This is a genomic window from Halorhodospira sp. 9621 (genome assembly GCF_022228055.1).
In the GTDB taxonomy this organism is placed as follows: Bacteria; Pseudomonadota; Gammaproteobacteria; order Nitrococcales; family Halorhodospiraceae; genus Halorhodospira; species Halorhodospira halophila_A.
Genome location: NZ_JAJNRD010000002.1, coordinates 111,596 through 168,521, shown reverse-complemented (window position 1 = coordinate 168,521; position 56,926 = coordinate 111,596). Strand labels below are relative to the sequence as shown.

Sequence of the window (56,926 nt, the reverse complement as noted above, 5' to 3'; positions counted from 1 at the left end):
TCAGTGAGCTCGAGCAGGTCAAGGACGGCGAGGACAAGGAGGCCATCGAGCAGAAGACCCAGGAGCTGGCGACCAAGGCCGGCGAGCTGGCGCAGAAGGCGTACCAGCAGTCCGGTGGCGGCGAAGAGGCCTCCGCGGGTGCGGGCTCCGGCGAGGCCGCGTCGGGCGAGCAAAAGGAGGACGTGGTCGACGCCGACTTCGAAGAGGTCAAGGACGAGGACGGCAACTCCCGCAAGTGAGCCGCAGCCGGCGGCCCGCTGCCGAGCGGGCCGCCGCCAGAGCGGAGGCGCAGGGTGGGACACCCTCCTGCGCCTTTGTCGTTACCGGGTGCTGAAACGCGGAGCAGCCTATGGCGAAGCGTGACTACTACGAGGTGTTGGGGGTCAACAAGAACGCCTCTGACGCCGAGATCAAGAAGGCCTACCGGCGCATGGCCCAGAAGTACCATCCGGACCGCAATCCGGGGGACGAGGAGTCGGCCGAGCGCTTCAAGGAGGTCAAGGAGGCCTACGAGGTCCTCTCGGACGCGCAGAAGCGCGCCGCCTACGACCAGTTCGGCCACGCCGGGGTGGATCCGTCCGCCGGCGGTGGCGGGCCGCGCGGCTACGGTGGTGGCGCCGGACCGGGCGGTCCCGATTTCTCGGATATCTTCTCCGACGTCTTCGGGGATATCTTCGGCTCCGGGGGTGGCCGCGGCGGCGGCCGCAGCCGGGCCTTCCGCGGTGCCGACCTGCGCTACACACTCGAGCTGAGCCTCGAGGACGCGGTGCGCGGTACCGAGGAGCAGATCCAGGTGCCCACCCACGTCGAATGCGACTCGTGCAAGGGCTCGGGCTCCCGGGCCGGCTCCAAGCCGCAGACGTGCCCGACCTGTAAGGGCCACGGCGACGTGCGCGTGCAGCAGGGATTCTTTTCCATCCAGCAGACTTGTCCGCGCTGCGGCGGCGAGGGCGTTGTGGTGACCGACCCGTGTCCCAAGTGCCGGGGCCGGGGTCGGGTCGAGGACCGCAAGACCCTCAGCGTGCGCATCCCCGCCGGCGTCGATACCGGCGACCGCATCCGCCTCTCCGGCGAGGGCGAACCGGGCGAGCGCGGTGGTCCGCCGGGTGACCTGTACGTCCAGGTCGCCGTGCGCGAGCATGAGTTCTTCGAGCGTGACGGGGCCGACCTGCACTGCCAGGTACCGGTGGACATCGTCACCGCGGCCCTCGGCGGCGAGGTTGAGGTGCCCACCCTCGACGGCCGCGTGAACCTGCGCATCCCGCCGGGGACCCAGCCCAACCAGGTGTTCCGCCTGCGCGGCAAGGGGGTCAAGCCGGTGCGCGGCAACCGCCAGGGCGACCTGCTCTGCCGGATCCACGTCGAGACGCCGGTCAACCTGACCAAGCGCCAGCGTGAGCTGCTCGAGGAGTTTCAGGCGACCCTGCAGGACACCGGAGGCAAGCACCATCCGCACACCTCGTCGTGGCTCGACAAGGTCAAGCGCTTTATCGAGGAGTGGCGGATATGAGCCTGGGCATCGGCATCATCGGGGCCGGCGGCCGCATGGGCCGTATGCTGATCGATGTGGTGCACCGGCAGCCGGGGGTGCATCTGGCCGCCGCCACCGACCGGGCCGGTGGCGAGGCCGTCGGTCGGGATGCCGGTGAACTCGCCGGGCAAGGGGCGGTGGGCGTGACCGTCGGGGACGACATTGCGACCGCCGTGTCTGCCTCCGAGGCTGTGATCGATTTCAGCCTCCCCGAGGCGACGGAGGCGGTGACTGCTGCCTGTGCGCAGGCCGGCCGCCCGCTGGTACTGGGGACCACGGGCCTCGGCGAGGCCCAGCGCGAGGCGGTGCGGCAGCTCTCGGAGCAAGTGGCGGTCATGCACGCGGCCAACTATTCGACCGGAGTGACGCTGCTGACCGCGCTGGTCGAGCAGGCCGCCCGCGCCATCGGTGAGCACAGCGACATCGAGATCATCGAGGCCCACCACCGCCACAAGGTGGATGCCCCTTCGGGTACTGCGCTTCGGCTCGGCGAGGCGGCGGCCGATGCCTTGGGACGTGACTTGGGGCAATGCGCCGTCTACGGCCGCGAGGGCTACACCGGGGAGCGCGACCGGCGGGCCATCGGCTTCGAGACGATCCGTGCCGGCGACATCGTCGGTGAGCATACCGTGCTCTTCGGCGGGGACGGTGAACGGGTCGAGCTCACCCACAAGGCCTCGAGCCGCACCACCTTTGCCGCCGGCGCCCTGCGGGCCGCCACGTGGCTGGTGGAACAACCGCCGGGGCTCTACGACATGCGCGATCTGATCGGCGTGTGAAGGCCTGAGCACGGGGCGGCCGCTCGGCCGCTCCGTGCTCAGGCAGCCGAGCGCTTGGCGGGTAGCTCGGCCTGGTATCGGCGCAGGAAGTAGTCGATGGTCTCGGTGCGGATCTGGATCGATCCGCCGGGGCGGTTCTCGTCTAGGTCCTTGAAGCAGAAGTAGGGTGTTCCGGATTGCTCGATGATCGCCTCGATCACCGAGTAGATCGGGGCGTCGTGGCCGCACTTGAAGTTCGACAGCTCCACGGCCACCAAGTTGGGGTGGCGGGCGATGAACTTCGCCGCCCAGAGCTTGCGGGAGCTGTGCTCTGAGAAGTCGTGCTTCCAGACGTCGTCGATGGCCAGCGCCGAGCGCATGGCGCCGGCGCGCACCTCGGCGCCGAAGAGCTGCTCGAGCGTGGCCGGATCGCGGGGCAGGGCGTCCTGCCACAGGATCGGGTAGCCCTTGCGCTGCAGATCATCGAGGATGCCGTGGTTGATGCCCGGATCGTTGTGGTAGGGCCGGCCGAGGACCCCGATACCCACCCGTCCTTCCTGCTCCAGCCGCTGCAGCGTCTGCCGCTGTTCGGCCTCCATCCGCTCGTGGAAGGCGTGCAGGGCTGCCAGGCCCTGTTCCGCGGCGCGCCTTGACTCCCTGGCGCTGATGCCGAGTTCCTCTCCCCAGTCGGCGCGCATCTGTTCGGCACACAGCGCCGCGTCGTCCAGGTTGACCAGGGTCTTGCGGAAGCGGATCCCGTGCTCGGCGAACACGTCCCCCTCGCGGCGGAAGGCGGCGTGGGTGGCTTCGGCGGTGCCCGGCACCGTCGGGCACGCCTGGGCGGCGAGTGCGCCGTCCAGAGCGCCGGGCAGACTCTTGATCATCGGGAAGAAGATGTGGGTGAGCGGGCGCCGGCGGTGTTTGCGGGTAAGCAGGTTATGGACGTGCGGGATGCCGAGCTTGCTCGGGAAGCACGGGTCGATGCTGCCGCGGTTGGCGCCGCGACGGTAGAGTTCCGGATCGGTGTAGTCGGAGAAGACCAGCGCCCGTTCGGGGACGCCGAGCGCTGTGAAATAGCCGAGGAAGAAGGGCGCGCAGCTGTAGAGGTTCAGGACCCGGGGGATACCGATGCGCACCTGACGGCGATAGGCCATCGCCGCCCGGCGGCGGGCCGCAGGGCGGCCCAGCGGGCCGGGCAGGCGGGTCTGTGGCAGCGGGTCGGCGACCCCTTCGACCTGCGGGGTGCGGAAGACCTCGCGGGCGGCGCGGTCCAGGTGATTCGGATTGCGCTCGGCGTCGCGATCGAGCGCCGCCTTGATGCGCTGCATGGTGTCTTTGTCCTCGACCTCGCCCTGCTCGCAGGAGGCGATGATTACGCGCCGGAAACCGGGGGCCAGGGGGACCGAGGTCCGGGGTGGCGTATCGGCCCCGGTTGCCGGCTCGGTGACGTCGCCGGTGGCCACGTCGATGAAGGTCCGCAGGCAGAGGTTGCGGCAGAAACGACACCGTGTGCGCTCGTCGCGGATGGTGTGGTGCTGGAGGCGGCGCGCGCGTTCGAAGCCGATGAACGTCGAGCGGCGGTGCTCGCTGCGGTGCAGTCGGCGGGCCTCGAGCCCCGCGCCGATCGCCCCGGATTCACCGCAGTGGCGGTGCACGCGGATGTCACACTCCGCCCCCACCTGCCGGAAGCGCTCGCGCAGGTAGTCCACCTGTGCCTTCACGGCGGCGAGGTTGTGCTGCGTTCCCCCTTGTAAGACGAAACGCCGTCCCAGATCCGCCGGGTTGGGCTGCTGCGCCACATAGAGCCAGATGTTCTTCGGCAGGACCGCCGCCAGGCCGGCGAGGATCTCGTGGCGCTGCCAGCCCTTGCGCTGGAAGTCGACGATGTCCGACTGCAGGAAGACCGCACAGCCGTGGTTGAACACGGGCATCGCCTCCGCGCTGAGCGCGGTCTCGGCGTAGTCCTCGAGCTCGATGCCAAAGGCGCGCGCGGTTGCCTGCAGGAAGTAGCCATTGCCCGCCGAGCATTGGGTGTTGAGACGGAAGTCGCGGACCCGGCCGTCGCGCAGGAACATCAGCTTGATGTCCTGGCCGCCGACATCGACGATGCAGTCGGTCCCGGGGTGCTCTTTTTCGCAGGCGTGGGCGTGGGCCACCGTCTCGACGACCGCGGTATCCGCATGCAGCACGTCGCGCAGGATATCCTTGGCGTATCCGGTGGTGCCCACACCGGGGACTTCCAGTTCCGCCCCTTGGCGCAGGACGGCGGTCTCCAGTTCGGCGAGCAGGGCAACGGCGTCCTCGATGGGGTTGCCTCCGGAGAGTCGATAGGCCTTGGCGAGGACCTCGCCGTCCGGATCCAGCAGGACGCCCTTGGTGGAGGTGGACCCGGCGTCGATCCCCACATAGCCGGTCACCCTTTCGCCGGGGGAGAAGCGGGCCGGCTGCCAGGGTTGCGGCTGGAACTCGCGCAGAAACGTTTCCAGCTCGGCGGAATCCTGGACCAGGGGCGGTGCGCCGCCCGGGCGCCGCCCGCCGGTGCGCTGCTCCGTCAGCCAATCGTCCAGCACGCCCGGCCCCGGGTAGCGCCCGGCGTCCGGGTCATCGGCCAGCTCGCTGCGCCCGAACGCGACCGCGCCGAGCGCGGCGAAGTACTGGGCCTGCTCGGGGACGTGGACGGCTGCCTCCAGCGGCGCGTTCCAGTCGACGCCTCGCTCCTCCCAGAGGGCCTGGATGTGGCTTCGCCAGCACTCCTGAAGGCCGCGGATGTAGGTGTTCGGCCCGCCGAGCAGCAGCACCCGGGGGTGGAGGGTGTGGCCCCGGGTCAGGACGGAGAGGTTCTGCTGCACGATGGCCTCAAACAGTGAGGCCATCAGTTCCTCGGCGGCGACCCCCTGCTTCTGTAGGGAGTTGATATCGGTCTCGGCGAAGACCCCGCACTTCCCGGCCACCGGGTGGACGGTGTGGCCGACATAGCCCATGTCGCCGAGCCGCTCCGGCGCGATGGCCAGCTTGGCGGCGATCTTGTCGATCACGGCGCCGGTGCCCCCGGCGCACTTGTCGTTCATGGCCGGGATCTTGCGCTTGCTGCCGTCTTCCAGCGACTTGAAGACGATGATCTTGGCGTCCTGGCCACCGAGCTCGACCACGCTGCCGACGTCGGGGAAACGCGACTCGACGGCCAGCGACACGGCGTGGACCTCCTGCACGAACCGCGCCCCCAGGGCCCGGGCGACGCTGCCGCCCCCCGAGCCGGTGGTGAACAGCCGCAGGTCTTCGCGACGCGCCGCTGGGATGGCTGCCTCGATCCGGGCGAGGAAGTCACGCACGGTCTCCAGCTGGCGCGTTTCGTGGCGGCGATAGTCGTGCCAGAGCAGTGTATCGTCGGCACCGTCGATGACTACGGCCTTGACCGTGGTGGAACCGACGTCCAGGCCGACCAGGATCGGGGCGTGATCAGCGGGGCTGGGCATGACGGGGCTCCCCGGGCTGGTGCTCGGTGGCGGCGTGGCGGGGCGAGTCCGGGTGGCTGGCCATGCGATCGGCCAGGTGATGGACGAACCGTGCCGCCCGGCAGATCGCCCCGCCGGTATGGGGGATCGGGTAGAGCGGGCTGCGCAGCTGCGGGCGTTCGGCGATGTAGGCGCGCAGCGTGTCCAGGTCGGTGCCGCGGGCGGTCAGGGCGTCTTGGAACTCGTTGCGGGCGGACTCGCGCGCCTCGCCCAGCGCCATCTGTGCCCGCGAGTAGGCGTTGATCTCGCCCTCGCCGGAGGTCTCAATGGGCAGGAAGCGGATATCCGGATAGTCGGCCTGCACGGCTGCCTGGGCCCCGTCGGACTGGGTCGAGGGCATGCAGCCGAAGGGCTTGAGCGAGAGGGTCATGTGCGCCAGACGGTTGCGGTGGTAGTAGAGCGTCTTGGCCACCTCAAGGTGTCCCTCGCCACCGGTGATGCGCGGGTGGTAGTAGGGGCGGCCGAGACGCTCCAGGGTGCGCTGGTCGGCCAGCGGGGCTGCACAGTTACCGAGGGCGGCGCGCATGCGGTCGTACTCGCGATGGAGGAGCCGGCCGATCTGCTCGATCAGCCAGTGGCGCAACCGTGTGGTGGTGGCCCGCAGTAGGGCGCGGCCCGTCCGGACGTGAGCCGCCGCCTCGGCCGCCCGGGCCTCATCGAGCTGGCCGTGGAGCCCGTGGCGCATGTAGTCGACCCATCCGGCGACCGGTTCCACCTGGATCTCGGCGCCTTCCCCCTCGAGAAACTCGAACATGCGGAAGTTGCCGTCCCCCTCGGTGGTCTGCGCCCAGAACTCGCCGGTGACCTTCACCAAGGGACGCGGGCGCAGGTAGTCCACCTCGAAACCCGCTTCGATGATCCTGCGACAGCGGGACAGGGCGGCGGTGCAGGTCGAATCCCGCAGGCGGGTGAGCAGGCGGGCGGCATCCTCGGCACTGGACAGGGGGGTCACGGCGGCCAGCAGCCGGGCCGTGGCCGTCACCCGGGGATGCGGCCGTCCCTGGCCGAGCGCCCGCTCGCACTCGCTCAGGCAGGCCTCGAAGGTCCGTTCGGCCGCGGAGCTATCGGTAGCGTAGGGGCGCGCCCGGTAGAAGACGGCATTGAGCACGTCGGCCATGAACAGGGCGTCGAGCACGGCGATGTAGAGACCAAGGTCCACGGAGAGTCCGTCTCCGTAGCCCTCGTCCGGGTGGCCATCGCCGCCGCCCTTCTTGTCGAAGGCGATCACCCGGAACCCCGGATAGCCGGCCTTGGCCAGGGCCTGCCGGTACTGCGCCTCGTACATCCCGAAACGGCAGGGCCCGCACGAGCCCGGCGTGACGAAGACGTACCGGTCCGTAACTTCGTCCCGCGCGAGGTTGCGCTCGGCTCGGCGCCGTTCGAGGTGGTTGATCAGGGCGCCGGCGACGAAGTAGACCGGATTGCACTGGCCGTTGTTGCAAAGCTCCCGGCCGGTCTGCAGATCGCCGCGCTCCGGCGTGGGGATCGCCTCGGCATGGTAACCCAGACCCCGCACGGCGGCGGTGAGCAGCCGATCATGAGCGACGCTGAGACTGCCGAAGAGCAGGGTGACCCGGTCCCGTTCCTCGCGGGTGAACGGCCGCTCGGCGGGGCGCCGGTAGTGACGCCTCGCGCCGTCCTGCGGGTGCGTCGGCGGGCTCGGTTCCATGGGCCACTCGCGTACCGCTGATCCGGTCAGCCTTCCAATCTAATCCTGTTGCCCGAAGGCATCAAATCGCCCCCGGGCCCCTCGCCGCCCGGGGCTCAGCCTGCCGCGCAGTCCAGCAGGCGCTGCAGGATGTCGAAGTAGATCGCCTCCAGCGCTTCGAGGTCGGCGACCGCGACGTGCTCATTCGCCTTGTGAATGGTGGCGTTCAGCGGGCCGAGTTCCACCACCTGCGCGCCGGTCGGGCCCATGAAGCGGCCATCGGAGGTGCCCCCGGAGGTCGATCGCCGTGGACAGCGCCCGGTGTGCGCAGTGACCGCCTGCTCGACGGCCTCGATGAGCGCCCCGCCTCGGGTGGCGAAGGGGCCGCCCGAGTGCCGCCAGGATATCGTGTAGTGGACGCCGTTGTGGTGGAGGATCGCCTCGATCCGTTGCTGCAGATCCTCGGCGGAGACCGTCGGGGCGTAGCGCAGGTTGAAGACGACCTCCATGGCGCCGGGGATGACGTTGTCCGCCCCGGTGCCCGCCTGGATGTTGGAGATCTGGAAGCTGGTCGGCGGGAAGTCGTCGTCACCCTGATCCCACTCGGTGGCCACGAGCTCCTGCAGCGCCGGTGCGAAACCGTGGATGGGGTTGTCCGCCTGGTGCGGGTAGGCGACGTGACCCTGCTCGCCGTGGACGGTGAGGTGGCCGGTCAGCGACCCCCGGCGGCCGACCTTGAATTCGTCCCCCAACTGCGCCTGGCTGCTGGGCTCGCCGACGAGGCAGTAGTCGATGGCGCTGCCCCGCTCGGCCAGGGTCTCCACCACGTGGCGCGTGCCATCCACCGCAGGACCCTCCTCGTCGCTGGTCAGCAGGACCGCGATGGCGCCGGCGTGCTTGGGATGGTGGGCGACGAAGCGCTCCACGGCAGCGGTGAAGGCGGCGACGCTGCCCTTCATGTCCGCCGCACCGCGGCCGTAGAGACAGCCATCCTCGACGATGGGCTGGAAAGGTGGGTGCTGCCACGCTGACTCCGGGCCACTGGGGACGACATCGGTATGGCCGAGGAAGCAGAACAGCGGCCGCCCGGTACCGCGCTGCGCCCACAGGTTGGTCACCCCGCCGGTGCTCAACCACTCGGCGCCGAAGCCGGCCGCGGCCAGGCGTTCGGCGATGAGGGTCTGGCAGCCGGCATCCTCGGGGGTCACCGACGGTCGCTGGATCAGCTCCCGGGCCAGCTCGAGGGTTGCGCTCATGGGCGCAGCAGCTCGTTGATGCCGACCTTGGCGCGGGTCTTCTCGTCCGCGTATTTGATGATCACGGCACAGTAAAGACTGTGGCTGCCATCGGCGGCGGGGAGGTTTCCCGGGACGACCACGGCACCCTCTGGAACGTGCCCGAAGTGGACCTCACCGGTGTTGCGGTCGTAGATCTTGGTGCTCTGGCCGATGTAGACGCCCATGGAGATCACCGCGCCGCGGCCGACGATCACCCCCTCGACGATCTCCGAGCGGGCGCCGATGAAGCACTCGTCCTCGATGATGGTCGGGTTGGCCTGCAGCGGCTCGAGTACGCCGCCGATGCCCACCCCCCCCGAAAGGTGGACGTTTTTGCCGATCTGGGCGCAGGAGCCCACCGTGGCCCAGGTGTCGACCATGGTGCCCTCGTCCACATAGGCGCCGATGTTCACGTAGGAAGGCATCAGCACCACCCCGGGGGCGATGTAGCTGCCGCGCCGCGCTGCCGCCGGCGGCACCACGCGCACGCCGGACTCGCGCAGGGCGTCCTCGCCCCAGTCGGCGAACTTCATCGGCACCTTGTCGAAGAAGTTGGTCACGCCGCCGCGCATCAGGCGGTTGTCGTTGAGCCGGAAGGAGAGCAGGACGGCTTTCTTCAGCCACTCGTTGACCTGCCAGCCCCCGTTGCCCGGTTCGGCCACCCGTGCCTGGCCGCTATCCAGACGGCGCAGGGCCTCATCGACCGCCTCGCGGATCTCGGCGGGGGTGTCATTCGGGTTGAGGCGGGTGCGTTGTTCGAACGCCTCTTCGATCACCTTCTGGATGTCTGCAGCCATGCTGGGCTCCCTATTGGAAATTTCTCTGGACAAACCGCCGGATCCGCTCCGCCGCCTCGATGCAGGTGGCCAGGTCGGGAACCAGCGCCATGCGGATGCGTCCCGCCCCCGGAGCAACCCCGTCAGGGCCGGTGCGGGAGAGGAAGCTGCCCGGTAGAACCGTGACGTGCTCTTCCTCCCAAAGCCGCCGGGTGAACTCCTGGTCGTCCACCGGTGTGCGCGGCCAGAGATAGAAGGTCGCCGGCGGCGGGGAAACGTCCTCGAGGGCGTCGGCGAGAATGGTACACACCTCCCGGTAGCGCTCGCGATAGCGCGCCCGGTTGTCGATGACGTGGCTCTCGTCGCCCCAGGCTGCGGTGCTCGCGGCCTGCACGTGCAGGGGCAGGGCGCAGCCCTGATAGGTGCGGTAGCGCAGGAAGGCGTGGATCAGGCCCGGGTCGCCGGCAACGAACCCGGAGCGCAGGCCGGGGGCGTTGGAGCGCTTGGACAGGCTGTGGAAGACCAGGCAACGGTGGAAGTCGGTGCGCCCCTCGGCCTGGCAGACCTGCAGCAGTCCGGGCGGGGGATCGTCCTCGTCGGCGTAGATCTCGCTGTAGCACTCATCGGCGGCCACGATGAAGCCGTACCGGTCACTGAGTTCCAGCACACGGCGGTGGTAGTCGGTGCCGGCCACGGCGCCGGTCGGGTTGGCCGGGCTGTTGAGGTAGAGCAGCTGGACCCGCTGCCAGGTCCGCGGCTCGATGGCGTCGAGATCCGGCAGCCCGCTGCCCGGGTCGATGGGCAGGTAGAGCGGGCGCGCGCCGCTGAGCAGCGCTGCACCCTCGTAGATCTGATAGAACGGGTTGGGCATGGCCACGTACGGCCGGCCGCGGCCGATGACAGTCTGGGCGATGGCAAACAGTGCCTCGCGGGTCCCGGCGACGGGTAGCACGTGGTACGCCGGGTCCACGGCCGTCCCGGGCAGGTCGAAACGCCGGCACAGCCAAGCGGCGATCGCCTCGCGCAGCGACTCGAGGCCCCGGGTGGCCGGGTAGCGAGCTACCTGATCCAGGTTATCGCGGAGCACCCGGGTGAGCAGCTCGGGGGGCGGATCCTGGGGCTCGCCGATACCCAGCCGGATGGGCGCTGCAGCCGGTGCGCGGTGCCCGGCCAGAAGCCGCTCCATGCGCTCGAAGGGGTAGGGCTGCAGCTCGGAGAGACCGCGATTCATAGATCCTCCGCGTCGAGGAGTCCTTGCAGGGCCTGACGCACACAGCGGTACTGCGCCGGCCGGCGCAAAGGCTTGCCCTGGTCATCGGTGATGAAGAACACGTCCTCGGCCCTCTCTCCCATAGTGGCGATCTTGGCGTTCTTGACCCGCACGCCGCACTGCGAGAACGCCCTGCCTACCCGTGCCAGCAGTCCGGGCCGGTCGGCGGTGATCAGCTCCACGACGGTGCGGGTGTTGTCCGGGTCGTCCGTAAAGCGGATCTGCGTCTCGGTGCGAAAGTGCTGGAGCTGTCGCGGGATGTGCCGCGCCACCGGGGCCGGGGGCGGGCCCTGCTCAGCGGCGGCGGCGGCCAGCACGCGGCGCACCTCCTCGATACGTTGTTCCTCCCGCGGTGGCTCGCCGTGTTGTTCCAGCACCCGGTAGCTGTCCAGGGTATAGCCGGCGTCGGTGGTGATCACGCGGGCATCCTGGATGCTCAGACCGAGCCGGTCCAGGGCCCATACACAGCGGGCGAAGAGATCGGTGCTGTCGGGTGCGTAGAGGAAGATCCGCGTGCCGCCTCCAGCGTCCTGCGCGGCGGCCAGCACCAGCGGGAGCTGGGCCGGCAGCGCCTCGGCAATGGCCTCGGTGTGCCAGGCGATCTCCTCGGCGCTGTGGCGCAGGAAGTAGTCCTCCGGCAGCTCCCCCCAGACTTTGCGGATGCGCCCCGGTCCGTAACCGCGCTGGCGGAGGATTCGCCGGGCATCGCGCTGGGTGTCGCGGATCAGCTCGTGCTTGTCCAGCGGCTTACCCAGTCCGCGGCGGATGGCGGCCCGGGTCAGCCCGTAGAGCTCGTTGAGCAGCGCGGCCCGCCAGGCGTTCCAGAGTTCCGGGTTGGTGGCGCGGATGTCGGCGACGGTCAGCAGGTAGAGGTAGTCCAGGTGGAGCTGGTCGCCCATGGCGCGGGCGAACTCGGTGATCACCGCCGGGTCGGAGAGATCCTTGCGCTGCGCGGTGACCGACATGTCCAGGTGGTGGCGCACCAGCCAGGCGACCAGGCGGGCGTCGTAGGCCCCGAGCCCGTGCTGGATGCAGAAGTCGTAGGCATCGGTGGCGCCCAGTTCGGAGTGATCGCCGCCGCGGCCTTTGGCGATGTCGTGGAACAACCCCGCCAGGAAGAGCAGCTCGGGTTTTGGCAGCTGCTGCATGATGTCGTGGGCCAGGGGCAGCTCGGCACGGTGCTCGGCCAGGGCCATGCGGCGCAGGTTGCGCACCACGAAGAGGGTGTGCGAGTCGACGGTGTAGACGTGGAACAGGTCGTACTGCATGCGCCCGGCGATTCGCCCGAACGCCGGGATGTAGCGCCCGAGCACGCCGTAACGGTGCATCCGGCGCAGGGCGTGGGTGATGCCCTGGGGCTGGCGGAGGATCTCCATGAACAGGCTGCGGCAACGCAGATCGCGCCGGAAACTCTCGTCGATGAGCGTCCGGTGCTGGCGGATGAGCCGGATGGTCGAGGCACGCACGCCCTTGAGTTCCGGGTGCTGCTGCAGCACCAGGAAGACCTCCAGCAGGGCGAATGGATAGCGCCGGAATACCGAGGGGTCGGTGACCTCAAGGAAGTCGCGGCGGATCTGGAACCGCTTGTTGATCGGGGTCGGCTCGGTACCCGAACCGGCGTAGAGGATCGCCTCCTGGAAGTGCTGCAGGAGCATCTCGTTCAGCCGCGAGATGTCCATGGCGGTGCGGAAGTAGCGCTGCATGAACTGCTCGACGGCCAGGGTGCGGTCGTCATCGACGTAGCCGAACAGCTCGGCCAGACCGACCTGGTGGTCGAAGAGCAGACGGTCCTCGCGTCGACCGGCGATCAGGTGCAGACCGAAGCGCACGTCCCAGAGGAAGCGTTGGCCGGCGTGGAGGGCCTGGTACTCGGCTTCGGTCAGGAACCCCTCCGCGACCAGCTCGTGCACGTGCTCGGCCCCGAAGTGGCGCTTGGCGACCCAGCCCACCATCTGGATGTCGCGCAGACCGCCGGGGCTGGATTTGATGTTTGGTTCCAGGTTGTAGGCGGTGTCGTGGAATTTGGCGTGGCGGGCCTGCTGCTCGGCCAGCTTGGCCTCGAAGAAGGCCGGGCTTGGCCAGATGCGCTCGGCCGACATGGCCTGGCGCAGCGACTGACAAAGCTGCGGGTCGCCGCAAAGCAGGCGCGACTCCATGAGATTAGTCGCGATGGTGATGTCGTCGCCGGCGGCCTCGATGCACTCCTCGACGCTGCGAACGCTGTGACCGATGTCCAGACCTAGATCCCATAACCCGGTGATGAGGGATTCGAGCGAAGGGGTGAGCGCCTCTCTGCGCCCGGGGGCGACCAGGACCAACACATCGATGTCGGACCCCGGGTGCAGCTCGCCGCGGCCGTAGCCGCCCACCGCCAGGAGCGCGCAGCCGCCTGGATCGTCGCCGCCCAGGCTGCCTCGCCACAATTGTCGGACCACCTCATCCACCAGGGCGGCCCGTTCCGGAACCAGTTCCTCGGCGCCGGTCCCGGCGCGGAATCGCTCGGCGAACTCTGCATCAGCCTGCCGCAGGGCTTGGCGCAGGGTGGGCAGCAGCGGCTCACCCGCCTCCAGCGCCCGGGCTAGATCACCGGACTCCAGGACGGCGGGGCGGGCCGTGGCGGGCATGGTGGGGCTCCTGTCGATGGGGCGGCGACTCAGCGGCCGTCCGGTGCCGGGGTGAGGATCTCGTAGCCGGTCTCGGTGACAAGCAGGGTGTGCTCCCACTGGGCCGAGAGGCTGCGGTCCTTGGTCACCACCGTCCACTGGTCCCGCAGCAGCTTGGTGGCCGGTTTTCCGGCGTTGATCATCGGTTCGATGGTGAAGGTCATACCGGGCTCGAGGCGCATGCCGGTGCCGGGCTGGCCGTAGTGAAGCACCTGTGGCTCCTCGTGGAAGCTCTGCCCGATGCCGTGGCCGCAGTACTCTCGCACGACCGAGAAGTTGTGCTCCTCCGCGTGGCACTGCACGGCGTGGCCGATATCCCCCAGAGTGGCGCCGGGCCGGACCTGCTCGATGCCGCGCCAGAGGCAGTCGCGGGTGGTTTCCACGAGGCGTCGGGCCAGGATGCTCGGCTCGCCGACGTAGAACATGCGGCTGGTGTCGCCGTGCCAGCCCTCGGGGTCGATGACCGTCACGTCGATGTTGAGGATATCGCCCTTCTTGAGCTTTTTCGGCCCGGGGATGCCGTGGCAGACGACGTGATTGACCGAGGTGCAGGTGGCCTTGGGGAAGCCGCGGTAGTTCAGCGGCGCCGGCGTCGCCCCGAGCTCCTCCGTGATGTAGCGATGACAGAGCTCGTCGAGGTACTCGGTTGTCACCCCGGGCTCGACCCGGGGGGCGATCATGTCCAGCACGCTCGCGGCCATCCGGCCGGCGCGGCGCATGCCCTCGATCTCTTCAGCGGTTTTGATGGGTACAGACATGCGCCTCATCATAACATGTGGAGTTCGCCTGCGGTGTGTCGCCGCCCGGCCGTGGAGGGTGTTGCCCTGCATCGGCAGGCCGTGCAGTTCATTCTTGTAACCGACTGTCGATAGTGGTATAAACCGCGCTGCTGCGGCGTAAAGGTGCGCCCAGCAAACTGGGAAAACCACTGAATCCACACATACGCCGTCACATTCGACCGGGTGCCCGGTGGCCGTGCGCGACCGGGTCGTCGTCTGCGGGCGTATGGAGGCTCAACCCGATCCAAGGAGATCCGACATGGCCGACGTTTCCATGCGTCAGATGCTGGAAGCGGGAGTGCACTTCGGGCACCAGACCCGCTTCTGGGATCCGAAAATGCGCCCCTTCATCTTCGGTGAGCGCAACAAGATCCATATCATCAACCTCGAGAAGACGCTGCCCCTCTACAAGGACGCCCTGAACTTCGCCGGGCGCCTGGCCAGCAACGGTGGCAAGATCCTCTTCGTCGGGACCAAGCGGCCGGCGCGGGAGCTGGTCCGCGAGCATGCGGCCCGCTGCGGGATGCCCTACGTCGATCACCGCTGGCTCGGCGGCATGATGACCAATTTCCGCACCGTCAAGCACTCCATCGCCCGCCTCAAGGACCTGGAGACCCAGGCGGAGGACGGCACCTTCGACAAGGTGACCAAGCGCGAGGCGCTGGCGCTGAGTCGCGAGCGCGAGAAACTTGATCGCAGTCTTTCGGGCATCAAGAACATGGAGCGCCTTCCCGACGCCATGTTCGTCGTCGACGTGGGCTATGAGCACATCGCCATCTCCGAGGCGAAGAAGCTCGGCATCCCGGTCATCGGCGTAGTGGACACCAACTGCTCGCCCCGCGAGGTCGACTACGTCATCCCCGGCAACGACGATGCCATCCGTGCCATCGAGCTCTACGTCAGCGGTATCGCCGATGCCGTCCTCGAGGCCAAGCAGGCAACCAGTCATGCCGCGGCCTCGGGCAAGGACGACTTCGTCGAGATCAACGACACCGCATCCTGAGGGGGGCAAACAGAGATGTCCGTATCCGCAAATCTGGTCAAGCAGCTTCGTGAGCGCACCGGCTCCGGCATGATGGAGTGCAAGAAGGCCCTGGTGGAGGCCGACGGCGACCTGGAGGCCGCCGCAGAGCTGATGCGCAAGAAGGGCCTGGCCAAGGCCGACAAGAAGGCCGATCGAGTCGCGGCCGAAGGCCGCATCGTGGCGGCCCGCTCCGATGACGGCAAGGCCGGCGTGCTCGTCGAGGTCAACTCCGAGACCGACTTCGTCGGCAACGGCGACGAGTTCCGCGCCTTCGCCGAGTCCGTGGCGCAACGGGCTCTGGACTCCGGCGCCGAGGACCTGGACGCCCTGCTGGCCAGCGAGGTCGACGGCAAGTCGGTGGAGACCCTGCGCCAGGAGATGGTCGCGCAGCTCGGCGAGAACATCGAGGTCCGCCGTTTAATCCGCTACGCTGGGGACCATCAGGTGGCTCAGTACCTGCACGGCGCGCGGATCGGCGTGATGGTCGAGTACACCGGGGGCGACGAGCAGCTCGGCCGCGACCTGGCCATGCACATCGCGGCCTCCTCGCCGGTTTGCGTCAGCCCCGACGATGTGCCGTCGGATCAGCTGGCCTCCGAGAAAGAGGTACTGCTGGCGCAGGCTCGCGAGAGTGGCAAGCCGGAAGAGATCGTCGAAAAGATGGTCGAGGGCCGGCTCAATAAGCATCTGAGCGAGATCACGCTGCTCGGTCAGCCCTTCGTCAAGGACCCGGATCAGACCGTCGGGGACCTGCTCAAGGCCAAGGGCGCGGAAGTGACCCGCTTCGCGCGCTACGAGGTCGGCGAGGGCAAGGAGAAAAAGGACGAGAGCTTCGCTGACGAGGTGATGGCCCAGGTCCGCGACTCCTGAGCCCGGGCGGCGCTATCAGCAACGGCGGTGCCCGGGGTGCCCGGGCACCGCGCCCGCTCACCGAAAGGCCGGAGTCATGACGGTGCCGCACTATCGCCGGATACTGCTCAAGCTCAGCGGCGAGGCGCTGCTGGGTGACGGACAATACGGGATCGCCGCCAACACGCTCAATCGCATCGCCGACGAGCTCGCCGAGATCAACGCCATGGGGGTCCAGGTGGCGGTGGTCATCGGGGGTGGCAACATCTTCCGCGGGGCCGGTTTGGCCGCATCGGGCATGGACCGCGTCACCGCCGATCACATGGGTATGCTGGCCACCGTGATGAACGCCCTGGCCATCCAGGACGCTCTGGAGCGGCGGAACGTGTTCTGCCGCGTCATGTCGGCCATCAAGATCAATCAGGTCTGCGAGGATTACATCCGCCGCCGGGCGGTGCGTCACCTGGAGAAAGGCCGGGTGGTGATCTTCGCGGCCGGTACCGGCAACCCCTTCTTCACCACCGACTCCGCCGCCAGTCTGCGCGCCGTGGAGGTCGGAGCCGAATTGCTGCTCAAGGGAACCAAGGTCGACGGGGTTTACAGCTCCGACCCGGTCCGCGACCCCGAGGCGAAACGCTATCAGCAGCTCACCTACGATGAAGTGCTGAGCAAGCGCCTGGAGGTCATGGACGCGACCGCCATCGTCCTGTGCCGCGATCAAGCGATGCGCATCATGGTCTTTGACATCACCAGCCCGGGTACCATGGTCGCCGCGGCCCGTGGCGAGCCGGTGGGCACCGTGGTCGACCCGGGCCTGCCCAGCGCCCAGGAGGAATCATCGTGATCGAAGATATCCAGGAAGACGCCGACCGCCGGATGGCCAAAGCTGTCGAGAGCCTCAAGCACGACCTGGCTCGGCTGCGCACCGGGCGCGCCCATACAAGTCTGCTTGATCAGGTGAATGTCGAGTATTACGGCATGGAGGTGCCCATCAAGCAGGCGGCCAACATCAGCGTGGAGGATTCGCGCACGCTCGCCGTTACGCCCTTCGAAAAGCACATGGTGCCCGCCATCGAGAAGGCGATCATGGCCTCGAACCTGGGGCTGAGTCCGGTTACGGCCGGGCAGGTCATCCGGGTGCCGCTGCCCTCACTGACCGAGGACCGCCGCAAGGAGATGGTCCGCCTGGTCAAGAACGAGGCCGAGCAGGCCCGCGTCGCCATCCGCAACGTCCGCCGGGATGCCAACTCGGACCTCAAGGACCTGGCCAAGGGCAAAGACATCACCGAGGACGAGGAGCGCAGCGCCCAAGAGGCCATTCAGAAGCTCACCGATCGGTACGTGGCGCAAGTCGACGACCTGCTCGAGGAGAAGGAACGCGAGCTCATGGAGGTCTGAGCAGGTCGTATGGCGGAGACGAATGGGCCAGCGCAGATCGCCGAGCGATTAGCCGGTGTCGAGTTACCGCGCCACATCGCCATCGTCATGGATGGCAATGGGCGGTGGGCGCAGCGGCGTGGGCAGCCGCGCTACGCCGGCCACCGCGCTGGCGTGCGCTCGGTGCGTGAGGTGGTCGAGGCGTGCGGGCGCCTGGAACTCGAGGCACTGACGCTCTTCGCCTTCAGCAGCGAGAACTGGCGTCGTCCGCGCGGCGAGGTCCGCGTGCTGATGGAGCTGTTCCGGACCACGCTCGATGAGGAGCTGCAGCGGCTCCACGAGAACGGGGTGCGCCTGAGCTTCATAGGCGATCGGGCGCAATTCAATAAGGCCCTGCAGCGGCGGCTCGTCGATGCCGAGACGCTGACGGCCGGGAATACCGGGCTGAATCTGATCGTGGCCACCAGCTACGGCGGACGCTGGGAGATCGCCGAGGCGGCCCGCCACCTGGCGGCGTCGGCGGCCCGCGGAGAGGTCGATCCGCAGGCCATCGACGAGGAGGCCTTCCGCGGCGCGCTGTCCCTTCCGGATGTGGCCGATCCCGATCTGTTCATCCGCACCGGGGGCGAGCGACGCATCTCCAACTTCCTGCTCTGGCAGATGGCCTATACCGAGCTCCACTTCGCCGAGACGCTTTGGCCGGAGTTCGGCACCGAGGAGCTAGCCCGCGCCATCGAGGACTATGCCGGGCGGGATCGCCGCTTTGGCGCCGTATCCTCCCGTCCGCTGAAGTCGGTGCGCCATGCTTAAGGCACGGGTGCTGACGGCACTGGCGTTGGGCCCCCTATTACTCGCCGCCATCTGGCTGCTCCCCACCGGGGTGCTCGCCGTGCTGCTGGGGGCCACGGCGGCCCTTGCGGCCTGGGAGTGGACCACGTTGATCGGGGTTCAGGACACGGCGCGTAGGGCGGCCATCGTGGGCGGGTTCGCCGCCACCCTGCTGCCGGGGTGGTTGCTTCTGGAAGCCGGTGTCGCGGCTGGCGGTATTCTCTATGCGGTGGCCGGTCTGTGGGTCGGGGCCCTGGTGTGGCTCCTGCTCTACAGCCGGCGTGACCTCCCGGCGCCTTCGCCCCTGCGGGCTGCCCTGGTGGGTTGGTTGGTGCTGTGGCCGTGCTGGTTGGCGTTGGTCTACCTCCACGGCAGCACGCCCTGGGGGCCGTTCTGGCATACATTCCTGCTGGTGCTGGTCTGGGCGGCGGACACCGGCGCCTACTTCACCGGTCGGGCGTGGGGCCGCCACCGGCTGGCACCGCGGATCAGCCCCGGCAAGAGCTGGGAAGGGGCGCTCGGTGGGGGTGCCGCTGCGCTGCTCGGAGGCGGGCTGCTGGTGCTCGCCCTGCAGCCGCAGGCCCCGGGGCTGGGAGCGCTGGCCCTGCTGACGGTGGCGGTCGTTGTTGCCTCGGTGGTGGGGGATCTTTTCGAGAGCATGCTCAAGCGTCAGCGCGGCGTGAAAGACAGCGGCGGCATCCTGCCGGGGCACGGCGGGATCCTCGATCGCATCGACAGCCTGACTGCGGCGGCGCCGGTTCTAGCAGCGGGGTTAGCGTGGTGGCAGAGCGGAATCTGATGCAGCTGGCAGTACTCGGGGCCACCGGCTCCATCGGCACGAGCACCCTGGATGTCGCGGCCCGGCATCCGGAACGGTTCGGCGTCCACGCGGTGGCCGCCGGCCGGGACTGGGAGGGGTTGCTGCGGATCTGCCGCGAGCACCGTCCAGCACGCGCGGCCCTTGCCGATGCGGCGGCGGCGGACGAACTGCGCCATCGCCTCCGGGACGAGGGGCTGCAGCACATCGAGGTCGATGCCGGCGAGGAGGGTGTGGCGGCCCTGGCGGCGGATAGCGACGTGGACGCCGTGGTGACGGCGGTGGTCGGCGCCGCGGGTCTGGCCTCTTCGCTGGCGGCCTGCCGCGCCGGCAAGCGGATCCTGCTGGCCAACAAGGAGACACTGGTCGTCGCCGGGGAGCTGTTCATGGCGACGGCGAAGCGGTTCGGAGCCCGGATCGTGCCCGTGGATAGCGAGCACAACGCGGTCTTCCAGGGACTGCCGGCCGGTGCAGATGCCACGGCGGGGGTCGAGCGCATCATGCTCACCGCCTCCGGCGGCCCGTTCCGCGATCGCGATCCCGACACCCTGGCTGCGGTCACGCCGGAGGAGGCTGTGGCGCACCCGAACTGGTCCATGGGTCGCAAGATCTCCGTGGATTCGGCCACGATGATGAACAAGGGCCTGGAGGTCATCGAGGCCTGCCACCTCTTCGACCTGGAACCTCGGTGCGTCGATGTGGTCATTCATCGACAGAGCCTGGTGCATGCGCTGGTGGGCTACCGTGACGGTTCCTACCTGGCGCAGGTCGGGTCGCCGGACATGCGGGTGCCGATCTCTTACGCCATGGGCTATCCCGAGCGGATCGCCTCCGGCGTCGATCTGGTCGACCTGGCTGCGGCGGGTCGTCTCGACTTCGAGGCTGTGGACGAGCGCCGTTTCCCGTGCCTGCGCCTGGCCTATCAGGCGCTGCGTACCGGCGGCGGTGCCTGTGCCGTGCTCAATGCGGCCAACGAGATTGCGGTGGATGCCTTCCTCGACGGGCGTCTCCGTTTCGACCGCATCGCGCCAGTGATCGAGGAGGCCCTGGCGGCGGAAACCCCACCGCCCCCCCAGGATCTGGATTCGGCCCGTGGGATCGACGCGCGGGCCCGCCGCCAGGCCGAAGAGGCCGTGCGGCGCATCGCGGACTGATTCGACTATGACCATCGTCTGGAGCATCATCGCCTTCCTGGTCGCCATCGCGATCCTGGTGACGGTCCACGAGGCCGGTCACTACCTCGTCGCGCGCTGGTGCAACGTCCGCGTGCGCCGCTTCTCGGTCGGCTTCGGGCGCCCGCTGCTGAGCTGGCGCGGGCGCGGCCCGGACCGCATCGAGTACTGCCTGTCGGCCATCCCTCTCGGCGGTTACGTACAGATGCTCGATGAGCGCGAGGGCGAGGTCGATCCCGCCGAGCGCCACCGCGCCTTCAACAATCGCCCCCTGGGACAGCGCACGGCCATCGTCGCCGCGGGGCCCGCGGCCAACTTCCTGTTCGCGGTGGTGGCCTACTGGCTGGTGGCGGTGCTCGGCATGGTCGAAATGCGGCCCATCGTCGACGAGCCCATCACCGATTCACCGGCCGAGATGGCCGGTTTCGAGCGGGGGGAGGAGATCGTGGCCATCGACAGCCGCGATACCCCCACCTGGCAGCGGGTGGCTATGGGGCTGATGAATGCCGGGTTCAACCGCGAGGATGTCCCGGTCACGGTACGCGATGAGGCCGGCAACGAGTTGGAACGCTCCCTTAATCTGCGCGCCGAGCCCCGGCTCAAGGACACCACCGATATCCTCGGCACCATTGGCTTGCGCGCCTACACGCCGGATCTGCCGGCGACCATCGGCCGTCTCGCCGAGGGGGGGGCGGCAGCGCAGGCGGACCTGCGCGAGGGGGATCGGATCCGCGCCATCGACGGCGAGGCGGTCGGTTCCTGGCTTGAGCTGGTTGAACGGGTCGAGCCACGCGCCAACGAGCCAGTGACCCTGACCTACGAGCGGGAAGGCCAAGTCCGCGAGGTTACGCTCACTCTGGGCGCGCAGGAGCGCGGCGAAGCCGAGGTCGGCATGCTCGGTGTCGGGCCGGCCATCCCCGAGGGGTATCAGGAGCGCATGGAACGGGAGGTTCGCCACGGTCCAGTGGCCGGGGTCGCCTACGGCGTGGAGCGCACCTGGGACACCACCGTGGTGACCGTCAAGATGCTCGTGCGTATGGTCATGGGCGAGGCGTCGCTGAAGAATATCGGTGGCCCGGTGACCATCGGCCAGTTCGCCGGGGATACCGCCTCCATGGGGGTGGTGCCGTTCCTCACCTTCCTGGCGGTCATCAGCATCAGCCTGGGCATCATCAACCTGCTGCCCATCCCGATCCTCGACGGTGGCCATCTGCTCTACTTCCTGACCGAGGCCATCCGCGGCAAGCCCGTCTCGGAACGGACGCAGTTGATCGGGCAGCAGGTGGGTATCGTCATCCTGCTCGGATTGATGGCACTGGCCTTCTACAACGATTTTGAGCGTCTGCTCGGTGGTTGAGCCCGGCGGCGACGATACGAGGCGGACAAGGAGCCGGCCCGATGCGGCACACGGTAGACAAGGGGGCGCTTTGATTCGACGCTGGGGGCGCAATGCGGTTGTCGCGCTGCTGCTGCTGGGCGCGGCCACGGTCGCGACGGCCAGGGCGGACTCCTTCGTCGCCGAGCAGATCCGCGTGGAAGGACTGGAGCGCATTGACGAAGGCACGGTCTTCAGCTATCTGCCCGTCGAGCCCGGTGATCGCGTGGGCAGCGGCGAGGTCGCGGAGGCGATCCGTGAACTCTACCGCTCCGGCTTCTTCCGCGACGTGGAGTTGGCTCGGGACGGCGATGACCTGATCGTGCGGGTGCAGGAGCGGCCGTCCATCGCACGGCTCCAGTTCGAGGGCAACGAGCAGATCCGTACCGAGGACCTGCGCGAGGCTTTGCGCAGCGCGGGGATGGCCGAAGGGCAGGTCTTCAACCGTGCGCAGCTGGCGGAGATCGAGCGGGAACTGCGCCAGCAGTACTTTGCCCAGGGCAAGTACGATGTCTCCGTGGAGAGCACCGTCTCGCCGCTGGAGCGCAACCGGGTGGCCATCCGGATCGACATCGAGGAGGGCCCGGTTGCCGAGATCCGCGAGATCCACTTCACCGGCAACGAGGCCTATTCCGACCGCGATCTGCGCGGCGTGTTCGAGCAGCAGGCTCGGCGCTGGTGGGCGCCGTGGTCGCAGCGGCACCGCTACGCCCGTGATCTGCTCGCCAACGACTTGGAGAGCCTGCGCGGGTACTACCTGGATCGTGGCTTCCTGAACTTCGCCGTGACCTCGACCCAAGTCTCCATCAGCCCCGACCGGCGCGATGTCCATATCGCCGTCAATGTCGCCGAGGGTGAGCAGTACGAGATCGGCAGTATCGACGTCCAGGGGCATCTGGTGGTTCCGCCGGAGGAGCTGCGGGAGCTGATTACGGCCGAGCCCGGCGAACTCTATTCGCGCAGCCGCGTCAACGCCGGCTCCTCGGCCATTCGTTCGCGACTGGCGGAGGAGGGGTACGCCTTCAGCAACGTCAACGTGCGCCCGCGGGTCGACGAGGACGAACAGGTCGTCGATCTGACCTATGTGGTGGACCCCGGGGCGCGGGTTTACGTGCGGCGGATCAATATCACCGGCAATCAGCGCACCCAGGACGAGGTCATCCGGCGCGAACTTCGCCAGCTTGAGGGGGCGCCACTGTCCAGCGAGGCCCTGGAGCGCTCCCAGACCCGGCTCAACCGGCTCGGTTTCTTCGACTTCGTCAACGTCGAGACCCCCCGGGTGCCGGGCGAGGACGATCGGGTGGACGTGGATGTCAGTGTCCAGGAGCGCATGACCGGGCAGCTGCAGGCCGGCGTCGGGTACGGCGATGTCCAGGGACTGCTGGTCAACTTCTCCGTCTCTCAGGACAACCTGCTCGGCACCGGCGACCGGCTGAGCATGACGGTGAACAACTCCAGCGTTTCGACGATCTACAACGTCTCGTACACCGACCGCTACCACACCCAGGAGGGTGTCTCCCAGACGTTGTCGGCCGGCTACCGCGAGACCCGCGCGCGCCGCGCCGACCTGTCCGACTACGACCTGACCTCAGGGCACGCCTCGGTGGAGTACAGCGTGCCGGTCACCGAGGTGGACCGACTGGCGGCGCGGCTGCGGCTGGAACGCATCGGCATCGATAAGCGCTCCGATACGCCGGGCTGGATCCGTAACTTCCTTGAGGATCAGAGCGACGATCGCTTCACTATGATCAAGCCGCGGCTGTCGTGGAACCGGGACACCCGGGATCGCGGCGTCTTCCCCACCGCTGGCGGGCGTCAGCGGCTGTCGCTGGAGGGGACCGTCCCCGGTGATGACCTGGAGTTCTACAAGCTCACCTACGAGAACCGGCGCTACTGGCCGCTGCGCTGGCTCGGTGACCGCACGACGTTCTCAGTGGAGGGGCAGGTCTCCTACGGCGACGGCTACGGCGATACCGACCGCCTGCCGTTCTTCGAGAACTACTACGCCGGCGGTGTGCGGACCGTCCGCGGTTACCGCGGCAACTACCTCGGGCCGCGCAAGGAGGGGGGTGATCCGATCGGCGGCAACGCCCGGGTGCTGACCAAGGCGCAGGTGATCTTCCCACCCACGCCGGAGTCGCAGTCGGTGCGCATGGCCGCTTTCGTCGACGCCGGGCAGGTTTTCAATACGCGACTGGATCGTTACGACTTTGGGTCCAACACTGAGAAGATCATTCCGGAGGGACTGGACCGCGTGGATCTCGGCGAACTCCGGGCTGCGGCGGGTATCTCTCTGATCTGGATGTCCCCGGTCGGTCCGTTGACATTCAGTCTTGCCGAACCGTTAAATGAGTCGCGGGACGACGAGACCGAGACCTTCCAGTTCTCGCTCGGGACGGAATTCTAGGGCTGTCGCGAAGCGGGCAGGGCCGAATGCAGAAGGCGGCAGCCCCCTGGACCGTCCCGGACGCCCGGTCGATCCGTGATCTCCCGGGGGGGTGGCCGAGTTCATCCGAGCGCCGGGTGTGATAGGCTCTGCCGCTTATGGGGTCGTCCGCGGCCTGCGGATGGCACGAGGCGCACGGCGCCGGGAGTAACCGGATCAGACGACGGAGGAGTGAGCGTGAGCGAGAGTGACGCGCAGGGGGCAACGGATATCGAAGGCATCATGAACCTGCTGCCGCACCGGTATCCGATGCTGCTCATCGACCGGGTGCTAGAGTTCCAGCCCCACGAGCATCTGGCCAGCATCAAGAATGTCACCATCAATGAGCCGTTCTTCGTCGGCCATTTCCCGCAAAAGCCCGTAATGCCGGGGGTGCTCATCCTCGAGTCGTTGGCCCAGGCTTGTGGCATGCTCGCGTTCAAGAGTGTTCAGGACACCCTCACGGACAACGACGTCCTCTACCTGGTGGGTATCGACAAGGCGCGCTTCAAGCGGCCGGTTCAGCCCGGTGATCAGCTTCGACACGATGTCTCGGTGCGTCGTGTGGCTCGGGGGATTTGGATCTTCCAGGCACGCGGAAGTGTCGATGGCGAGTTGGCGGCCGAGTGTGAGATCCGCTGCACGGTGCGTACGGTTTGAGTCGAGTCCATCCGAACGCCCTGGTCGACCCCAAGGCCCGCCTCGGCGAGGACGTCGAGGTGGGGCCTTTCAGCGTGATCGGGCCGGATGTGGAGATCGACGAGGGGACCTGGATTGGCCCGCACGCGGTCATCCAGGGGCCGACCCGCATCGGCCGGGATAACCGCATCTACCAGTTTGCCGCCCTGGGGGAGGCCCCGCAGCACAAGGGCTATCAGGGCGAGCCCACGGAACTGGTGATCGGCGACGGCAATACCATCCGCGAGTTCGTCACCTGCCACCGCGGCACAGCGCAGGGGCGGGGCGAGACCCGCATCGGCGATCACAACTGGCTGATGGCGTACTGCCATATTGCCCACGACTGCCGGCTGGGCGACCATCTGCTGTTCGCCAACTCCGCGTCGCTGGCCGGGCATGTGGATGTCGGTGATCACGCCACCTTGGGCGGCTTCGCGCTAATACACCAGTTCTGCCGCATCGGTCCTTACGCCTTTTGCGGTTTCGGCAGCGGGATCAATCGGGATGTACCGCCGTTCGTCACAGTCTCCGGACAGATGGCGGTGCCGCACGGGATCAACTCGGTGGGGCTGCGCCGGCACGGCTTCTCGCGGGAGCGCATCCGGGATATCAAGCGCGCCTACCGCATGATCTACCGACAGGGGCTGCGTCTCGACGATGCGCGCGAGGCGCTGTGCCAGCAGCTCGGCCACTCCGCGGACGTGCAGGGCATGGTCGATTTCATCGACAGCAGCCAGCGCGGTCTGTTGCGCTAGACTGCCGTCGGCCGGCGCAGGGGGGTCCGCCAATGGCCAGTCCCAGGGTGGCGATTCTCGCCGGTGAACTCTCCGGTGACGTCCTCGGCGCCGGCCTGATGAGCGAGCTTCGGGGCCGGTGCCCCGGTGTGCGTTTCGAGGGGGTTGGTGGGCCGGCCATGGCAGCCCAGGGGCTTGAGTCGCTGGTACCCATGGAGCGGCTCTCGCTGATGGGGCTGACCGAGATCGTGCGGCATCTGCCGGGGCTTCTTCGCCTGCGCGCTGATCTGGCCCGGCGCTGGCGGGAGGATCCGCCGGATTGCTTCATCGGCGTCGATCTGCCCGATTTCAACCTCGGTCTGGCCCGGCGCCTGCGTGCGGCCGGGATCCCCACGCTCCACTACGTCAGCCCCACCATCTGGGCCTGGCGTCGTGGGCGCGTGCGGGGCATCCGGCGCTCGGTGGACCGGATGCTGACCCTCTATCCCTTCGAGGAGCAGTTCTACGCCGACAGCGGCGTCGACGCGGTCTGCGTCGGTCATCCGGCTGCTGATCGATTCCCGCTGCAGCCGGATACCGTTGCGGCGCGCCGGAGGCTGGGGCTGGATACGGACGCCACGGTGGTCGCCCTGCTGCCCGGTAGCCGTGGCAGCGAGATCGACCGCCTGCTCGAGCCCTTCCTCGGGGCGGCAGCGCTTCTGGCGGAGCGGCCGGATGCGCCGGACTTTGTCATACCGGTGGCCGCACCGCGGCTGCGCGAGCGGATCGAGGCGGCCGTGGATCGGCACCAGGTCCGCCTGCGCACGCGGCTGCTGGACGGCGACACGGCGACCGCGGCGACTGCGGCGGATGTGGCCCTGACCGCCTCGGGCACGGCAACCCTGGAGGTCATGCTGGCCAAGCGTCCGATGGTCGTGGCGTACCGTCTGTCGCCGCTGAGCTATCAGATCATCCGCCGGTTGATCCATGTCCCTTGGGTATCGCAGCCGAATCTGCTTGCCGGCGAGCCCCTGGTCCCGGAGTACTTCCAGGGCGACGTCACGCCGCAGGTCCTGGCCGAGGCGGCCGCATACTGGCTCGATGAGGCCCCGGCCCGGCTACAGCTGGTCCGCCGCTTCCGGGAGCTCCACGCCTCACTAGCCCGCGGGGCTGATGCCCGGGCGGCAGAGGCCGTTCTGGAGATCCTGCGGTGAGCGGCGACGGCGGCGCGTGGCAGGTGGGTGTCGACGAGGCTGGCCGTGGGCCGTGGGCCGGGCCGGTGGTGGCCGCCGCGGTCATCCTGCGCGAGCCCATCGCCGGTGTCACCGACTCCAAGCGGCTGTCGGCGCGGCGCCGCGAGCAGGCCGCTGGGCTGATCCGCAGCGAGGCCGTGGCCTGGGGGGTCGGGCGGGCAGAGGTCGCCGAGATCGATGCACTGAACATCCGTCGTGCCACCTTCCTGGCCATGTCCCGTGCGGTGGCGTCGGTGGCCAGCACCGCGCGGATCGCCGAAATCCTGGTGGACGGGCGCGAGATGCCGGAGGATTTGCCCGCTCCAGCGCGGGCCGTGGTCGGTGGCGATGCCCTGGAGCCGAGCATCTCGGCGGCATCCATCCTGGCCAAGACGCTACGTGATGCCGAGATGGTGGTGCTCGAGGAGACCTACCCGGGATACGGTTTTGCCCGGCACAAGGGCTACGGGACCGCCGAGCACCGCCACGCCCTCGAGCGCCTCGGCCCGTGCGCCGCGCACCGGCGCAGCTTTGCCCCGGTGCGCAGGATGCTCGGCGGCTGAGGCGCGCACCGCACGCGCTTGGCTGACCCGTTGACCACCGCGACCCTGATATCCTGACGCGACCATGAGTGAAGCCCCACCGTCCTTCGTCCATCTGCGTCTGCACAGCGAGTTCTCGCTGGTCGACGGCATCGTCCGCATTCAGGAGGCGGTGTCCGCGGCGCGGGACGCCGGCATGCCGGCGGTGGCCATCACCGATCAGTCCAACCTGTTCGGCATGGTCAAGTTCTACCGGGCCGCGCTAGCCGCCGGAGTCAAGCCGATCATCGGAGCCGACGTGTGGCTGGCGGACGATACCTTGGAACTCGGCTACGCCCGGATGACGTTGCTCTGCCGGGATCGCGGCGGCTACCGTGCGCTGTCGCGGCTGCTCAGCCGCGCTTATCGCGAGGGTGCCTGCGGCGATATCCCGGTCATCCGGCGGGAGTGGTTGCAAGCGGATGCCGGCGGGCTGTTGGCCCTCTCCGGCGGGGCCCAGGGGGATATCGGTCAGGCCCTGCTGCGTGGTGATGAGGCCACCGCGCGGCGCTACCTCGAGCAGCACCGGCAGACCTTCGGCGAGGACGGCTTCTATCTGGAGCTCCACCGTCTGGGCCGGCCGGGCGACGAGCGCCACCTGCATGCCGCGGTGGCGCTGGCCGCCGACGAGGACGTGCCGGTGGTGGCCACCAATGACGTGCGCTTCATGCGCCCGGCGGATTACGACGCCCATGAGGTCCGTGTCTGCATCCATCAGGGGCGTACCCTGGACGACCCCAACCGGCCACGCCACTACACGGAGCAGCAGTACTTTGCCGACGCTGCGGACATGGCCGAGCGCTTCTCCGATCTGCCCGAGGCGCTCGAGACCACCCTGCGTATCGCCGAGCGGTGCAGCGTGGATCTGGAACTCGACACCAACTATCTCCCGGACTTTCCGGTGCCCGAGGGCCATACGGTGGCCTCGTTCCTGCGCGCCGAGTCCGAGCGCGGCCTGGCGCAGCGGCTCGAACAACGCGGCCTGACTGAGGACGAGGATACCGGCGAGGTCGAGGCGACCTACCGGCAGCGCCTCGAGCACGAGCTGGCCGTCATCGAGCAGATGGGGTTCCCCGGCTACTTCCTCATCGTCGCCGACTTCATCCGCTGGGCGCGGGAGAACGACATCCCGGTTGGCCCCGGGCGCGGCTCCGGTGCGGGATCGCTGGTCGCCTATGCCCTGGGCATCACCAACCTCGACCCCCTGCGCTATGACCTGCTCTTCGAGCGCTTCCTCAACCCGGAGCGGGTCTCCATGCCCGACTTCGACGTGGACTTCTGCATGGAGCGCCGCGACGAGGTCATCGAGTACGTCTCGGACCGCTACGGCGCCGAGAAGGTCTCGCAGATCGCCACCCACGGCACCATGGCGGCCCGGGCCGTGGTGCGCGACGTGGGCCGGGTCTACGGTCACGCCTTCGGCTACATGGACCGGATCGCCAAGCTGATCCCTTTCGAGATCGGCATGACCCTGGACAGGGCCCTGGAGCAGGAAGAGGACCTGCGCGCCGAGTACGACAACGACGAAAACATCCGCGAGTTGATCGACACCGCGCGCAGCCTGGAGGGGATGGCGCGCAACGTCGGCAAGCACGCCGGAGGCGTCGTCATCGCGCCCACGGACCTGACCGATTTCTCGCCGCTCTACCGCGACCCGGAGGAGCGCGACGACGCCGAGGCTTGGAAGGTGGCCACCCACTTCGACAAGGACGACGTCGAGGCGGTGGGTCTGGTCAAGTTCGACTTCCTGGGTCTGCGCACGCTGACCATCATCGACTGGACCGTCCAGGCGGTGAACCGCATCCTCGAGCAGCGGGGAGACCCGGCGCTGGATATCGATGCCATCGCTCTGGATGACGGCGCCACCTTCGAGCTGCTCAAGCGCTGTGCCACCACCGCGGTCTTCCAGCTGGAATCCCGCGGGATGAAGGAGCTGATCAAGCGCCTTCAGCCCGATAGCTTCGAGGATATCGTGGCACTGGTGGCGCTGTTTCGGCCCGGGCCGCTTCAGTCGGGCATGGTCGACGACTTCGTCGAGCGCAAGCATGGCCGTTCGGCGGTCGCCGGTTACCCAACCCGCGAGCTGCACCATCCGGACCTGGTGCCGGTCCTCCAGCCTACTTACGGGGTGATCCTCTACCAGGAGCAGGTGCAGCGCATCGCGCAGGTCCTGGCCGGCTACAGCCTTGGCGAGGCGGATCTGCTGCGCCGCGCCATGGGCAAGAAGAAGCCCGAGGAGATGGCCAAGCAGCGGGCCAAGTTCCTGGAAGGGGCCAAGGCCCGGGGTCTGTCCGAGGACCATGCCACCGGCATCTTCGACCTTATGGAGAAGTTCGCCGGCTACGGCTTCAACAAGTCGCACTCGGCGGCCTACGCGCTGCTCTCCTACCAGACGGCCTGGCTCAAGTGTCACTACCCGGCGCCGTTCATGGCCTCGGTGCTCTCCTCGGACATGGACAACACCGACAAGGTGGTGATCTTCCTGGATGAGGCCCGGGCCATGGGGCTGGAGGTGCTGCCGCCGGACGTCAACCGCAGTGACAAGCCCTTCCGGGCGGTGGACGAGCGGACCATCGTCTACGGTCTGGGTGCCATCAAGGGGGTGGGGGAGTCGGCGCTCGATGCGGTGCTGAGCGAGCGCGATACCAACGGGGCGTTCCGGGATATCTTCGACCTGTGCCGCCGGGTCGACACCGGCCGCGCCAATCGTCGCGTGCTGGAGGCCCTGTGTCGTTCGGGGAGCCTGGATCGCCTGATCCCCAACCGTGCCACGGGGATGGCACAGATCCCGGCGGCGCTGGCGGCTGCCGAGCAGGCGACGCGCGACCAGGCCGCCGGGCAGACCGATCTGTTCGGTGGCCCTGCAGAGGCGGTGATCGCCCCCCGTGGCGAGGGCGAAGAGGTTGCCGAGCAGCCCGAATGGCCGGAGGAAGAACGCCTGGCCGCGGAGAAGGCCACACTGGGTCTATTCCTGACGGGGCACCCGATCGACCGTTACGAGCATGAGCTTCCGTATCTGGCTACGGATCGCCTGCAGCGGCTGTCCAGTGGCGCCGGCGGCAATGGCGGAGACGGCAATGGGGGCCGAGGCCGGACGGTTACCGCGGCTGGGCTGGTGGTCGCGCTGCGGGTGCGCAGCACCTCCACTGGCGGCCGCCTGGCCACCCTGACCCTGGATGACCGCACGGGCCGGATCGAAGTGGTGCTATTCCCCGAGGCGTTCGGCAAATACCGGCATGCCGTGGAGAAGGATGCGCTGCTGGTGGTGCGCGGCAGTCTCGACTACGACGACTTCAGTGGCGGGTACCGGATCACCGGCGAAGAGGTGCTGGACATCGCCCGGGCCCGCGAGCGGGCAGCCGGTCGGTTGGTGATTCCGGTAACCGCGGCTCGTGCCGCTAACGGTCTGGTGCCCGAGCTGCGCCAGGTCCTCAGCAGCTACGCCGGGGAGAGTCCGGTCCATGTCGATTACCGCCACCCAAGGGGCCGGGGGCGCGTCGTCCTAGGCCGCAACTGGACGGTGACGCCCAGCGATGACCTGATCAAGCGGCTTGAGTCGGTGGTCGATGACCGTGTGGGGGTCGAGTACCCCCGCTAGCGGCTCTCGCGGTGAATGGCGATCAGGTCATCGATCCCCACGGCGGTGCCGTCGGGTCCGTGGTCCAGGTCATCAATGACCGCTGCGGCACCCGGGAATGCGTCGTCCCGGGTCCAGCGGTTGCGGGTGATCAGCGTCGGGATCCCGGCCGCGCGGGCGGCGCGCAGCCCGTTGACCGAATCCTCCACGGCGAGGCAGTCCTCGGCCGCGAGCCGCAGTGATCGCAGGGCCTGCAGGTAGGCCTCGGGGTCGGGTTTCTTGGCGTTGACGTCGTCGCCACAGATGCAGACCTCGAAGGCCGGTTGCAACTCGGCGGGTAGCACGCCGTTGAACAGGGCCTCGACGTTGGCGCGGGCGCTGGTCGTGACCACGGCCAGGCGCACCTGCCGCTCTCGCGCTTCGGCAAGGATTCGCTCGATCCCCGGCCGGGGCGGGATGGAGCCGGTGCTGAGGCGCTCGGCGTAGAGGCGGTTCTTGGCCTCGTGCAGTCGCCGCGCGAGCGTATTGATATCGCCGTGCCCGGGCGGGGGCGGTTCCCGGGTCAGGGTGTCGTGCAGTCGTTCCCGGCCGCCCGGGACCGCGTTCAGGAGGCGTCGATAGGTGGTTTCATCCCAGCGGTGGGGAAGGCCGAATGCCTCGAAGGCGGCGTTGAAGGCGGGCAGGTGGCCCGCGCCTTCGGTGTCGGCCAGGGTGCCATCGACGTCAAAGAGCAGCGCTTGCATGGGTTTCCGTTCTCCAGGGGTGTCGGGTCCGTGGCGGTGCCGGCGTTATCATCTTAGGGTTCTTGACCCGTCCGGGAAAACGGGCTGGAGTAACCGCGTCGACGGACTCGCCGTATCCGCATGATCCGGAGGAAAGCACTGCATGGCTGAGGGTCGCCCGAAATATTCGCCGGAGTTCCGGCGCAAGCTGGTCGAACTGGTCGAGGCGGGGCACACCCCGCAAGAGTTGGCACGGACCTACGAGCCGGCGGCCAAGACGATCCGCCGCTGGTACCAGGAGGACCGGCAGGAGACCAGCGAGCGGCGCACCGGGGCTGCAGATCGGCGCAGCGCTGGCCCGGGAGGCAGGCAGCAGGGCAAGAGCCCTGGCGCTGCTGCGTCCGCGGCGGGGTCCGGGAAGCGCTCGAAGACGGCGAAGGCCGGTCCCCGGAGCAGGCCGGCGAGTAGCCAAGCGCACCGGCTGGCCGGCAAGCGCGTCTTGGAGCGCCCCGCGGACACGGCTGCGGAGGCTGGGGAGGGGGCGCCCGAGCGGGCCGAACCCGAGCCGGCGGAAGAGCCGGCCGAGGTGGCCCCATCGGCGGACGGCGAGGTGATCGTCGACCCGGCTCCCGAGGGCGGGGTGCCCGAGGAGGAGGGGGTCGAGCTAGATGTGCAGCCGCACGCCGGCCTCGAGACGGAGGGCGATCCAGCCGAGTTGCTTGCCGTCGGCCTGGAACGCGCCGATCAGGGCGATGCCGTCTACGACGACGAGGGTCCCGAGGCGGCTATTCCGATCTACCAGGAGGCACTCGACTATCTGGATGCAGCGATCAGCGCCGGTGAAGGGGGAGATGCCGCGCGCCGCGACTGGGGGATCACCCTGGAGCGCCTGGGCGATGCGCTCTTCGAGGCCGAGGGGGCGAGTGCCGCACTGCCCTGCTATGAGGCTTGGTGTGAACTCGCCGAGGCCCTGGCCACCGAACACGCCACGGCGCAGTCGCTTCGGGACTGGAGCGTTGCGCTGGGTCGCTACGGCCAGGGGGTGCTGGTCGAGGAGGGGGCCGAGGTGGCACTACCCTACTACCGGCAGGTGATCGAACTGCGCGAGGACATCGTCCGCGAGCGGCAGAGCGCGGATGCCTACCAGGATTGGGCGCTGGCGCTGGAGCGCTGCGGTGCGGTCCAGGAGGCCGTGGAGGGGTTGGCCGAGACGGTGGAGACCTACCGCCACGCCCTCGAGGTGCGCGGGGCGCTGGTCGAGCAGCAGGACACACCGCAGGCGCGCCGGGCTCTCGGGATCGCTCAGGAGCGCCTGGCCATGGCGGTGCTCGCCGCCGAGGGCGCCGAGGCGGCCCTGCCTCACTTTGAGCAGCTCGCCGAACTCTTCACGGAACTGGCCGAGGAGCTGGGCACTGAGGAGGCCGATGCTGAGCGACGGCAGGCGGATACCATGCTCGGCAAGGTACAGATGGCGGCACTGGATCTGGAGTGACACCCGCGTCCGCGACGGTTGGACCTCCGTCGTGGCCCTGGATCCCGGGAGGCGCATTGCAGGCGATCGAAGACATTGAGTGCGACTTGGTTGTTGTTGGTGGCGGCGGGGCCGGGTTGCGGGCCGCTATCGCGGCGGCCGAGCGCGACCCTGGGCTGCGGATCGCGCTGATCTCCAAGGTGGTGCCCATGCGCAGCCACACCGTCGCTGCGGAGGGGGGCGCTGCCGGTGTGGCCCGGGCGGATGACAGCCTGGACGGGCACTTCAACGACACCGTCTCCGGGGGGGATTGGCTGTGCGACCAGGACGTGGTTGAACGCTTTGTCGCCGAGTGCACTGGCGAGATGGTCCGTCTCGAACAGTGGGGTTGCCCGTGGAGCCGACAGGCGGACGGCCAGGTACATGTCCGGTTTTTCGGGGGCATGACGACCCAGCGCAGCTGGTACGCCGCCGACAAGACCGGCTTCCACATGTTGCATACGCTGTTCCAGACCTCCCTGCGCTATCCGGGGATTCAGCGCTACGACGAATACTTCTGCTCAGATCTGCTGGTCTACGACGGGGTGGTCTGTGGCGTACTGGCCTTGGAGATCGCCAGCGGCAAGCCGGTGCGCTTCGGCGCACCGGCGGTGGTGCTGGCCACCGGCGGGGCCGGGCGGGTCTACGGGCAGAACACCAACGCCGGCATCGTGACCGGCGAGGGCATGGCCATGGCGCACGCCCAGGGGGTGCCCCTGCGCGACATGGAGTTCGTTCAGTGGCACCCCACCACGCTGCCCGGCAGTGGCATCCTGATCACGGAAGGGTGCCGGGGCGAGGGCGGCGTCCTGACCAACCGGGATGATCGTCGCTATCTGCAGGACTACGGTCTCGGGCCCACCGAACCGTGGCCGCGTCCGAAAGCCATGGAGCTGGGGCCGCGGGATCGGCTCTCCCAGGCTTTCTGGTACGAGGACCAGGCGGGCCGGACCGTGCCCACGCCGCAGGGCACGGCGGTCCAGCTGGATCTACGCCACCTGGGCGAGGACCGCATCCTAGAGCGGCTGCCCATGATCACCGAGGTGGCTCGCCGCTATGCCGGAGTGGATCCGGTTCGGGAGCCGATCCCCGTCCGTCCGGCGGTCCACTACACCATGGGGGGGATTCCCACCGACGTCCGGGGTGCCGCCCCCCTGTCGGGGCTGTTTGCTGCCGGGGAGTGCGCCAGCACCGGGATTCACGGAGCCAACCGGCTCGGTTCCAACTCGCTCGCGGAACTCCTTGTCTTCGGCCGGGCGGCAGGAGAGGCGGCCGCCGAGTACGCCCGCGAGGCACTGCGGCGGCCGCAGCGCGTGGTGGAGCAGCTCGCTACCGAGGCCCTGGCGCCGCGGCTTGAACTGCTGCGCAACGACAGGGGCGAGCGGCTCGCTGCGCTGCGCGCGGATCTCAATCGGGCCATGGAACAGGGGGTGGGGATCTTTCGCAACGAGGCCGGCCTGGAGCAGGCGTGCACGACGCTGGCGGCGCTGCGCGAGCGCCTGCGACGCGGCATCCGCCTCGACGACCGCAGCCGGACATACAACACCGAGTGGCTGACTGCGATGGAGTTCGGGGCCAGCCTGCAGGTGGCTGAGGCGATGGCCTGGTCGGCGCGGGCACGCAAGGAGTCCCGCGGCGCCCACGTGCGCGATGACGCCTATAGCGAGCGTGATGACGAGCGCTATCTGGTTCATACCCTGGCCTACCCCGGTGACGGGACGGGCCCCGTGATCGACCATGCGCCGGTGACCGTTACCCGCTCTGCGCCGCGGCGGCGGGCCTACGGCGCTGAAGGGGAGGCGCAGGCATGAGCGAATCGCAGCGGATCACTCTGGCGGTGCAGCGTTTCCACCCGGAACAGGACGCCGAACCGCGCTGGCAGCGCTATGCCGTGCCGTACACGCCGGATATGTCCGTGCTCGAGGGGCTGCAGTACATCAAGGATCACCTCGATGGCAGCCTGACCTTCCGCTGGTCCTGTCGCATGGCGATCTGCGGTAGCTGTGGCTGCATGATCGACGGCGAACCCGAGCTGGCCTGCCATGTCTTCCTCCGCGACTACGCGCCGGGGCCGGTGTGGGTGTCGGCACTGGACCACTTCCCCGTGCAGCGGGATCTGGTCATCGATCAGAGCGACTTCCTCGAGAAGCTCGAGACGGTGCACGCCTACCTGATCCCGGCCGGGGAACGGACGGCGGCCGAGGGGACCTATCGGCAGACGCCGGAGCAGATGACGGATTACTACGCGTACGCCCAGTGCATCAACTGCCTGCTCTGCTATGCCGCCTGCCCGCAGTACGGTTGGCATCCGGACTTTGTCGGCCCCGGGGCCCTGGCGCTACTCCAGCGCTACAACCTGGACAGCCGTGACGCAGGTAGCGAGTTGCGGCACGCGGTGGTTGATGCCGAACAGGGGGTCTGGGGCTGCACGCTGGTCGGCCACTGCTCCGAGGTCTGCCCCAAGGGGGTCGATCCCGCGCGGGCCATCAATCAGAACAAGCCCGGCAGCAGCGCGCGGTACTTGCTCGACTGGCTGCGGCCCGGTCGTCGTCGACAGGAGGGATCGGAATGAGCCGAGCGCGCGTCTACCGTCCGACCATGCGCGGTTGGTGGGAGCGGCATCCGGCCTACCGCCGCTACCTGTTGCGCGAAGGCAGCAGCGTCCTGCTGGGCCTTTATGCGCTCTGGCTGCTTGCCGGACTGTTGGCCCTTGCTGCTGGGGAAGCCGCCTACCAAGGGTGGCGGGACCTGCACGGCAGCCCCTGGTTGTTCGGCCTCCACCTGGCCGCTCTGTTGGCCGCCGCCTACCACGCTGTCACCTGGTTCCGGTTGCTGCCCCTGACGCTGCCGGTCCTGCGCTGGCGGGGCCGCCGGCCCACCGACCGGGCGGTCGTGCGGGGTGCCTGGGTGGTCTCGGTGGCCCTCTCGGGCGGGGTTTGGCTCTATCTCCTGGGAGGCGTCCGATGAGGCGTTCGCACGAACCGCCGCTGTGGCTGCTCTTCGGTGCCGGGGGCCTGCTCGCCGCGCTGTTCGCCCCGGCGCTGATCCTGCTGACCGGCGTCGTGATGCCCGTGGCTGCAGAGCATGGCATCGAGGTACTGGATTACCACGCATCCCGCGAGCTGTTCGCCCGGCCGGTGGTGGGGGTGCCAGTGGCCCTCGCGCTGGGGCTGGTGCTCTGCCACGCCGCTCACCGCATCTACCATACCCTGCGCGATCTCGGGATTCCGGCAGGGCGCGGTACCTGGTGGGTCTGCTACGGCGGCGCCGGTGTCGCGGGGGTGCTCGGTGTGGGCGCGGTTGTTGCCCTGTGGTGGTGAACTCAGGGCGGGTCGTTGGGCGCCTGGGGGCGACAGCAGCGTAGCCGCGGGTGGGGCTCCGGCCGTGCCCAGAGGAATCCCTGGCCGACGCGGCACCCGGCATCGATGAGCTGGTCGCGCTGCTGCAGGGTCTCGACCCCCTCGGCCACCACCTCAAGCCCGAGGACATGGGCGAGCTGCAGGATGGTCTCCACGATGGAGCGGGATTCCGGCGTGGTCTCCATGTCCCAGATGAAGCCGCGGTCGATCTTGACCCGGTTGATGGGCAGGCGCTTGAGGTAGAGCAGGGACGAGTAGCCGGTGCCGAAGTCGTCGATGCTCAGCGACACTCCGGCCCGGCGCAGGGCGGCCAGCCGCTCCAGGGTGCGGGGGCTGAGATCCATGATGGTCGACTCGGTGATCTCCAGCTCCAGGTGCCGTGCCGGCAGGCCGGTCTGCTCCAGCGTACGCAGGACCGTCTTTTCGATGTTGCCGTTGTGGAACTGGGCCCCGGACAGGTTGACGGCGATGCGCCCGAACTCGCGTCCCTGGTCCAGCCAGGTGCGCCCTTGCTGACAGGCCTGGTGGAGGATGTCCTCCCCCAGCGCCGCCATGGTTCCGACCTCCTCGGCGACCGAGATGAAGGCGCCCGGGGCCAGTAGCCCCCGGTCCGGGTGGTGCCAGCGGACCAGGGCTTCGATGCCCACGATCTGACCGGTCTGCAGCTCGACCTGGTGCTGGAAATAGGGGACCAGTTCACCGCGCTGCAGGCCCTGACGCATCTCCTGGGCGAGATCCAGCCGGCGCTGGGCATGTTCAGTCAGCTCCTCGGCGTAGAAGCACGTGGTGTTGCGTCCGTCGGCCTTCGCCTTGTGCAGCGCCGAGTCGGCGTTGCGGACCAGCGCCTCGACGGTCTCGCCGTTGTCCGGATACATGCTGATGCCGATGCTACACCGGCACTGGAACCAGCGGCGGCTGTACTGGAACGGTCGCTCCAGTTCCTGGTGGACGGTCTCAGCGCAGGCGAGAGCGTCCCGGTGGTCGCGGATCTCGGCCAGGCAGATGCTGAACTCGTCGCCACCCAGTCGCGCCAGGGTGTCATCGGCGCCGAGGCGCGCCTGGAGGCGGTGAGCCACCTGGCGGAGGACGCGATCGCCGGCGGTATGACCGAGGCTGTCGTTGACGTCCTTGAAGTGGTCGAGGTCGATGAACAGCACGGCTAGCTGTTCACCGGACTGTCGCGAGCGCTCCAGGGCGCGGGCCATGCGGTCCTTGAACAGCAGGCGATTGGCGAGGCCGGTGAGCGCATCGTGGTAGGCCTGGAACTGCAGCCGCTCCTGGGAACGTTTGAGCTCGGTTAGGTCGCTAAAGACGGCAATGTAGTTGACGACTTCGCCGTAGGCCCCGGTGACACGGCTGATGGTCACCCACTTCGGCTGCAGGGTGCCGTACTTGGAGCGGTCCCAGAGTTCGCCGGACCAGCTACCCTCCCGTTGGATCGACTCCCACATGGCCCGGTAGAAGTCGTCGTTGTGGTGGCCCGACTGCAGGATCCGCGGCGTCAGCCCGATGAGCTCGTCCTCGGTGTAGCCGGTCATTCGCGCGAAGGCGTCGTTGACCTGGAGGATGCGGCTCTCGGCGTCGGTGATCAGGATCCCGTCCCGCGTGGCGGTGAAGACCTTGGCCGACAGCTGCAGGCGTCGTTCCATCTCCTTGCGCCCAGAGATGTCACGCAGCGTGGCGCAGCAGAGGGTCTCGTCCTCCAGGTGCAGCGGGGTGAGCACCACCTCCAGCCAAAGGTGTTCGCCCTGCGGGGTAACGTGCACCCACTCAAAACGTTGGGCGCCCTCGATGAGTGCGGTCTCGAGCAGGTTTTGTGCCCGCTCCGCCGCCGAGGATCCGTCCGGCTGGAGTTGCGAGGAGATGGCCTCCGGGCGCAGGCCGATCAGCTGCTGCGGATCCTCCCAGCCCAGCATGCGGGCAGCCGCCGGGTTGCAGGCGATGAAGTGCCCATCGCGCAGGATCAGCATCCCGTCTTCGCTGTGCAGGAAGAGGGTCTGCGTCAGGCTGCTCGAGAGCGCCGGGGCCGGAGTGGTTGGGGGAACCACGTCGTCTTTCACAGGGGTTAGCTCACGGGTCCGGTGCCACGATGCGGTTGCGCAGGGTGCCGAGCCCCTCGACCTCACAGGTGACGATGTCCCCGGCCTGCAGGAAGCGGGGCGGGGTGCGGGCAAAACCGACGCCGGCCGGCGTGCCGGTGGCGATGATATCCCCGGGAACCAGGGTCATGACCCGCGAGAGCGTGGCGATGACCGCGGGGATGGAGAAGACCATCTCGCCGGTATGCGACTGTTGCTGGGTGGTGCCGTTGACCTGACAGGAGAGGGCAAGGCCGTGGGGATCGGGTACCGCGTCGGCGGTGGTGATCCAGGGCCCCATCGGGCAGCTGCCGTCCACCGACTTGCCGAGGAAGAACTGCTTGTGCCGGAATTGCAGGTCACGTGCCGACAGGTCGTTGATCACCGTATAGCCGAAGACATGCTGTAGTGCCTCGCTCTCCGGGATGTGCCGGCCACCCCGGCCGATCACCACGCCGAGCTCCACCTCCCAGTCCAACTCCCGGGTGACGGCTGGGTCGAGGAGGAAGTCCGCGTATGGGCCGGCGACGGTGGTCGTTGCCTTGGTAAAGACCACCGGCGCCTCGGGCAGCGCCAGCTCGTCACCCTTGGCCTGTTGCGACTCTCGGGCGTGGTCGGCGTAGTTCAGGCCCAGGCACATGATGTTGCGGGGTGGCTGCGGCAGCGGAGCCAGGAACGTCAGGGCCTCGGCCGTGACCCGCGGCCAGTCGTAGCCGGCCTCGGGTAAGGTGCCGGCGCACAGGTGTCCGCCCAGATCACCCGCGACGGGTGAGACGGCCCAGCGGTCGCCCTGTTCGTGGATGGCGACCCGGGTGACGCCCTGGTGAACAACGGTGGTGATGCGCATGCTGCCGTTTCCGCGTTGGGGGTTGCGGTCAAGCCTGTCGGCCCCGCATTGTCCCGCATTTGGGGCCGGTCGTCGACGGTGATCGGTCGGATGATGCGGATCGGGGGGCGGCATGCACGATGAAAGTGGCGACAGTGCCCTGGAACGGGCGACGCTGGAAGCGGTCCGGCGGATGGCGGCGGCCTTTGCCGATCCGCTGCTCGCCCCGTTGGACGCGGGTGCCGACGGCGTCGCCCAGCGCTACCAAGCGGAAGGGGACGCGCAGGCGGGGACGGAGTATGTGCTGGCGCTGACCAGCGTCGCCGGGTGCCGGGTCGAGGTACGTATCCCGCGAAGCGATCTGCTGGCGCTGGAGGGGTCGGGGGTGGTCCACGCGGTCTACCAGACCCTTGTGCGCGAGTGTGGTGCCCATCTGGTCGAGCGCGAGACGCTGATCGTCACCACCCGAGGGCGACCCGGGCCGGGGCAGCTGCTCAGTGTCTACCGGCGCCGCCTTGGTTAGGCCAAGCCGGCGTCCCCACAGGAGTTTCGCTTCTGGTAAGGTACGCCCACGACGCATTTAGCCTGTGGTATCCGCCCGCCCATCGGAGAGGTCAACGGGGAGCTCATGACCAAGAACTTTCTGGATTTCGAGCAGCCGATCGCCGAGCTAGAAGCCAAGATCGAAGAGCTGCGCAACGTCGGCCAGGATTCCGAGGTCAACATTAACGAGGAGATCCAGCGCCTCGAGGCCAAGAGCCGCTCGCTGACGGAGAAGATCTTCTCCTCGCTGAGCGCCTGGCAGATCGTGCAGCTGGCCCGTCATCCCGAGCGCCCCTACTTCTTCGACTACGTTGAGCGGATCTTCACCGATTTCCAGGAGCTTCACGGTGACCGAGCCTATGCCGACGATGCCGCCATCGCCGGTGGCCTGGCGCGCTTCGACGGCCGCCCGGTGATGGTCATCGGGCAGCAGAAGGGGCGGGATACCAAGGAGAAGGTGCGGCGCAATTTCGGCATGCCCCGACCGGAGGGGTATCGCAAGGCGCTTCGGCTGATGCGCATGGCGGAGCGCTTCGGTCTGCCGATCTTTACGTTCATCGATACGCCGGGCGCTTACCCCGGCGTCGGCGCCGAAGAGCGCGGACAGAGTGAGGCCATTGCGCGGAATCTGGCCGAGATGGCACAGCTGCGCGTTCCGGTGATCTGCACCGTGATCGGTGAAGGCGGGTCGGGCGGCGCGCTGGCGATCAGCGTTGGCAATCGACTGCTGATGCTGCGCTACTCGGTGTATTCGGTGATTTCGCCAGAGGGGTGCGCCTCGATCCTGTGGAAGAGTTCCGAGCGGGCCGCGGATGCGGCCGAGGCCATGCAGATGGCGGCCGAGCGGCTGCACGACCTGGGGGTCGTCGATCGCGTGATCCCCGAGCCGCTCGGGGGCGCCCACCGGGACTACGACGCGATGACCGAGAGCGTGCGCGAGGTGCTGCGCGAGGAGTGGGGGCGGGTCGCGCAGATGAGCCCGGATGAGCTCGTGGCCGACCGGCACCGGCGGCTTGCGGGGATCGGTCAGCCCCAGGGGTAACCTGCGTGCTCGACCCCGGGGCGCTGGTGGCGCGGTTGTTGGCCCTGGCCCCCGCGGCCGCGGGCTACCGGGTCGCCTTCAGCGGCGGGCGGGATTCCACGGCACTGCTTCACGCCCTGACCGAAGGTCGCGATGAGTTGCCAGCGCCGCTGGGTGCAGTCCATATCGATCACGGCCTGCACGCCGGATCGGCCCGCTGGGCGGAGCATTGCCGGGCCGTGTGCCAGCGCCTGGGGGTGGCACTCGAGTGCCGCCGCGTGGATGTGCCTTCCCCCGTCGGTCAGGGCCTGGAGGCCGCCGCCCGGGAGGCGCGCTACCGGGCTTTCAGTGCCCTGGTGGCCCCCGGCGAGTGCCTTGTCTTGGCGCACCACGCCGAGGATCAAGCCGAGACCTTCCTGCTCCGGGCACTGCGCGGGGGGGGGCTGCACGGGCTGTGCGCCATGCCGACAACCCGACCGCTGGGGCGGGGTCGGTTGGCGCGGCCGCTGCTGGAGGTGCCGCGTGCCTCTTTGACGGCCTACCTGCAGGCCCGTGGTGCGGACTGGATCGAGGATCCGGCCAATCGGGATCCTGCCCATGACCGGGTCTATCTGCGCGAGCATGTGCTGCCGGCGTTGGCGGCGCGCTGGCCGGATGCAGCTGGCCGCCTGCAGGCGGGGGTGGCTGCCCTGCAGGCGGATCAGGCCTTGCTGGATGGCTACCTGGACAGCGATCTGGCGGCGGCGCGTGCCGCCGACGGGCGCCCGGCGGTAGCTGAGCTGCTGCGACTGGCGCCGTATCGGCGTCAGGCCGTGCTTCGCCACTGGCTGGTTCGTTCCGGGCACCGTCCGCCGCCGGGCCGGCGGCTGGCCGTCGGCTTGCAGGCGCTACTTGAATCGGGCGAAGGGGCTCAGCCGGAGTTGCGTTGGCCGGACGGGTGCATCCGCCGCTACCGGGGGCGGCTCCACTTGCTGCCCGCCGAGTCGTTGGGCGCGGATCCCGATCCGGAGCCGTGCTCCTGGTTTGGCCGGGGGGCGCTGAGCCTGGCCGGGGGCACGTTGTCAGCGCGGTGGAGCCCGCGGGGTATCGACGGACAACTCCTTGCGCAGGGGGTGACGGTGGTCTTCCGTGCCGCAGTGCTGGATGCGGATGCCCGGCGCAGGCTGCAGCGCCTGTATCAGCGGTTGGGTGTCCCGCCCTGGGAGCGCAGCCGGGTTCCGGTGGTCTTCTCCGGTCATCGCCCGATCGCCGTGCCGGGCTACGGCGTGGCCCCATCGTGCCGGGCCATGCCGGGGGTGCGACTGCTGTGGCAACCGCCTCGTGTCGCGGGTCAGTCGGCGTCCAGCTGATCGGCCAGGGGCAGGCGCAGCCCGTGGCGGTCGGCGGGGTTGTAGAGCCCGGTCTCGGCATCGTGGCCGCTACCGAAGCCGACGTAGCTGTGCCGGCCGTAGCGCGCCAGACGCTGCAGCGCCTCGCGAGCCTCTTCGGCGTCCTCGGCGGCGAGGGCGATCAGCGGTTGTCCGCCCCCGGTGGTGCTGGCCCAGGCGACGGGGGAACGGTCCACCGGCCGGATCCGATCAGTGACGCAGGCCTTGATCGCCTCGAGGTGTTCGCTGACCGCTTCCCTGGGGCCGACGATCAGAAGGGGGCGGTCGCGATCCGGGGCGCCGGGCTCGACCTCGCCGCGCAGCGCCCGCTCGGCGGCTGCTTCCAGGCCGTCCCAGCTAGCGACCAGGGTCACGGACTCGGCCAGCAGGGTGTCGCGCAGGATGGAGACTCCCTCACCGAGGGCCAGCTGGCGGTACAGGTGGTGGTCCGGGTCGGCCTGTAGGTAGCGGGGAGCGGTCTCGCTGGTGAACTCGATCCGGGTTCGCTCCCCCGGTTGCAGGCGGATGTCCCGTTCGTCCAGACGGCCGTCTTCGCCCTTAAGCACGACGGGGACAGAGACCGGGTAGCCGTCCTCATCCCAGGCAATGTCTACCCGGATCCGAAAGCGGTCGTCCCCCTCGTGGGCGACCTCGAGCGTGCGTTCATCCAGTTCCAGATCCGGGGCGCGGGTGGCCGAAAGGAACCACTCGAACAGCGCCGGGACGGTTTCGGCGTCCGCGCCCTCGTCCTCCGCAGCTCCCGCGAAGGCGGTCTCGAGGTCCGACCAGCTAGCCTCCTGGTGGGCGTGCCGGGCGTAGAACCGGCGCACTGCCTGGTCGAAAGCCGCTTCGCCGAGGCTTCGGCGCAGGGTATGGAAGAGTTGGGCGCCGCGCTGGTAGCCGATGATCTCGTCGACCGTCCCCCGGTTGTGCCGGAACTCGCTGAGCGGATAGTCAGCCGCATCGGGGAGCGCGGCCTGGCTGCGCAGCCAGTCTCCTCGCAGGCGCTGCGCTTGCTCGGTATCCCGCTGCGCGGCCTGGTGGTAATCGCCCATGTAGTAGGTCAGGGCCTCGTTCCAGTTCCCTTCGTCGTAGTCGGTGTAGACACCGCGGCCCCACCAGTTGTGGACGACTTCGTGGGGCAGCGACGTCTCCGGGATGAAGGGCAGGGGGATGACCTGCTCGCCGAGGGCGGTGAATCCGGCGAAAGCCAGGCCCACGGGGTATGGTGCGGCGACCACCGAGTAGGTCTCGTGCGGTGGCGGGCCGATCCAGTCGCTGTATTCGTCCAGGTAGGCCCCGGTCTTCTCCAGGTAGAGGTCGTGGTGCTCCGCGAGGTGTTCAGGGAAGAACGTGTGGACGGTCCCGTGACGGACGGATCGGCTGCGTTGCTCCCATTCGCCGGCGAACAGGGTGATGCCACGCGCTGGCGCCGGATGGCGGAACTCGACGCGGCGCAGGCCGTCTGAAATGCGCTCATCGACGCGCGTTCCCTCGGCCACCACCTGGAGAGGTTCCGGCACAGTGACGTTCAGCCGGTAGCCCGTACGCCGTTCCGCCGGGCGGGGGTACCAGCCGGCCTCCGCGGCGAGCCAGGCGCCCTCGGGTCGCAGGCGGGCACCCCGGCTTTCCTCGCCGGGTTCGCCGGACCAGCGCAGCCGGGCTTCAGTGGCCTCCCCGGGGCGCAGGATGACCCCCCGTTGGCCCAGTTTCTCCGCGCTACCGGCGTCGAGCGCCACCTCGTCGATGCGGTATCCCGGCCCGACAGCCAGAGAGAATGGTCCCTCGTCCGGGAGTTGCAGAGTCAGGCGCCCCTCGAGCCGGCCATCGTCGGGGTGCAGGCGGACATCCATCTCGGCCTGTGGGTCATCGGGCCACGAGCTGGCAGCCGCCACCGGCAGGGTGGCGAGCAGGGCAGCGGCGAGGATGCGGGCGAGCCTGCACATGCGGGCATCATAGCGCACCCTGGCTGGGCGCGTCGTCCGTGCCGGCTGCCGACGACAAGCAGCGGTTGTCGATGGCAACTGCCTTTTTCGACCGCCCTCCTTAGCCTGCGACGATGGCATGTCATCCTGGATCTGAAGACGCGCGGGCCCAGTTCGCCGAACGACTCCGCCAAGCCCTCCACCGGTGTGGAGTCGGTCCGCGGGAGTATGCCCGGCTGGGTCGTATGGTCGGGGTATCCAAGCAGGCGGCGCGCGGCTGGCTCGAGGGCCAGAACTTCCCCACCCGGGAGCACATCGCCCTTCTCGCCCGGGCGCTGGGCGTGCGCCACGGCTGGCTGGAGTACGGCGAGGGGCCGATGCACCCCGGTGAGGTGCTGGCCGAGTCGGGTGGTGCCGAGTATTCGGCGTCCCGTTTCACTCTCGATGAGGGGGAGGTGCGCCTGATCTCGGTCTATCGTCGGCTCGACGTCACCTCGCGGGCCGCCGTGGACCAACTCATCAACGTCCTGAGCGATTGCTTCGGCTCCGAAGGGCCGCGTGGCGGAGACTCCTGAGCCGCCGGGTGCGTTGTGGGCCTACCCCCCTTCTGGTAAGGTTCCGCCATTCCGTTTCCCGGTTCACCCTTCCCTCGGCTGGCTCTGTCCATGACGCGTTATCTATTCATTACCGGTGGCGTGGTTTCCTCCCTGGGCAAGGGCATCTCGGCCGCCTCCCTGGGGACCATCCTCCAGGCGCGCGGCCTGAGCGTGACCCTGATCAAGCTCGACCCGTACATCAATGTCGACCCGGGGACGATGAGCCCTTTCCAGCACGGCGAGGTCTACGTCACTGACGACGGGGCCGAGACGGATCTGGATCTGGGTCACTACGAACGGTTCGTGCGTGCCCCGGTCAGTCGCCGCAACAACTTCACGACGGGCCGGATCTACGAGAGCGTGATCCGCAAGGAGCGCCGTGGGGACTACCTCGGTGGTACTGTGCAGGTCATCCCCCACGTCACCGATGAGATCAAGCGCTGCATCCAGGAGGGTGCCGACGATGTCGACGTCGCGCTGGTCGAGATCGGTGGGACGGTGGGCGATATCGAGTCGCTGCCCTTCCTCGAGGCGATCCGTCAGATGGGTACTGAGCTCGGGCGTGAGCGGTGCCTGTTCATGCATTTGACCCTGGTGCCGTTCATCGGCACCGCCGGGGAGATGAAAACCAAGCCGACGCAGCACTCGGTCAAGGAGCTGCGCTCGATCGGCATCCAGCCGGATATCCTGGTCTGCCGCGCGGCGCACCCGATCCCCGAGGAGGAGCGGCGCAAGATCGCCCTGTTCACCAACGTCGATCCGCGCGCGGTGATCGCGGCGCTGGATGTGCCGAACATCTATCAGATCCCCGAGGAGTTGCATCAGCAGGGGCTGGATCACATCGTCGCCGAGAAGTGGGGCTTGGAGCTGCCGCCGGCGAACCTGGGGGACTGGCACCGGGTCGTGGAAATCATGTCCAACCCGGAGGGCGAGGTGACGGTGGCCATGGTTGGCAAGTACGTCGACCTGACCGACGCCTACATGTCTCTCAACGAGGCTTTGCGTCACGCCGGTATCCAAGCCCGGCAGCGGGTGAATATCCGCTACGTCGACTCGGAGTCCCTGGAGCGCGAGGGGTGCGCGGCACTGGAGGGGGCGGACGCGATCCTAGTGCCGGGTGGCTTCGGGCAGCGTGGTATCGAGGGCAAGATCGAGGCCGTGCGCTATGCTCGGGAGCATCGGGTACCGTACCTCGGCATCTGTCTGGGCATGCAACTGGCAGTCATCGAGTATGCACGGCACCGGGCGGGGCTGGAGAACGCCCACAGCACCGAGTTCATCCGCCACCCGCACCATCCGGTGATCGGTCTGATCACCGAGTGGATGACCGACGACGGTGACCTCGAGCAGCGCGGTGAGGCCGACGACCTGGGCGGCACCATGCGCTTGGGCGGGCAGCCCTGTCGGCTTGGCGCCGGGAGCCTGATCAATCAGGTCTACGGCAAGGATCGGATTGTCGAGCGCCATCGCCACCGTTACGAATTCAACAACCACTACCGTGAGCGCCTGGCCGAAGCGGGCCTGAGCTTCTCGGGGTGGTCCCAGGACGGCCGGCTGGTCGAGGTCGTGGAGCTACCCGACCACCCCTGGTTCATCGGCTGTCAGTTCCATCCGGAATTCACCTCCACGCCCCGGGACGGGCATCCGCTGTTCGCCAGTTTCGTGCGGGCAGCGATGGCCCGTCGCGACGGTACTGCGCAGGCCCTGAATTATGAGCAGCATTGAGCTTTGCGGGTTCCGCGCCGGCCTCGAGCAGCCGCTGTTCCTGATCGCCGGCCCCTGCGTGATCGAGTCCGAGCAGCTGGCGCTGGACAGTGCCCACGAGCTGCGCGAACTCTGCCGCGAACTCGGCGTCCCGCTGATCTACAAGTCGTCCTTTGACAAGGCCAACCGCTCCTCGGCCCAGAGCTATCGCGGCCCCGGCATGGAGGCGGGGCTGCGGGTACTTGAGCGGGTGCGCGGCGAGCTTGGGGTGCCGGTGATCACCGACGTCCACGAGGACACCCCGCTCGACGAGGTCGCCTCCGTGGTCGATGCCCTCCAGACCCCGGCCTTTCTCTGTCGCCAGACCAACTTCATCCAGCGGGTGGCCGCCTGCGGGCTCCCGGTCAACCTGAAGAAAGGGCAGTTCCTCGCCCCCTGGGATATGGCTCACGTCGTCGACAAGGCGCGCGCCACCGGCAATCGGCAGATTCTGGTCTGCGAGCGCGGGGTATCGTTCGGCTACAACAACCTGATCTCCGACATGCGGGCGCTGGCCGTGATGCGTGACACCGAGGCGCCGGTGGTCTTCGACGCCACGCATTCGGTGCAGTTGCCCGGTGGCCAGGGTCACGCCTCGGGCGGCCAGCGGGAGTTCGTTCCCGTGCTCGCGCGGGCCGCGGTGGCTGCCGGCGTGTCGGGGCTGTTCATGGAAACCCATCCGGATCCCGAACGCGCGCTGTCCGACGGCCCGAATGCGTGGCCACTGGAGCAGATGCGCGAACTCCTTGAGACGCTGATCGCCTTGGATCGCGTGGTCAAGGAGCGGGGATTCGCCGAGCAATGAAGGAGCGACTGAATCATGGCGAACATCGAGCGTGTCATCGGCCGCGAGGTACTGGACTCCCGCGGCAACCCCACCGTCGAGGCGGATGTCTGGCTGGATGACGGCAGCTTCGGCCGCGCCGCGGTCCCCTCCGGGGCCTCGACCGGCAGCCGTGAGGCGGTGGAGCTGCGTGACGGCGGAGCGCGCTACAACGGCAAGGGGGTGCGCACCGCGGTGGAGCATGTCAATACCACCATCCGCGAGGCGCTGCAGGGGGTCAGTGCTGACGATCAGGCCGCCCTGGACCGGCAGCTGATCGAGCTTGACGGCAACCCCAACAAGGACCGCCTCGGTGCCAACGCCATCCTCGCCGTGTCCATGGCCGTGGCCCAGGCGGCGGCGCGCAGCCGCGGACTGCCCCTTTACCGCCACCTCCAGCAGGAGGGCTCCTCGGCTCAGTTGCCGGCACCGATGATGAATATCCTCAACGGCGGTGAGCACGCCGACAACAGCGTGGACATCCAGGAGTTCATGATCATGCCCCTCGGGTTCGATCGGTTCTCCGAGGCCCTGCGCTGTGGCGCCGAGATCTTCCACGCCCTGAAGAAGGTCCTCAACGAGCGCGGACTCTCCACGGCCGTCGGCGACGAAGGTGGCTTCGCCCCGGATCTGCCCTCCAACGAGGCGGCGCTGGAGGCCATCATCGAGGCCGTGGAGCGCGCCGGCTATCAGCCTGGTGAGCAGGTGGCCCTGGCTCTCGACGTGGCGAGCTCCGAGCTCCACAGCAACGGCCGCTATCGACTCGCCTCCGAGGGTCGTGACTTCGATGCGGCCTCTTTTGCCGACTACCTGGCGCAGCTCGTCGACCGGTATCCGATCGTCTCCATCGAGGACGGCATGGATGAGTCCGACTGGGACGGCTGGAAGATCCTAACCGAGCGCCTCGGGGACCGGGTGCAGCTGGTGGGCGACGACCTGTTCGTCACCAATCCGCAGATCCTGCGCCAGGGGATCGATCGCGGCATCGCCAACTCGATCCTGATCAAGCTCAATCAGATCGGTACGGTGACCGAGACGCTGGAGGCGATCCGCATGGCCGACGAGGCCGGCTACACTTCGGTGGTTTCCCACCGTTCGGGCGAGACCGAGGATGTGGCGATTGCCGATCTGGCCGTGGCGACGCGGGCGACCCAGATCAAGACCGGTTCGCTGTGCCGCTCGGATCGGGTGGCCAAGTACAACCAGCTGCTGCGCATCGAGCAGGAGCTTGGCGACGATGCCCGTTACGTGGGTCGCGACGCGCTCCGCCCCGAGCAGGGGTAGGCCGGTGACCACCGCGTGGGGCCGTCGCGGGAGGGCGCCATGCGTTGGGTGAACGGGTTGCTCGGCGTGCTGCTGATCCTGCTGCAGGGCCAGCTCTGGTTCGGGCAGGCCAGCATCCCCGGCCTGCTTGAGCTGCGCAGCGCAGTCGCCGCGCAGCAGGCGGAGAACGAGCGGGCCGAGGCGCGCAACGAGGCCCTGGCAGCCGAGGTGGAAAACCTCAAGGAGAGCACGGAGGCCCTCGAGGAGCGGGCACGCTATGAGCTCGGCATGATCCGTCAGGATGAGGTCTTCTACCAGGTCGTGGAGGAGTGATGGCGCGCTACTGGGCGGTGATACCGGCGGCGGGTGTCGGTCGGCGTATGGGGGGCGGGGATGGCCCCAAGCAGTACCGTTCGCTGTTGGGTCGGCCCGTTATCGGCTGGGCCCTGGAGCGCCTGCTCGGGCACCCAAAGGTAGCCGGGGCTGTCGTGGCGCTGGCTGCCGACGACGGCTACTGGAATGCCCTGGGCCTGGCCGACGAGCTGCCGGACAAGCCCGTGCACCGTGTTGATGGAGGCGCCGAGCGGCGCGATTCGGTGCGGGCGGCCCTGGATTACCTAAGCGGGATCGCCGGGCCGGAGGACCGCGTGCTGGTCCACGATGCCGTGCGTCCTTGTCTCAGCGCGACGGAGCTGGACCGGCTGATCGAGGAGGGTGGCCCGGCCGCCGATGGGGCGCTGCTGGCGACCCCCGTGCGCGATACCCTCAAGCGTGCCGCCGCGGGGTGCGTGGATGCCACCGTCTCTCGGGACGGGCTATGGCAGGCGCAGACGCCGCAGCTTTTCCCGCTGGAGCGTCTTTCCGCGGCACTGGATGCGGCCCTTGCGGCCGGTGTCGCCGTCACCGACGAGGCGCAGGCTGTGGAGTGGCACGGCGGTCACCCGCGTCTGGTGACCGGCGAGGCCGGCAATCTGAAGATCACTCACCAGGCTGACCTGGATCTGGCTGCCGCCGTGCTCGCGGCGCAGCGGGCGGCCACAGAGAGGGAGCGAACGGCGTGATTCGTGTCGGGCAGGGTTTTGATGTTCATCGCTTCGGCGGCAAGGGCGAGGGGTTTCGGCTGGGCGGGGTGGCCATTCCGTACCACAAGCGGCTGGAGGCCCACTCGGACGGCGATGTGCTCTTGCACGCGGTCACCGATGCCCTGCTCGGAGCGTGTGGACTGGGGGATATCGGCCGCCACTTTCCGGACGACGACCCGCGCTGGCGGGATGCGGACAGCACCGGGCTGCTGGCATCGACGCTGCGGTTGGCCGCGGAGGCTGGATGGGTGCCGGTGAACGTTGATGGCACCGTGATTGCCCAGGCCCCCAAGTTGGCCCCCTACATCGATGCCATGCGGCAGGCCACGGCGGATGCCATGGAGCTGGCGCCCGGGGCGGTCAACGTCAAGGCGACCACCAGCGAGCGGCTCGGTTTCACCGGGCGTGGCGAGGGGATCGCCGCGATGGCCGTTGTCCTGGTGGAATCGGCCCCGGGGCGGGGTTGATCCGGGCCTTCGGCGGTCCCCTGGGTACGGCGCGACTGCGCGCCTGTCCCGAGGACTTCCGGGTGGATGAAATCCTCCCGTTCCGGCCTTCCGGCGGTGGAGAGCACTGCCTGCTCCAGATTCGCAAGAGGGGCTGGACCACCGAGGCGGTCGCCCGGCTGCTGGCATCCCAGGCCGGCGTGGCGCGGGGTGCGGTGAGCTTCGCCGGCCTCAAGGACCGGCACGCGGTCACCACGCAGTGGTTCTCCGTTCACGCGCCGAAGCTATGCCCGGCCCTCGCGCCGGGCTGCCTGGACGACGGCCTGGAGGTCGTCAGCGCCACACGCAATGCCCGCAAGCTGCGGCGCGGAGCGCTCAGCGGCAACCGCTTCAGCCTGCTTATGCGCAACGTGTCCGCGCCGCGCCGGGCGGTGGAGCGGCGGTTGCTGGCCATTGCCCGGTGCGGGGTGCCCAATTATTTCGGCCCGCAGCGGTTCGGGCGCGGGGGCCGCAATCTGCAGCAGGCCCGTGCCTGGCTGCTCGATGGCGAGCCGGTGCGGGGGCGCACCGTGCGGGGGCTGTTGATCTCCGCGGTGCGCTCGGACCTGTTCAATCGTGTGCTGGCGCGGCGAGTGGCGGCGGGTAGCTGGGATGTCGTGCGGCCCGGAGAGCGAGCAGCCCTCGATGGCACCGGCAGTCACTTCCCCGTGGAGGTGCTTGACGCCGCGCTGCGTCGCCGCGTTGTCCAGGGTGATGTCCACCCCACTGGGCCGTTGCCGGGGGTCGAGGGCGACGGGCCGAGAGGCGAGGTGGCCACCCTCGAGTCCGAGGTCCTGTCCGAAGAGCCAGAGCTGCTCGGCGCGCTCGCCCAGCGGGGCGTTCGCGCCGACCGGCGGCCGCTGCGCCTGATGCCTCGGCGGCTGGCCTGGCACTGGCCCGCGCCGGATACCCTCTCGCTTGAGTTCACCCTGACCGCCGGGGCTTACGCCACCACAGTGGTCGCTGAGATCCTCGATACCGCGGAGGAGTGAGGCCCGCGTCCCCGGCGGCCGGGGACGCGGCTCCTAGCCCCGGTTGCGCAGCAGCACGTAGACGGCTCCGGTGCCGCCATCGCTCTCCGGGGCCGAGGCAAAGGCCAGAACGTCGTCGCGGCGCCTCAGCCATTGATCCACCGAAACCTTGAGCACCGGTTGCGGCTGTCGCGAGCCGCGTCCCTTGCCGTGGATGATACGCACGCAACGCAAACCGCGATCAGCGGCGCTCGCTAGGAAGAGCACCAGCTCACGGTAGGCCTCGCGCCGGGTTAGCCCGTGCAGATCCAGCTGGGCCGCCGGCGGGTAGTGCCCCCGGCGTAACTGTCGGATCACGCGTCGCTGGACCCCGGCGCGGTAGTAGAGCAGTTCCTCGCCGGTCTCGACCTCCGCCGGGTCGGGCGGGGGATCGAGCAGGCTCTCGACAACCCGGCGTTCGTCGGCTTCACGCTGGGCAGGGCGGGGCGGCGGGGGAGGCGGTCGCGTATCGGCCCGGTCGTTTTCGTAACGGCGCACGCCGGCCATGGCCCGGCGGAACACGGCCGCCTCGTCCGCCGGGTCGCGGGAGTCGCCGCTGTCGTCTTGCCCGTTGCTCATGCCCAACCCCACGGTGGTGCTCCCCGACACGTTATACTGCCAATCTTGGCGGCAACTGTGTGTTCGAGGCTGCGCCTGCAGGAGCGAGATGTACATTCTGATCAGCAACGATGATGGTTACCAGGCCGAGGGGATCCTGACCCTGGCCGAACGGCTCGGCACCGTGGCGCGGGTGACCGTGATGGCGCCCGAACGGGACCGCAGCGGAGCCAGCAATTCGCTGACGCTTGAGGACCCCATCCGGGTCAATCAGATCGAGCCCCACCGTTACCGGGTCCAGGGAACACCGACCGACTGTGTGCACCTGGCGCTCACCGGGCTGCTGGAGGAGGATCCGGACATGGTCTTCTCCGGCATCAATGCCGGTGCCAATCTGGGCGACGACGTGCTCTACAGCGGCACGGTGGCGGCCGCCATGGAAGGGCGCTACCTGGGGCTGCCGGCGGTGGCCATCTCCCTGGCCGGGACCTGGGCGCCGGTCCACTACGACACGGCGGCGCGGGTGGCCGTCAAGCTGCTCGAGCAGATCCAGGATGATCCGCTGCCGCCGGATAGCATCCTCAACGTCAACGTGCCGGATCTGCCCTGGGATGAGATCCAGGGCTTCCACGCCACTCGGCTCGGCTGCCGCCACCGGGCCGAGCCGGTGATCAAGCAGCACGATCCGCGCGGTCGCACCATCTACTGGGTGGGGCCACCGGGCTCGGAACAGGACGCCGGCCCGGGGACCGACTTCTACGCGGTGCGCAACGGCTTCGTCTCGGTGACGCCGATTCAGGTCGACCTGACCCGGCACCAGGGGCTGGAGCAGGTCCGCGGCTGGCTGGACGGGGTGACCTGGTGATGCGTGAGCGGAATGCAACCGGTATCGGCATGACGTCTCAGCGGACCCGGGACCGGCTGGTGGAAGCGCTGGCCGCCCAGGGGATCCACGATGAACGGGTGCTGGCGGCGCTGCGCGAGGTACCCCGCCACCTCTTCGTGGACGAGGCCCTGGAGAGCCGCGCCTACGAAAACACCCCGCTGCCCATCGGCGAGGGGCAAACCATCTCCCAGCCCTGGGTGGTGGCGCGGATGACGGAACTGCTGCTCGAACAAGGGGTGCCGGAGCGCGTGCTGGAGGTGGGGACCGGCTCGGGGTACCAGGCGGCGGTACTGGCCCGGCTCGTGCCTCGGGTCTACAGCGTCGAGCGTATCGGCTCGCTGTTGCGCAAGGCCCGCGAGCGGCTGCACACCGCCCGCCTGTTCAACTGCCAGCTCCGCCACGGGGACGGCTACGAGGGCTGGCCCGAGTACGCCCCCTACGACGGCATCATCGTGACCGCGGCGCCGGAGGCGCTACCGGAGGCGCTGCTTGAGCAGCTTGCCGACGGGGGACGTCTGGTGGCGCCGATTGGCGGGGCCGGTTACCAGGAGCTGCTGGTGGTGGATCGTCGTGGCGACGAGTACGAGCAGCGTCGGGCGGCCGGGGTCTCTTTCGTGCCGATGCTTGAGGGGCGGATCTGAGTGCGACTGTTCGGACCGCTGTACAGCTGGACGGTACGGTGGGCGGGTCACCGCCGGGCCCCCTGGGCCCTGGGTGGGCTCAGCGTCGCCGAGTCGTCGGTGTTTCCGATCCCGCCGGATGTCTTGCTCGCGCCGATGTCCCTGGCGCGGCCGAACCGGGCGGCGGCCTTCGCCCTGATCGCCACGGTGGGGTCCGTGCTCGGTGGATTGATCGGCTACGCCCTGGGCCACTTCGCCCTCTATCTGGTTGAGCCCTGGATCGCGGCTGCCGACTACGAGCAGGCCTATCGGACGGCGGTGGACTGGTTCCAGGATTGGGGCTTCTGGGTGGTGCTGGTGGCGGGCTTCTCGCCGATCCCCTACAAGGTCTTTACCGTGGCGGCCGGTGCCACCGGGGTTGCCCTGGTTCCGTTTGTGGTCGCGTCGCTGCTCGGGCGTGGGGCACGGTTCTTCCTGGTAGCGGGGCTGGTAGCCTGGGGAGGAGCCCGGCTTGAGCCCTGGCTCCTGCGCCACGTCGAGCGGATCGGCTGGATCAGTGTCGTCCTGCTGCTGCTCGGAATGCTGTGGGTCAAATACGGATAGCCGTCCCATGGTGGGCAACCCGTCGCGAGCGCTGGCCTGGGCACTGATCTTCCTGCTGATGCCCGGGTGCGCGACGCTCTGGGACGGGGACTGGGAAGAGGATGGACACCGTCGTATCTATCTCTACGAGGTGCAGCCAGGCGATACGCTCGGCCGCATCGCCTGGCGGCACGGGCTGCGGGTCGAGCAGCTGCAGCGCTGGAACGAGCTGGCCAACCCGGACGAGATCCAGGCCGGGGCTTACCTAGTGCTCAATCCGCCCGGCGACGAGGGTGCTGCGGGAGGGCACGCAGCGGATACGGCCCCGGGGCAGACCGAGGATACGACCCGGGAGCCGCCCCCGCCGCCGGACGATGCGCCGGACTACGAACTCGGCTGGGTCTGGCCGGCCGACGGTGAAGTGCGGCGCTCCTACGCCACCGACAGCGGTGGCAAGAGCGGCATCCAGATCGGCGGTTCGGAGGGGGACACGGTGCGCGCCGCGGCCGGTGGTGAAGTGGTCTACAGTGGCAGCGGTCTGCGTGGTTACGGCAACCTGGTCATCGTCATGCACGATGACCGCTTCTTGTCCGCCTATGGCTACAACCGAGCCCTGAACGTGGCGGAGGGCGAGCGGGTCAGCGGCGGCGACCCCATCGCCGAGATGGGGCGAGCCCCTGGGGCTGATGAAGCCAGCCTGCACTTCGAGATCCGCATCGACGGAGAGGTGGTCGACCCGGAGGATTACCTGCCTGCGCGCGATTTGTGAAAAGGGGTTAACGGTTCACACTTTTCTTGTTGCGCTGGCGATGGTTTGGTAATAACTTAACCATAGGCCGAGTTGATTCCGTTTCAAATAACGATCATCAAAACAAGGGGTTAGGTCTCCTCGGCAAAGGGTTCTTGGGGGCGGTGCGCTAGCACCGGGAGTTGACAAGGAGCCGATCCCCCATCGGCTGCCCAAGGAGCCGGGCTTGGAAGCCCGGCGAGCGGTTCTGCAGAGACCACTGGGAGGTCCGCGATGACCCTCGATACCGCGGTTGGCAGCGTATACCCGTACGCTGATTCGGAGACGGAGCAGGATACCCCGATGACGGATGACCCCATGGAGCTGATGCAGCCTGGGGGCATGGATGGGGCCAGCGAGCCCGAGCCGGAACGCCGGCCTCGCAGCAGGAATCGATCCAGTGCCGAGTGCCGGACGGCGCTGGACGCCACGCAGCTTTACCTCAACGAGATCGGGCACGCCTCTTTGCTTACCGCCGAGGAAGAGGTCACGTTGGCGCGTCGAGTCCAGCAGGGCGACGCGGCGGCCCGGGCTCGCATGATCGAGAGCAATCTCCGTCTGGTGGTCAAGATCGCCCGGCGCTATATGAACCGCGGGCTCGCCTTCCTCGACCTCATTGAAGAGGGCAACCTGGGGCTGATCCGTGCCGTGGAGAAGTTCGATCCCGAGCGCGGGTTCCGGTTTTCCACCTACGCCACCTGGTGGATCCGGCAGACCATCGAGCGCGGCATCATGAATCAGACCCGCACCATCCGGTTGCCGATCCACGTCATCAAGGAGATCAACCAGTACCTGCGCACCCAGCGGCGGCTGACGCAGACACTGGATCACGAGCCTACGGTCGACGAGATCGCCGAGGCCATGGGCCGCTCAGCGGAGGACGTCCGGCGGATGCGCGGCCTCAACGAGGGGACCACCTCGGTGGATGTCCCCATCGGCAAGGACTCCGACCGGGTGCTGCTCGATGCCATCCCCGACGAGACGCAGAGCGTGCCGGACAGCGCGCTGGAAGATGGCGAGGTTATGCAGCACCTGGAGGACTGGCTCTCGGTCCTCACCGACAAGCAGCGCGCCGTGCTGGAGCGGCGTTTCGGGCTCAACGGACACGAACGCTACACCCTTGAGCAGGTGGGCGCGCAGGTCGGGGTGACGCGCGAGCGGGTCCGTCAGATCCAGATCGATGCCCTGCGGCGCCTGCGTGAACTCATGGAGCGGGATGGCTACTCCCAGGAGGCGGTCTTCGGCTAGCGCGTCAGGCAATCGAGCTGGGACGCGAGGCGTTCTCCTACGGAAAAGGGTCAGGGATTTGATAAGCTGACCTGGCACCCGTAGGAGGCGCCATGGCGAAGAAACTCCACATCCTGGTCGTGGACGACGCGACCTTTACCCGGGATCTGGTGAAAAAGGGGGTCAAGCTCGGCTACCCTGGGTTCGTCGTACACGAGGCCGCCAATGGACGGCAGGCGCAGGCGAAGCTGACCACGGGCGGCTTTGATCTGGTGCTGTGTGACTGGGAGATGCCCGAGGTGAGTGGCCTCGAGGTTCTCGAATGGATGCGCGCCGACGAGAACCTGGCCGAGGTGCCCTTCGTGATGATCACCAGCCGCGGGGACCGGGAGCACGTGGTCCAGGCGGTGGAGCGTGGCGCCACCAACTACATCGTCAAGCCGTTTACCAACGAAAAGCTCTACGAAGTCGTCACCCGTGCACTGACCAAGTCGCTGGGTGTCTCCGCCAAGGCGTTGAAAAAGCTCGGCGGGGGCGAGACCCAGGTGCAGGGCGGCGACTCGGCGGCGGTGCTCGCCGGGGGGCTTTCCGGGGATCTGAATATCGCTGAACGGCTGGAGACCGGTGCCGGCGGTAGCGGCGCCCGCAAGGAACGTGCGGTGCCCCGCGACAAGGTCATCGCCCAAGTGCGCCATTCAGGCGGGACGATCGGCTGCCTGGTCAAGGAGATCGATTTCAACCAGGTCGTGGTGGTCTTCAAGCGCCCCGAGCGCATGCCGACCCTGCTCGAGCAGGCCACCTTCGATTTCACCACCGAGGAGGACGGGCGGACATCCCGGATGAACGCCTACATCCACGCCCTGCAGGCGGGCGAGAAGCGTCAGGACACCGACATCCTGCGCATGACCCTGCGCTTTGTGGATGACGATCCCGAAAAGCAGGATCACCTCGGATACTATTTCAATGTCATTGACGGCTGAGAGCCGCGTTGTATTCGCGAAGCAGTCCGGAGCCGACCATGTCGACGGAAACCGTGCAGCCAGAGATCCAG

Annotated in this window: 52 protein-coding genes (2 of these 52 cut by a window edge); 40 read left to right on the top strand and 12 right to left on the bottom strand. The window is 68.5% G+C overall.

All coding sequences use genetic code 11. The features are described from left to right. The 3 genes from dnaK to dapB all read left to right on the top strand — a co-directional run. A protein-coding gene (gene dnaK / locus LRF89_RS02040) for a molecular chaperone DnaK (RefSeq protein ID WP_201170615.1) crosses the window boundary here: on the top strand, nt 1-239 show its final stretch. It extends 1,705 nt beyond the left edge of the window; the window shows 239 of its 1,944 coding nt (coding positions 1,706-1,944); the start codon falls outside the window, past its left edge; it ends in the stop codon at nt 237-239. 110 nt (nt 240-349) lie between these two features. Next, on the top strand, nt 350-1,510 hold the full coding sequence (gene dnaJ, locus LRF89_RS02035; protein WP_201170613.1) for a molecular chaperone DnaJ: 1,161 nt from the start codon (nt 350-352) through the stop codon (nt 1,508-1,510). Further along, complete coding sequence (gene dapB, locus LRF89_RS02030) at nt 1,507-2,310, top strand: 4-hydroxy-tetrahydrodipicolinate reductase (protein ID WP_201170611.1); 804 nt, start codon at nt 1,507-1,509, stop codon at nt 2,308-2,310. The genes dnaJ and dapB overlap by 4 nt, the downstream gene beginning before the upstream one ends. A gap of 38 nt (nt 2,311-2,348) precedes the next feature. Here the strand turns inward: dapB and LRF89_RS02025 are convergent, their stop codons facing one another. The 7 genes from LRF89_RS02025 to map form a co-directional block, all read right to left on the bottom strand. Beyond that, nucleotides 2,349-5,762, bottom strand: a complete 3,414-nt coding sequence (locus LRF89_RS02025; RefSeq protein WP_238636511.1) for a BadF/BadG/BcrA/BcrD ATPase family protein — start codon at nt 5,760-5,762, stop codon at nt 2,349-2,351. Next, a complete protein-coding gene (locus LRF89_RS02020) occupies nt 5,746-7,470 on the bottom strand; it encodes an activator of (R)-2-hydroxyglutaryl-CoA dehydratase (RefSeq protein WP_201242646.1) in 1,725 nt (574 codons plus the stop codon). Before LRF89_RS02020 ends, LRF89_RS02025 begins: the two co-directional genes overlap by 17 nt. 95 nt (nt 7,471-7,565) lie before the next feature. Next, entirely contained in the window at nt 7,566-8,705 is a 1,140-nt protein-coding gene (dapE, locus tag LRF89_RS02015; protein ID WP_238636510.1) for a succinyl-diaminopimelate desuccinylase, read from the bottom strand. Next, nucleotides 8,702-9,523, bottom strand: a complete 822-nt coding sequence (dapD, locus tag LRF89_RS02010; protein ID WP_201242644.1) for a 2,3,4,5-tetrahydropyridine-2,6-dicarboxylate N-succinyltransferase — start codon at nt 9,521-9,523, stop codon at nt 8,702-8,704. The genes dapE and dapD overlap by 4 nt, the downstream gene beginning before the upstream one ends. A gap of 10 nt (nt 9,524-9,533) precedes the next feature. Beyond that, nucleotides 9,534-10,733, bottom strand: a complete 1,200-nt coding sequence (dapC, locus tag LRF89_RS02005) for a succinyldiaminopimelate transaminase (protein ID WP_201170602.1) — start codon at nt 10,731-10,733, stop codon at nt 9,534-9,536. Then, complete coding sequence (gene glnD, locus LRF89_RS02000) at nt 10,730-13,396, bottom strand: [protein-PII] uridylyltransferase (RefSeq protein WP_238636509.1); 2,667 nt, start codon at nt 13,394-13,396, stop codon at nt 10,730-10,732. The genes dapC and glnD overlap by 4 nt, the downstream gene beginning before the upstream one ends. A 29-nt stretch (nt 13,397-13,425) precedes the next feature. Further along, nucleotides 13,426-14,193, bottom strand: coding sequence for a type I methionyl aminopeptidase (gene map, locus LRF89_RS01995; protein WP_201242642.1), 768 nt, complete (start codon nt 14,191-14,193; stop codon nt 13,426-13,428). Between the two features lie 280 nt (nt 14,194-14,473). Here map and rpsB point away from each other — a divergent pair, with 280 nt between their 5' ends. From rpsB to dnaE, 14 genes are all read left to right on the top strand, one after another. After that, nucleotides 14,474-15,217 (top strand): 30S ribosomal protein S2, encoded by a 744-nt coding sequence (gene rpsB / locus LRF89_RS01990; protein WP_201170597.1) that lies wholly within the window; start codon nt 14,474-14,476, stop codon nt 15,215-15,217. Nucleotides 15,218-15,232: 15 nt separating this feature from the next. Next, nucleotides 15,233-16,108, top strand: a complete 876-nt coding sequence (gene tsf, locus LRF89_RS01985) for a translation elongation factor Ts (RefSeq protein WP_201242641.1) — start codon at nt 15,233-15,235, stop codon at nt 16,106-16,108. Between the two features lie 76 nt (nt 16,109-16,184). Further along, nucleotides 16,185-16,931: a UMP kinase gene (gene pyrH, locus LRF89_RS01980; RefSeq protein ID WP_238636508.1), complete on the top strand. Its 747-nt coding sequence runs from the start codon at nt 16,185-16,187 to the stop codon at nt 16,929-16,931. After that, nucleotides 16,928-17,485: a ribosome recycling factor gene (gene frr / locus LRF89_RS01975; RefSeq protein WP_201242640.1), complete on the top strand. Its 558-nt coding sequence runs from the start codon at nt 16,928-16,930 to the stop codon at nt 17,483-17,485. The genes pyrH and frr overlap by 4 nt, the downstream gene beginning before the upstream one ends. A 9-nt stretch (nt 17,486-17,494) precedes the next feature. Continuing rightward, entirely contained in the window at nt 17,495-18,274 is a 780-nt protein-coding gene (gene uppS / locus LRF89_RS01970) for a polyprenyl diphosphate synthase (protein ID WP_201242639.1), read from the top strand. Further along, nucleotides 18,267-19,091, top strand: coding sequence for a phosphatidate cytidylyltransferase (locus tag LRF89_RS01965; protein WP_201242638.1), 825 nt, complete (start codon nt 18,267-18,269; stop codon nt 19,089-19,091). Before uppS ends, LRF89_RS01965 begins: the two co-directional genes overlap by 8 nt. Then, on the top strand, nt 19,091-20,263 hold the full coding sequence (locus LRF89_RS01960; RefSeq protein ID WP_274522071.1) for a 1-deoxy-D-xylulose-5-phosphate reductoisomerase: 1,173 nt from the start codon (nt 19,091-19,093) through the stop codon (nt 20,261-20,263). The genes LRF89_RS01965 and LRF89_RS01960 overlap by 1 nt, the downstream gene beginning before the upstream one ends. Nucleotides 20,264-20,270: 7 nt before the next feature. After that, nucleotides 20,271-21,638, top strand: coding sequence for an RIP metalloprotease RseP (gene rseP / locus LRF89_RS01955; protein ID WP_201170582.1), 1,368 nt, complete (start codon nt 20,271-20,273; stop codon nt 21,636-21,638). Nucleotides 21,639-21,708: 70 nt separating this feature from the next. Beyond that, complete coding sequence (bamA, locus tag LRF89_RS01950; RefSeq protein ID WP_238636506.1) at nt 21,709-24,063, top strand: outer membrane protein assembly factor BamA; 2,355 nt, start codon at nt 21,709-21,711, stop codon at nt 24,061-24,063. A gap of 216 nt (nt 24,064-24,279) precedes the next feature. Next, on the top strand, nt 24,280-24,741 hold the full coding sequence (gene fabZ, locus LRF89_RS01945) for a 3-hydroxyacyl-ACP dehydratase FabZ (protein WP_201170578.1): 462 nt from the start codon (nt 24,280-24,282) through the stop codon (nt 24,739-24,741). Then, a complete protein-coding gene (gene lpxA / locus LRF89_RS01940) occupies nt 24,738-25,514 on the top strand; it encodes an acyl-ACP--UDP-N-acetylglucosamine O-acyltransferase (RefSeq protein WP_201170577.1) in 777 nt (258 codons plus the stop codon). The genes fabZ and lpxA overlap by 4 nt, the downstream gene beginning before the upstream one ends. Before the next feature lie 32 nt (nt 25,515-25,546). After that, a complete protein-coding gene (gene lpxB, locus LRF89_RS01935; protein ID WP_201170576.1) occupies nt 25,547-26,686 on the top strand; it encodes a lipid-A-disaccharide synthase in 1,140 nt (379 codons plus the stop codon). Beyond that, nucleotides 26,683-27,267 carry a ribonuclease HII gene (locus LRF89_RS01930; protein WP_238634563.1) on the top strand — a complete coding sequence of 195 codons (585 nt, stop codon included), beginning with the start codon at nt 26,683-26,685 and terminating at the stop codon, nt 27,265-27,267. Before lpxB ends, LRF89_RS01930 begins: the two co-directional genes overlap by 4 nt. A 64-nt stretch (nt 27,268-27,331) precedes the next feature. Next, the gene (gene dnaE / locus LRF89_RS01925; RefSeq protein ID WP_238633192.1) at nt 27,332-30,883 is read left to right on the top strand and encodes a DNA polymerase III subunit alpha; all 3,552 of its coding nucleotides are present in this window, start codon (nt 27,332-27,334) and stop codon (nt 30,881-30,883) included. On the opposite strand, the gene LRF89_RS01920 is transcribed toward dnaE, so the two are convergent. After that, nucleotides 30,880-31,605, bottom strand: a complete 726-nt coding sequence (locus LRF89_RS01920; protein ID WP_201170572.1) for an HAD-IA family hydrolase — start codon at nt 31,603-31,605, stop codon at nt 30,880-30,882. The genes dnaE and LRF89_RS01920 overlap by 4 nt on opposite strands. A gap of 142 nt (nt 31,606-31,747) precedes the next feature. Here LRF89_RS01920 and LRF89_RS01915 point away from each other — a divergent pair, with 142 nt between their 5' ends. From LRF89_RS01915 to frdD, 5 genes are read left to right on the top strand one after another with little or no spacing between them, the layout of a single operon-like run. After that, nucleotides 31,748-33,076 (top strand): transposase, encoded by a 1,329-nt coding sequence (locus tag LRF89_RS01915; RefSeq protein ID WP_201170571.1) that lies wholly within the window; start codon nt 31,748-31,750, stop codon nt 33,074-33,076. 56 nt (nt 33,077-33,132) lie between these two features. Continuing rightward, nucleotides 33,133-34,905 carry a fumarate reductase (quinol) flavoprotein subunit gene (gene frdA, locus LRF89_RS01910; protein WP_238636505.1) on the top strand — a complete coding sequence of 591 codons (1,773 nt, stop codon included), beginning with the start codon at nt 33,133-33,135 and terminating at the stop codon, nt 34,903-34,905. Beyond that, the gene (locus tag LRF89_RS01905; RefSeq protein WP_201170568.1) at nt 34,902-35,666 is read left to right on the top strand and encodes a succinate dehydrogenase/fumarate reductase iron-sulfur subunit; all 765 of its coding nucleotides are present in this window, start codon (nt 34,902-34,904) and stop codon (nt 35,664-35,666) included. Before frdA ends, LRF89_RS01905 begins: the two co-directional genes overlap by 4 nt. Beyond that, nucleotides 35,663-36,061 carry a fumarate reductase subunit C gene (locus tag LRF89_RS01900; RefSeq protein WP_201170565.1) on the top strand — a complete coding sequence of 133 codons (399 nt, stop codon included), beginning with the start codon at nt 35,663-35,665 and terminating at the stop codon, nt 36,059-36,061. The genes LRF89_RS01905 and LRF89_RS01900 overlap by 4 nt, the downstream gene beginning before the upstream one ends. Beyond that, complete coding sequence (frdD, locus tag LRF89_RS01895; RefSeq protein ID WP_201242622.1) at nt 36,058-36,414, top strand: fumarate reductase subunit FrdD; 357 nt, start codon at nt 36,058-36,060, stop codon at nt 36,412-36,414. Before LRF89_RS01900 ends, frdD begins: the two co-directional genes overlap by 4 nt. Before the next feature lie 2 nt (nt 36,415-36,416). On the opposite strand, the gene LRF89_RS01890 is transcribed toward frdD, so the two are convergent. Further along, nucleotides 36,417-38,501 (bottom strand): EAL domain-containing protein, encoded by a 2,085-nt coding sequence (locus LRF89_RS01890; protein ID WP_201170559.1) that lies wholly within the window; start codon nt 38,499-38,501, stop codon nt 36,417-36,419. Between the two features lie 22 nt (nt 38,502-38,523). Next, nucleotides 38,524-39,378: a fumarylacetoacetate hydrolase family protein gene (locus LRF89_RS01885; protein WP_201170556.1), complete on the bottom strand. Its 855-nt coding sequence runs from the start codon at nt 39,376-39,378 to the stop codon at nt 38,524-38,526. A gap of 112 nt (nt 39,379-39,490) precedes the next feature. Here LRF89_RS01885 and LRF89_RS01880 point away from each other — a divergent pair, with 112 nt between their 5' ends. The 3 genes from LRF89_RS01880 to tilS all read left to right on the top strand — a co-directional run bounded on the left by LRF89_RS01880 (nt 39,491) and on the right by tilS (nt 42,270). Further along, a complete protein-coding gene (locus LRF89_RS01880; protein WP_238636504.1) occupies nt 39,491-39,880 on the top strand; it encodes a hypothetical protein in 390 nt (129 codons plus the stop codon). Nucleotides 39,881-39,985: 105 nt separating this feature from the next. Next, nucleotides 39,986-40,942 (top strand): acetyl-CoA carboxylase carboxyltransferase subunit alpha, encoded by a 957-nt coding sequence (locus tag LRF89_RS01875; RefSeq protein WP_201170552.1) that lies wholly within the window; start codon nt 39,986-39,988, stop codon nt 40,940-40,942. 5 nt (nt 40,943-40,947) lie between these two features. Then, nucleotides 40,948-42,270: a tRNA lysidine(34) synthetase TilS gene (gene tilS, locus LRF89_RS01870; protein WP_238636503.1), complete on the top strand. Its 1,323-nt coding sequence runs from the start codon at nt 40,948-40,950 to the stop codon at nt 42,268-42,270. Here the strand turns inward: tilS and LRF89_RS01865 are convergent. Then, the gene (locus LRF89_RS01865) at nt 42,252-44,234 is read right to left on the bottom strand and encodes a M1 family metallopeptidase (protein ID WP_238636502.1); all 1,983 of its coding nucleotides are present in this window, start codon (nt 44,232-44,234) and stop codon (nt 42,252-42,254) included. The two genes, tilS and LRF89_RS01865, sit on opposite strands and share 19 nt — an antisense overlap. A 224-nt stretch (nt 44,235-44,458) precedes the next feature. Between LRF89_RS01865 and LRF89_RS01860 the strand changes: the two genes are divergently transcribed. From LRF89_RS01860 to truD, 8 genes are all read left to right on the top strand, one after another. After that, the gene (locus tag LRF89_RS01860) at nt 44,459-44,788 is read left to right on the top strand and encodes a helix-turn-helix domain-containing protein (RefSeq protein ID WP_201242617.1); all 330 of its coding nucleotides are present in this window, start codon (nt 44,459-44,461) and stop codon (nt 44,786-44,788) included. 90 nt (nt 44,789-44,878) lie between these two features. Further along, the gene (locus tag LRF89_RS01855) at nt 44,879-46,534 is read left to right on the top strand and encodes a CTP synthase (RefSeq protein ID WP_201170544.1); all 1,656 of its coding nucleotides are present in this window, start codon (nt 44,879-44,881) and stop codon (nt 46,532-46,534) included. Continuing rightward, nucleotides 46,530-47,357 carry a 3-deoxy-8-phosphooctulonate synthase gene (gene kdsA, locus LRF89_RS01850; protein WP_338018511.1) on the top strand — a complete coding sequence of 276 codons (828 nt, stop codon included), beginning with the start codon at nt 46,530-46,532 and terminating at the stop codon, nt 47,355-47,357. The genes LRF89_RS01855 and kdsA overlap by 5 nt, the downstream gene beginning before the upstream one ends. A gap of 15 nt (nt 47,358-47,372) precedes the next feature. After that, on the top strand, nt 47,373-48,659 hold the full coding sequence (gene eno / locus LRF89_RS01845; protein WP_238634590.1) for a phosphopyruvate hydratase: 1,287 nt from the start codon (nt 47,373-47,375) through the stop codon (nt 48,657-48,659). 39 nt (nt 48,660-48,698) lie between these two features. After that, entirely contained in the window at nt 48,699-48,971 is a 273-nt protein-coding gene (gene ftsB / locus LRF89_RS01840) for a cell division protein FtsB (protein WP_201170538.1), read from the top strand. Further along, nucleotides 48,968-49,699: a 2-C-methyl-D-erythritol 4-phosphate cytidylyltransferase gene (ispD, locus tag LRF89_RS01835; protein ID WP_238636500.1), complete on the top strand. Its 732-nt coding sequence runs from the start codon at nt 48,968-48,970 to the stop codon at nt 49,697-49,699. The genes ftsB and ispD overlap by 4 nt, the downstream gene beginning before the upstream one ends. Continuing rightward, the gene (gene ispF, locus LRF89_RS01830) at nt 49,699-50,187 is read left to right on the top strand and encodes a 2-C-methyl-D-erythritol 2,4-cyclodiphosphate synthase (RefSeq protein ID WP_338018474.1); all 489 of its coding nucleotides are present in this window, start codon (nt 49,699-49,701) and stop codon (nt 50,185-50,187) included. The genes ispD and ispF overlap by 1 nt, the downstream gene beginning before the upstream one ends. Continuing rightward, nucleotides 50,184-51,197, top strand: coding sequence for a tRNA pseudouridine(13) synthase TruD (gene truD, locus LRF89_RS01825; protein WP_274522060.1), 1,014 nt, complete (start codon nt 50,184-50,186; stop codon nt 51,195-51,197). The genes ispF and truD overlap by 4 nt, the downstream gene beginning before the upstream one ends. A gap of 33 nt (nt 51,198-51,230) precedes the next feature. Here truD and LRF89_RS01820 read toward each other — a convergent pair whose 3' ends face one another. Then, nucleotides 51,231-51,794, bottom strand: coding sequence for a Smr/MutS family protein (locus LRF89_RS01820; protein ID WP_201170531.1), 564 nt, complete (start codon nt 51,792-51,794; stop codon nt 51,231-51,233). A gap of 88 nt (nt 51,795-51,882) precedes the next feature. On the opposite strand from LRF89_RS01820, the gene surE reads away from it, so the two are divergent. The 7 genes from surE to LRF89_RS01785 all read left to right on the top strand — a co-directional run. Next, nucleotides 51,883-52,638 (top strand): 5'/3'-nucleotidase SurE, encoded by a 756-nt coding sequence (gene surE, locus LRF89_RS01815; RefSeq protein ID WP_201170529.1) that lies wholly within the window; start codon nt 51,883-51,885, stop codon nt 52,636-52,638. After that, on the top strand, nt 52,638-53,300 hold the full coding sequence (locus LRF89_RS01810; protein WP_201170528.1) for a protein-L-isoaspartate(D-aspartate) O-methyltransferase: 663 nt from the start codon (nt 52,638-52,640) through the stop codon (nt 53,298-53,300). Before surE ends, LRF89_RS01810 begins: the two co-directional genes overlap by 1 nt. Beyond that, complete coding sequence (locus LRF89_RS01805; protein ID WP_201170527.1) at nt 53,301-53,882, top strand: VTT domain-containing protein; 582 nt, start codon at nt 53,301-53,303, stop codon at nt 53,880-53,882. It abuts the gene before it with no gap. 7 nt (nt 53,883-53,889) lie between these two features. Next, entirely contained in the window at nt 53,890-54,630 is a 741-nt protein-coding gene (locus LRF89_RS01800; protein ID WP_238634597.1) for a peptidoglycan DD-metalloendopeptidase family protein, read from the top strand. A 252-nt stretch (nt 54,631-54,882) separates the two neighbouring features. Beyond that, nucleotides 54,883-55,896 (top strand): RNA polymerase sigma factor RpoS, encoded by a 1,014-nt coding sequence (gene rpoS, locus LRF89_RS01795; RefSeq protein WP_201242613.1) that lies wholly within the window; start codon nt 54,883-54,885, stop codon nt 55,894-55,896. Between the two features lie 92 nt (nt 55,897-55,988). Then, nucleotides 55,989-56,855: a response regulator gene (locus tag LRF89_RS01790; RefSeq protein WP_201170523.1), complete on the top strand. Its 867-nt coding sequence runs from the start codon at nt 55,989-55,991 to the stop codon at nt 56,853-56,855. 38 nt (nt 56,856-56,893) lie between these two features. Next, nucleotides 56,894-56,926: the beginning of an ArsR/SmtB family transcription factor gene (locus LRF89_RS01785; RefSeq protein WP_201170521.1), read on the top strand. The gene runs 327 nt beyond the window's last position; the window shows 33 of its 360 coding nt (coding positions 1-33); it begins with the start codon at nt 56,894-56,896; the stop codon falls past the right edge of the window.

Excerpts from the sequence above, each read along its gene's own strand:
- dnaJ (WP_201170613.1), top strand. The coding sequence starts at position 350 with ATGGCGAAGCGTGACTACTACGAGGTGTTGGGGGTCAACAAGAACGCC.
- dapB (WP_201170611.1), top strand. The coding sequence starts at position 1,507 with ATGAGCCTGGGCATCGGCATCATCGGGGCCGGCGGCCGCATGGGCCGT.
- LRF89_RS02025 (WP_238636511.1), bottom strand. The coding sequence starts at position 5,762 with ATGCCCAGCCCCGCTGATCACGCCCCGATCCTGGTCGGCCTGGACGTC.
- LRF89_RS02020 (WP_201242646.1), bottom strand. The coding sequence starts at position 7,470 with ATGGAACCGAGCCCGCCGACGCACCCGCAGGACGGCGCGAGGCGTCAC.
- dapE (WP_238636510.1), bottom strand. The coding sequence starts at position 8,705 with ATGAGCGCAACCCTCGAGCTGGCCCGGGAGCTGATCCAGCGACCGTCG.
- dapD (WP_201242644.1), bottom strand. The coding sequence starts at position 9,523 with ATGGCTGCAGACATCCAGAAGGTGATCGAAGAGGCGTTCGAACAACGC.
- dapC (WP_201170602.1), bottom strand. The coding sequence starts at position 10,733 with ATGAATCGCGGTCTCTCCGAGCTGCAGCCCTACCCCTTCGAGCGCATG.
- glnD (WP_238636509.1), bottom strand. The coding sequence starts at position 13,396 with ATGCCCGCCACGGCCCGCCCCGCCGTCCTGGAGTCCGGTGATCTAGCC.
- map (WP_201242642.1), bottom strand. The coding sequence starts at position 14,193 with ATGTCTGTACCCATCAAAACCGCTGAAGAGATCGAGGGCATGCGCCGC.
- rpsB (WP_201170597.1), top strand. The coding sequence starts at position 14,474 with ATGGCCGACGTTTCCATGCGTCAGATGCTGGAAGCGGGAGTGCACTTC.
- tsf (WP_201242641.1), top strand. The coding sequence starts at position 15,233 with ATGTCCGTATCCGCAAATCTGGTCAAGCAGCTTCGTGAGCGCACCGGC.
- pyrH (WP_238636508.1), top strand. The coding sequence starts at position 16,185 with ATGACGGTGCCGCACTATCGCCGGATACTGCTCAAGCTCAGCGGCGAG.
- uppS (WP_201242639.1), top strand. The coding sequence starts at position 17,495 with ATGGCGGAGACGAATGGGCCAGCGCAGATCGCCGAGCGATTAGCCGGT.
- LRF89_RS01965 (WP_201242638.1), top strand. The coding sequence starts at position 18,267 with ATGCTTAAGGCACGGGTGCTGACGGCACTGGCGTTGGGCCCCCTATTA.
- LRF89_RS01960 (WP_274522071.1), top strand. The coding sequence starts at position 19,091 with ATGCAGCTGGCAGTACTCGGGGCCACCGGCTCCATCGGCACGAGCACC.
- rseP (WP_201170582.1), top strand. The coding sequence starts at position 20,271 with ATGACCATCGTCTGGAGCATCATCGCCTTCCTGGTCGCCATCGCGATC.
- lpxB (WP_201170576.1), top strand. The coding sequence starts at position 25,547 with ATGGCCAGTCCCAGGGTGGCGATTCTCGCCGGTGAACTCTCCGGTGAC.
- dnaE (WP_238633192.1), top strand. The coding sequence starts at position 27,332 with ATGAGTGAAGCCCCACCGTCCTTCGTCCATCTGCGTCTGCACAGCGAG.
- LRF89_RS01920 (WP_201170572.1), bottom strand. The coding sequence starts at position 31,605 with ATGCAAGCGCTGCTCTTTGACGTCGATGGCACCCTGGCCGACACCGAA.
- LRF89_RS01915 (WP_201170571.1), top strand. The coding sequence starts at position 31,748 with ATGGCTGAGGGTCGCCCGAAATATTCGCCGGAGTTCCGGCGCAAGCTG.
- LRF89_RS01905 (WP_201170568.1), top strand. The coding sequence starts at position 34,902 with ATGAGCGAATCGCAGCGGATCACTCTGGCGGTGCAGCGTTTCCACCCG.
- LRF89_RS01900 (WP_201170565.1), top strand. The coding sequence starts at position 35,663 with ATGAGCCGAGCGCGCGTCTACCGTCCGACCATGCGCGGTTGGTGGGAG.
- frdD (WP_201242622.1), top strand. The coding sequence starts at position 36,058 with ATGAGGCGTTCGCACGAACCGCCGCTGTGGCTGCTCTTCGGTGCCGGG.
- LRF89_RS01885 (WP_201170556.1), bottom strand. The coding sequence starts at position 39,378 with ATGCGCATCACCACCGTTGTTCACCAGGGCGTCACCCGGGTCGCCATC.
- LRF89_RS01880 (WP_238636504.1), top strand. The coding sequence starts at position 39,491 with ATGCACGATGAAAGTGGCGACAGTGCCCTGGAACGGGCGACGCTGGAA.
- LRF89_RS01875 (WP_201170552.1), top strand. The coding sequence starts at position 39,986 with ATGACCAAGAACTTTCTGGATTTCGAGCAGCCGATCGCCGAGCTAGAA.
- LRF89_RS01865 (WP_238636502.1), bottom strand. The coding sequence starts at position 44,234 with ATGTGCAGGCTCGCCCGCATCCTCGCCGCTGCCCTGCTCGCCACCCTG.
- LRF89_RS01860 (WP_201242617.1), top strand. The coding sequence starts at position 44,459 with ATGGTCGGGGTATCCAAGCAGGCGGCGCGCGGCTGGCTCGAGGGCCAG.
- LRF89_RS01855 (WP_201170544.1), top strand. The coding sequence starts at position 44,879 with ATGACGCGTTATCTATTCATTACCGGTGGCGTGGTTTCCTCCCTGGGC.
- eno (WP_238634590.1), top strand. The coding sequence starts at position 47,373 with ATGGCGAACATCGAGCGTGTCATCGGCCGCGAGGTACTGGACTCCCGC.
- ftsB (WP_201170538.1), top strand. The coding sequence starts at position 48,699 with ATGCGTTGGGTGAACGGGTTGCTCGGCGTGCTGCTGATCCTGCTGCAG.
- LRF89_RS01820 (WP_201170531.1), bottom strand. The coding sequence starts at position 51,794 with ATGAGCAACGGGCAAGACGACAGCGGCGACTCCCGCGACCCGGCGGAC.
- surE (WP_201170529.1), top strand. The coding sequence starts at position 51,883 with ATGTACATTCTGATCAGCAACGATGATGGTTACCAGGCCGAGGGGATC.
- LRF89_RS01810 (WP_201170528.1), top strand. The coding sequence starts at position 52,638 with ATGCGTGAGCGGAATGCAACCGGTATCGGCATGACGTCTCAGCGGACC.
- LRF89_RS01800 (WP_238634597.1), top strand. The coding sequence starts at position 53,890 with ATGGTGGGCAACCCGTCGCGAGCGCTGGCCTGGGCACTGATCTTCCTG.
- rpoS (WP_201242613.1), top strand. The coding sequence starts at position 54,883 with ATGACCCTCGATACCGCGGTTGGCAGCGTATACCCGTACGCTGATTCG.
- LRF89_RS01790 (WP_201170523.1), top strand. The coding sequence starts at position 55,989 with ATGGCGAAGAAACTCCACATCCTGGTCGTGGACGACGCGACCTTTACC.